This window comes from Paenibacillus sp. FSL A5-0031 (genome assembly GCF_001956295.1).
GTDB lineage: Bacteria > Bacillota > Bacilli > Paenibacillales > Paenibacillaceae > Pristimantibacillus.
In genome coordinates, this window is sequence record NZ_MRTD01000024.1 from 1 (window position 1) to 57,671 (window position 57,671).

The window sequence follows — 57,671 nt, forward strand, 5'->3', positions numbered from 1 at the left end:
CTGTTCAGTACAGGAATCATCTCTTAAGTGTGGCTTAGTGCTCTTTTTTTCAAAGTGTCCTTGACTAAGGGGTCAGTTTAGCGTGCACCCCTCTTCTTTATTTATTCAAATATACCTTAACTTGTTTTAACTCTTTAAGCTTCTTCTAATTATTAAACAGTTCACTCCCCTTACATTCTATCAATTCCAGTCCGTATATAAGGAATCGCTAATTTGATAACTTCTTCCGGCGGTGTCTTGTGACTATTTCTTCTCCATTCTACAGAAACCCCATAAATTCCCCAGCTTAATAGGACAGCTGTAAGTTTTAGAGCTTCATCCTTCTCCGCTTTATGTTGCTTTAACAACATTTTATAAAAAATAATTTCGAGCTGTTCCCTAATAATACGGGCAATGGTATCTTCGTAACCTCTATGGCAACGACTGGATAATGACTTTTGAAAATTTGTTACAGCTTCAAAGATGCTAACAAATACTTCTTCATTTAGTTCGTCATTTTGATAAAAGTCATAATTCAAATTGACTAACAATACTTCTGACAGTACTTTTTCCAATAAGTTGTGTATATCTTCAAAATGATAATAAAAAGTTGCACGATTAATCATCGCTTCTGTAGTTATATCTTTTATCGTAATATCTTTAAATTCCTTTTTCCCTGAAAGTTCAATGAAAGAATCCATAATTAACTTACGGGTACGTAGAACTCGGGGGTCCGACTTTGATTCGGTCATTTTGTTAACCTCCTACTTTTTAAACAACTTCTTAAATGTGTTGTATAAACGACACATCCGCAGAACTATTGGTGTTGATGATTTTTATTATGATTTAAAATTTAATTGCAAGCAAATAAATATGTATTTCGCCCTTGAAAAGTAAAGGGAAGATAATACATATTGTTAAAAAATTTAGCGAGGTATAAGTGTTTGCTTTTCCTCGCTTATCTTAACTTATTAACAGAGAAATGAGGAATTAAAATGGAGAACAATAATAATATGGTTTGTGATCTACAAACAGGCGTATGCGGGGTAGCTGAAGAGGAGAAAGTAGAGATTATTGATTTTAATCAGCCCACAAAAGCAGTTAATCTTTACTATGTAACCGATCCTATTTGTTCGCATTGCTGGGCGCTTGAACCTGTGCTTCGTCGTTTTGTAGAGCAATACGGGAACTTTTTTAACTTCCATACGGTTATGGGCGGTTTGCTGGAAAAATGGCATGATGGACCAATCGATCCGGCAAACGGCATTCATAAACCAGCCGATGTGGCCCCTCACTGGAGAGAAGTTGGAGAGCATTCAAGAATGCCAATTGATGGGACTTTAATGATTGATAATCCAGTTCAATCATCCTACCCGCCTTCTCGTGTATTTAAGGTGATTCAAAAAAATCATACTGATGCAAAAGCAACAGAATATTTGCGTCGTTCAAGAGAAGCACTGTTTGCATTTAATCAAAATATATCAGATAAATCGGTTATGATTGAAATCGCAAATCATATCGGTCTTGATGGAAAAGCAATTGTAAACGAAGCTGAACAACAGGTCGGTCTTCAATTGTTGCATGAAGATTTTGATCTAGTTAGAAGGTTGGGTGTCCGAGGCTTCCCTACCATTATTATGACTAATGAGGAGAATAAGGGCGTAAAAATTGTTGGCAGCCGTCCGTTGGATAACTATGTTGACGGTTTGAGTAAGGTTCTGAATCTCGAAGATTTACAACCCAAACCAGTCCCTTCCCTTTCTGACTTGCTTGAAAAAGAAAAGCTTCTTTTCTCCAAGGAAATTGAAGTCATGTATGATGTTGAACAAGCAGACGTAAAATTTCTTATTGAACAAGAGCTTCCAACAAATCATTATCAAGTGAACGAAATTTTAGGAGAATTGTATTTTACAGCTACTAAATAAACAAAAGGAAGTGACTATAATGTCGTACGTATTACAAGTGGATTTTAAAATGAATGGACCGTTCGGAGAAGAGATGGCAGAGGCGTTTTCTGATTTAGCAAAAAGTATCAATGAAGAAGATGGATTCATGTGGAAAATCTGGACAGAAAATGCCGAAAAAAATGAAGCCGGTGGAATTTATTTGTTTGAAACAAAAGAAACGGCTGAAAAATATAACGTTATGCACACTAGCAGATTAGCTGACTTTGGTATAACAGATATCAATGCAAAAATCTTTTCCGTCAATCACAAACTTACTGAAATCAATAAGGGACCTGCTTATTGCAATGAGAATTCTAGTCCGGGAAATCCTACTTCCTAGTTATCCCTAGCGTAGAATACGTTCGGGCTTTAAATGGCAGGTAAATGTGGCTCTTAAAATGCTAATTACTAACGAGCGACACAAAGCACTCCACATGTGTGGAGTGCTTAACCTAGCGATATAAACTATTTCAAAGCTATTACCATCGGCAGCTCGACTTCCATCGGAATAACCTTGTATTACTTGCTCGCTGGCGCCATAACAATCCATGAAGTAACCTTTAGCATCTTACATGCTTGCGTTTGAAACCAAGCCGCTGTTTATCAACTGCTTTTTGAATCTGTTCAGATGCGATCAAAAAACTGCTTTTTTTCTTGTCCCGATTAACTTCTACAGGACCTACTTCCAATGCGACCTCCATTGCCTTATCATGGAGCCGCATGTAGGATACCCCTACTGTGTAAATAAAATTATTCATTGCATATTTTGTTCGTTCGGGAGCATCATGAATCGTATTTTTCACAGTTTCAAGCAGATTGGCCAATTTGCTTTCGGAAAATTCATCATCCGGCCGACTCCCCAAAAGCCAGCAGTAACAGCTCCAGCCTGCAGACATTTTCAGTTCATCACCGCTTGCGATCCACTTGTCAGCCACTTCTTGCGCAATATCAGCTTCTGCCAAAGTTACCGCAACAACATAGTCGGACAGCATATAAAAATAAGCTCCATCCATCCAACGGTCATAATCCGCTTCCGTCATCGCATTGGGATCTGCAATAATTCCGGCAAAATACATGGCGTCGTAGTTCCCTGTAGCATAAAGCTGCTCAGCCAACGGTTGATTTATTTTTGTTTTTTTGAAAATGGTCTTCATTTGGCCAGTAGCAACACCAAAAAGCGGTTCCTGTGCGCCATTGGATTGGTATATTTTTTTAGTTCGTTCCTTGCCAAGAGCTTCAAGCTCCTGCATAACCATTTCTAAATTCATTGTTTTACACTCCCTTTTGAGATTCTACCATCTTCTCCTACACCAGCCATTTGTTTCTTTTGCATTAGTAATTTTTCATCCTATTTCAATGACCTTCTATGAAAAAACCACAGACCAGTAAGATTTTATTTATCCATAAAAATCATTTTTCGCGTCCGTTTCACATCAAAATCTCAACGAGGACAAGTATATGTTACCACTATTTGAGCATAGAGAATATGAAATGAAATTAAAAAATCATTCCTTGCTAGAGCTCAACCATATGAACCATACATGGGATTATATCTAGCTTCGGCACTTCATGCTTGAACCTACCCTCTTTGCCGCTACTTCATTTTTATGAAAAAGTGTTCAAACAAAAAAAATGCCCCAGAGAAAACTCTCTGAGGCATTTGTTCAATGGAGCATCTCTGCTCCTATTTCTTTTTCTTCACTTTCTTGTTCGCGGCTTTTTCAATATTCTCAGCTACTCTGTATTTTACGATCTCACCAATTAATTCGTAAGGTATAGGCTCGTCTAAAGGGAAGCGAATCGACCCTTTTGCCCCTTTATACGGGGATAATTGCTGTTTAAAGGCCTCAATTCCGCTTGGAGCCGGATATAAGCCGATATGATTTTTGTAAGCTGCAAAATGAACCAAGTTCCCGTGGAGCACGAAGGTCGGCATTTGATAGCTGATTTTCTCTGTCGCTTCTGGTGCAGCCACTTTAACCACGCCTCTTATCTTCTCCAAAATATCCTGAATCTCAGGAGAGTAATGGGCGATATACTGATCAATTGTCTCAAATGTGATTTTATTGCCTTCCATGGCTGCTCCTTTCGGGCCTTCGTTATTTGCGGCGCTTCTGGGCCATTCTCGAATAAATGATGAATGCTGCGACTAGCATGCTAATGAAACCAACATTTTCTGCCGGTCCCTGTTCCATCCCAAATACCATACAAAGATTCGTAATAAGGCTTTTTACAAGCAGTGCTATGACAATCAGCATTAACGGACGAATAAAATTATATTTCTTCATCTTTAGTACCACTCCTGACGACGCCCATAGTAGATCAGCTCCCGCTAAAACTAGCAATTGAAATCGCTTTAATAGGAGCAATCCCGGCAAGTATACCAGTTTCCAGCCTGATCGTCCAACCTTTCCGCATAGCTCTAGCTTCTACAAAGCCAGCGCCTGACCATGCCTTGCTAGATGTCTAGTTTAATTGCCCCCACCAACTAGTATAGGTGATTTGGATATCACTGAATTCTTGCAAGTTATAAGCAACTACAAGCATAATTTCAGAATCAATTGACTTCCAATTTGCAACGAGTCCTAACTCACCGCTTACAATGAGCTGATTCCACTCTTCATCTGTATAGTCGATGCCTTCTACATCATGGTAATGTTTTATAGTTTCAACTGTTGGCTCTCCATATTGTTTTGTCAGATACGCAACTAAAGCCTTATAATCCTGTACGTACTTATCCACGCCGGAAAGTTCTACTAAATAACCTGCTGATTTCAACATTTCGTCTGGAGTGAAATAAACCGCCGTTGCTTTAAAATCAGCTACTTTCGTTTGAAACGTAAGATATGGAACCTTTGTATCGCTTCTAAATTGGAATAACGATTTTTCTGTTTTCTTTACCTGATCGACAGACATCCCCCACTTTGCATTACGAAACGAAGGAAGATCCAGCAAAGCCCAATCTATCTGCTTACCAATCTGAATAGCTTTACGTCCACTGTCCAACAATACCTTTTCACCTGAGACGTTTGCGATAAATCGTAAAGGCACATAAGTAACACCGTTAACTATTTTCGGAGCAACTGGCAGCTTCGTTTCTTTTCCGTTCACAAGAGCCTTAGTACTACCTACCGTCAAGGATATGGAGATTCCCTTTTTGTCCGCTTTAATGGTTTTGGTTTTTGCCGAATAAGAAATTTTGTACGCTAGTTCCTGAAATATGACTTTGAATGGCACCAGTGTTGTATTTGACTGTGTTAACGTATCACCAGTAACAACATAGCCATTAACCAATACACGGTATGTACTTGGTGCAGCAAAAGCCGCAGATGTCCCTGTCATTAACAATAAAATGAGTCCTAGCAATATCACTTTTTTCATTTTCTCTCTCCTCATGCTTTCTCAATCTTTTAATGTGGTCTTCTATATAAATACATGTTTATTCCAAGCAGACAATCCCTTTTCATGTCCCTATTAATAAAGGAGTCTACTTACCATTCGACATAAAGAGACATCCACCTTCCCAATTTTATAAAATAATGGAACTAAATATATGAAGCAAGCAACACAAAAAGGACCACCCTTTCGGGCAGCCCTGCCTGCGTACAAATGCTGCAGCTATTTTATTCCTCTTCTTCCACAGCGCCCAGCGCACGGTTCTTCTCTTTGAAACGGTCGTTATGGGACGAGACGTAAGCCATATAAGGAGCATCCGGCTCCATGTACTTCTTCGCACTATTTAATGCTAAAATACCACTGGTAAAGGTACCCGCAATCAGCTCAACCTTGTTCGGATAGGTAACGAAATCACCCGCTGCGTAGATACCCAGAATGTTGGTAACCATTTGGTCATCTACCTGCATGTTCCATTCATTCATATTAAGCCCCCAATGACGAATCGAACCATAATCGCAACTCATCCCGTGACTGACGACCACAGCGTCTACTTCAAGCTTTTGCTGCTCGCCTGTCAGCGTATGGGCTACGGTGACAGTGTCTATAGCCGTACCATCCTGGCTATGTAGAACTTCTACCGTATAGGGGGTAAGGATCGATACGGAAGACTGTCTCATTTGGCTAACCGTCCGTTCATGCCCGCCGAATTCGCCGCGCCGATGGACAATCGTCACGCTAGACGCAATCGGTTCCAGCTCAACAGCCCAATCCACCGCGGCATCTCCGCCTCCGGAGATCAATACCCGCTTGCCGCGAAAGCCGTCCAACTGCTGCACCGTATAATGCAAATTGGTCACTTCGAAACGATCTGCTCCCTCAATTTCCAGCTTTGCCGGCTTGCGAGCGCCATAGCCGATAGCTAGTATAACCGTCCGGGTGAGATGCTTCTCACCAGCATCTGTCGTCAGCAGGAAATTCCCGTCATCCTGTCGCTCACAATGCTGGATACGCTGACCAAGCACAATTGTCGGCTCAAAGGTATGGGCTTGCTGAACCAACTGATCGATCAGCCTTTCCCCGCGAACAGGGGTGATCCCCCCAACATCCCAAATCATTTTTTCCGGATAGGTCAGTATGCGTCCACCCAATTCATCCTGGGCTTCTATGAGCTTGGTTTTTAATTCTCTCATGCCGCTGTAAAATGCCGTGTACAATCCCGTTGGGCCGCCGCCAATAATCGTTACATCGAATAATTCTAGAGAATGGCTCATTACTGTCCCCCCCAATATCACTGGAAGCTGCTTAATTAGCGCTTCTCTTGCAAGCGGATCTGTCGTAATGCCGAGCCCCCCGTTTACAAAATAAACTTTCCCCGCTTTCACAGCCGGCAAATCTCTCCAGATTGGTTCGTTGATCATTTGCTTAACCGATTCAAGCTCGGGTCCGTCAAAATAAACAATAAAGATACGGTCTCCCGCAATATTCGGAAGCAATTCAGCCGATATGTCCGAGTATCCGTAGTTCTCAGGATCATCAATTAGCTCTTGGATACCTGCCGTCGGCTTGAATCCTTTCTTATGATAGACAAACGTAGGCAAATAACTGGTCGTATAAACACTAAGTCTTTTTTGACCTAACATATATTGAAATACCGATGCGGTTTCGCCGCTCTGTATTGTGCCATTCTGCAGCAGAGAATCCCACATTTTATTAATGTCTGCCTCATGCTTCGCAAGAAATTCGTCCGCCTCTTTCTCAAAGCCGAGCCAATTGCCAATTCTCTTTACGCGTACAGGCATCGGGTCCCACTCGTTTGTCTGAATAACCGGCGCAACTTTTCTCATAACATCCAGCTGCTGCGCATCCGTCATCGAAGTAATAATCAGATCAGGCTCCAGCTCAATCAATTTCTCCGTGCTCGGCGGCCAGCCCACATCAGCAACGTCTTTCACTTCATCCCGGTACACGGCATACTCAAGCCCATCCTGAATCAATCCAATTGGTTGAACGCCAAATAGCAAAATATCCCCTACTGTATTATCTGTATAAACAATACGTTTAGGCGAACTTGGAATCTCCACCTGTTTATCGTAAGCATCCGTCACAAACTTTGTTGCGGACGTACTTACTTGTCCGTTTCCTTCGTTTGCTGCAACTGTTGCTGTATTTGTTGGTTTCGCTTCACTGCCGCCGCCATTGCTGCCACACGCACTTAATGCCATTGCGATACAAAGCACTGCTAGACCTTTCCGTATATGTTTGCTTTGAACTGCCATCATTCTCTCCGCCCATCTCTCTGTTTTATTGATAATCATTATCAACTATTGCCAGTATAGCTTGTACCCTTAACCCCGACAAGGATAGGATGGGACGATATTTTATACTATTGGGCTGCTTAATAACTAGACGGAATCGGTTGATATGTGTGCAGCTTTGCTGTATGATTTCTTTAATTGATAATAATTCTCAACTAAACTTGGAGGTTTTCACTTGGGCAAAAATGGTTTGGATGTCAATAGGCCGGTACATACCCTATATTTTGAGTTGCACGATTTACAACACGTTGTCATCTCCCCAACAAATGGAATTTCGCCGCTGCCACTGACCTCCAATACCCTATTGGTCATGGAGGAAGGTGAAGGCACGCTAAGGTGGGACGATGAGGATTACACACTAAAGGCCGGAAACTGCTGGATTCTTAATCATGGATCGATTATCGACATGAGCCTATTGCACGGGCAAGGCGGCTCGTTTTGGCTGCTCAACTTTTCCATCCTAGGCAACACAGCCAGACACGTCGCGACCTATTTGCAAGCCGGCGAATGCCGCATTTCCTCGACTAAAGCTCCGCTGCGCATCGTCAGGGAAATTAGCAAATACCAGAATGATAAATCTGCTGCACGGCAAATGGACAATCACGCGAGATTCCAAAAGCTGATGCGAATCATGATAGAGAGTACGGAAGCTCAGCCTGCTGCCGAAACAACACGCCAATCCGTGCTAGCTATTATTGAACAGCTCAATGAGCATTTTACTGAAGAGATATCTGTAGAGGAGCTTGCTGCGCAAGCCCAAATTAGTAAGCGGAGATTCACCCACTGGTTTAAGCAAATTACTGGCAAGCATGTTTTAGAGTACATTACAATTTTGCGAATGGAATCAGCAAAACAGCTCTTATTAAAAGGCGAGCGCCTGCAAGAGATCTCCGTGAAGGTCGGCTATCGCGATGAATTTTATTTCAACCGCCGCTTTAAGCAGACGGAGGGAATAACGCCAGGACAATTTGTCCGCAATTATGAGAACAAACCCGCCCATATTTGTGCACTAACCTGCCTCGGGCATTTACTCGCACTCGGTATCCGGCCCATCGCAGCCGCCAAAAATTTAACCAACAGACCCTACTTGAGAAACCTTAGTCTGGATATTCACCGGGTGAACAATATCCCTTACCAACTGGAAGAGATCGCCGAGCTGCATCCGGATTATATACTGGTATCGAATGAACAAGAATGTGAAGAGCTGTCAACCGTCGCCTCTACGATGATCTTCTCCCAAAACGACCATAAACCGATGACTTTACTGGCGATGCTCGGCGAGGCTTTTAACAAACAGAGGATAGCGCAGCAGCTTATTTTGCAATATGAACACAAAGCTGAGCGTCATAGAAACGAACTACGGGGATTCATATCCAAGGAAGAAACGGTTTCTGTTATCGAAATACGTACCTATTCCATTTATGTTTTTGGCAACTTCTGGTGCCGTGGAGCTTATAATTTATACGATGGGCTTGGCATGACGGCACCTCCCATTATCGCGCAAGAGATGCTGAACCGTGAGGCTTATCGCCTAATTACAGAGGAGCAGCTCTCGCTATACGCTGGCGACCGATTGTTTGTAAGCGTTCTTGATCCGGTTCGATTCCGATCGCTGGAGAAGACTTTCATCTGGAAGCAGTTAAAGGCTGTCCAACATAATCGTATCTATTTCATAGATCCTGAGCATTTCGCTGTCAGCGACCCCATCTCCATGCACAGCCAAATGGACGTACAGATGAAGCTGTTGCTTGCGCGCTAGTTTGAGTGCAGGCTGGCTAAAGAGTCTCTCTACTCTAAGGAATAAAACCAAAATCTTACGAGAAAAAGCCAGCTATAATAGCTGGCCAAATCTGTATATGGGTCTAATTTATACTTATCAACTCTCTATTTCACTAGCGTAATACCGAAAGCGGATCCGGCATTTCCAGCAAATACGATATATCCATTCGCAGGCAGTACGGCTTCATTTTTACCGCTAATAACCGTATTATTCACCAGTACTCCCGCTTCATCATATACCATAAAACCACCTTTAGCTGGCATCTCGACTACCATTTTCTTGCCAGCAGCTGTTTCGGGAACGCTGAACCATCTAGCATAACCGTCAGCTTGAATTGTAGTTATCGACGATTTCCCTTTATACAGCGGCTTCACTCCATCCTCGCTCATATACACGGTTGCAGCCGCATTAAGGTACTCTACGCCCTCTTTAGCATAAAAAAGAATACTCAGTGTATCTCGGCCTGCCGTTCCAGGAATCTGATGCTGGCTCTCAGCCGTATTGGCACCTGTTATTTTTAAATCATTGAAATAGCCTTCGCTTGTCTTTATTGTTGGCCTAATCATGTTCATATTGGCGATGGAACTGAATTTCTCGTTGACTGGATAGTAAGATTTGCCTTCTCTTTTTGCCCACGCATCCGCCGTTTCTTTATTCAGCACTGCACCTTCCAATTTCTCTGCTTTGTATTCAGAATATGCAAGCTGGCCTAATTCAGGTACTGAAACATACTGGCTCATCCACAAATAAGTCCGTCCGTTGCTTTCTTTTACAAAACTAACCTTCGTGCTTCCATCTTCATCGACAAAAGTTCCATCCTTGGTGTATATAAATTTTTGATCTGGAGCAACCATTCCTGACAACGACAGTTCCCCGTCTTTTATAGCTACATTCCACTGATCGCCTTGAGTACTGTAATAACCTGCGTACTTCGCAAAATCATTTGGCATGTCAGCCTTAACCGGCTTGCCAAATGATTTATCTGGCTTGATCTCTTTAATTGCGCCCTTCTCTTTCATCGCCTGAAGGAGCAATTCACTCGCTAGCAGCTGATTTATTGAGGAGCTACCGCCTGAGGTAATGACTGCTGCAGCCATGTTCTGCTCGGGAAGCACGATGAAGGAGGAATGATACATCTGTGTGTCTCCTCCTTTGACGAGGGCTTTTATACCATAATCATTAAAAGGATATAAGCGTACGCTATCCCAACCAAGTCCGTAGTCCATCGAGTTATCCGCTTCTTTGGGCCATAATCCCTTCCTATACTCTTCTTGCTCCATGGCCTGTGCTGATTTGATGGAGAGTACGTCCGCTCTCTTCCCAGTAAAGATTTGCGAGAATCGAACCAAATCCTCCGCAGTAGAGTAGACTCCGCCTGTACCAATCGCATTGGTCGTCTCCGTTGGAAGCTGGCCCTCATAGGCAGGAGAGTAAAGGCCGGCGAATTTGCTCGTCTCTACCATGTCTTGTGGCGTCATGGTATGGTTCATACCCAAAGGCACAGCAATATTGTCATGAATAAATGCGGTAAATGTCTTTTTACTGACTCTTTCTACAAGAATTTCTGCGAGCGTGAATCCATCATTACAATATACTGAAAAAGCTCCCGGTTCTGCCTTTAATTTCTGTGTAGACAAGTTCTTTAGCAGCGAATCGTGTACGTATGTATCTGGATCATTAAATAAAAATGCACTGTTTAAACTGGAACCCTGCAAACCAGATGAATGATTCAACAACATGCGCGGAGTAATCTTTTTATAACGTTCATCTTCCATCTTAAAATCCGTAATATAGTGTACGACGGGGGTATCGAGATTGATTTTACCTTCATCCACTAATTTCATGACTGCTGACGCGGTAAACATTTTGCTCGTAGAGCCAATACCATAGATGGTTTCCTTCGTTAAAGGGATTTTTCCTTCTATGTCGTTAACTCCTGATTGTCCCGATACTTTGATCACTCCATTATCGATCAAGGCATACTGCACGCTAGGTATTCCATATTGTTCAGTTAGAAGTGCCGCTTTCTCAGAAGCAATCTTCTCTAGCGTCTTAGAAGAAACCAAAGCTACGGTGCTGGAAGCCATTGCGTTTGTAGGAATAAGCGGGGTCAGAACTAAGGCCGCTGCAAGCGTCCATATAAATCTCTTTTTCATATCATCCACATCCCTTTGTCTCTCATTTTGCACGATTACAAATTTTTCATGATTCAATCCTAGCCTGTACTGTGTCTCCTTTCTTACCGTCATTCTAGCATTCCAGTCTTACACGCTATTAAACTTAACCTTAATTCCATCTACGATATTTTGAAGACAGTTAAGTTTCTGTTAAGACTCTCCATAATTGAGCAGTATTTTGAAAATAAAAAAACCGCGTTAATCGCGGTTGGGATAAAACTATGTTTTATATGTCATTTCTATTAGCAAAGCTTATTTGGATCCTTATATACTTCATCATCCGTATTTAGAGATTCAATCTTATTTTAAGATTTGTACATGAAAAAGAATGACTCCATTCACGTCTCTGCTCATGTTTTTTAATCTCTTAAATTCACTTTCACTAACCGTCATATCAAAATAAATCATATTGTCCTTATCCATATACCAGGCCGTTGATTTTCTTTTATGATAGACAGTGAGAAAAAGTTCAATATTAAAGTTGGTCTGGCGCCTCTTATCTCTTAACTTTTATAAACCAAAAAATTCCTCAGAAGTTTTTCTCGTAGCCTTAGCTACCTCTTCCACTGGTTTTCCTATACACCGTGATACAGTTTGCAAAATGTGTGGTAAGAAAGCCGGCTCATTCCGTCCATCCTGCGGCTTCCCTTTCAAATCCCGTGGCGTTAAAAATGGCCCATCCGTCTCAATCATAAGCCGGTCTAGCGGAATCATTCGTACAAGCTCTTTCAGGTGTTTGCCTCTTCGCTCATCACAAATCCAGCCTGTGATTCCAATATGGAATCCCATTTCGAGATAAGCCTTAAGTTCTGGCAAAGTCCCCGTAAAACAATGGACGACCGCTTTCTGAACCGATTGTTCCTTAAGAGTGGCTATAAAATCCGAGAAAGCTTCCCGCTCATGCAAAAACAGCGGCATATCCTGCTCAAGCGCTAAATCAATTTGCTCGGCAAACCATTTGCGTTGCACATCCCGCGGAGAGAAATCTCGGTTATAATCTAGTCCGCATTCTCCGATAGCAACCACCTGCGGCTGTGCCGCCAGTTGTTTGAGCTGCTTCATTGTCGCATCTGTGCAGCTCTTCGCATCGTGAGGATGAACACCCGCAGTAGAGTACAGCTTTCCGGGTAAACGACCTGCATAGCGAGCAGCTTCCACGCTGTTCCTCAAGCTTGTTCCCGTGATAACAAGTGGAGTAACCCCATTCGCTGCCGCCCTTTCAACCACCTGTTCACGATCTTGATTATACGATCGATGCATCAAGTTGACGCCAATATCTATAATTTTATTCTCCATCGTTTATTTGCTCCGTTCGATTTCATTTCTTGTTGCTTCTAATGTACACACATACTCTTTACGTCCAAAATCTTCTAATTGCATTATAAGCATTTCAAATCAATGGAGGGTAGGGAATGTTTGATTAAAAGCATTTTTTACAATGAAATGATATCGATTTAATGGGTACTTTCATTTTTCCCCTTAGCTATATTCCTCTGCATCCAACACATGCATTTCACTTTGAAGCCACAGAAAAAGCTAATATAAGCGTGGAATCATCTCCTACAAGAACTGTTGCTCCACTACCCAATAATCACAATAAATTAAAATATTGACGCAAAAGATAATAGTGTATATATTATATATATACGGTAGATACTCTATCAGCGAGAACGAGGTAATGAAACATGAAAATTATTATATCCAACGCATCAAGCGATCCGATTTACATCCAAATAATGAACCAGATTAGGCAGAGCATCTTGAGCAATGAAATACGTGCAGGTGAACTCCTTCCCTCCATTAGGCAGCTTGCCAAGGATTTGCAAGTTAGTGTAATTACAACTAAGCGTGTTTATGAAGAATTAGAGAAAGAGAAGTTAATCGACTCAGTTGTAGGTAAGGGCTGTTTCGTATCGGGAGCAAATAAAGAATTTATTCGGGAGCAGCGTATGAAACTATTAGAAGAGAAAATGATAGAAATCATTCGAGAAAGCAAGGAACTAAACATGAGTCAACAAGATCTAATCAATCATTTCACTCTCTTTTTCGAGGAGGATCAGACCCCATGAATGCAATAGAATTACGTAATCTTACGAAAGCATACAATCATTTTACAGTCGATAATGTATCTTTGGATGTAAAAAAGGGCTACATAACCGGACTGATTGGTCCGAATGGTGTTGGTAAAAGCACTTTGATCAAAATGATGCTCGGCATGATCCGTCCAGACTCCGGTAGTGTAAAAATATTAGGCCGCGCTATGCCTGAACATGAAGTTGATATTAAGCAGCGCATCGGCATCGTGTCGGATGACTGCTTCTATTATGAACATCTTACGATTCGTGATATGAAGGAGATGATCGCGCCTTTCTACAAAAAGTGGAGCAATACTAAGTTTAACGGCTTACTTGAACAATTCGAGTTGTCTCCTAAGAAGAAGATTGATGAGTTATCAAAGGGGATGAAAATCAAGTTTTCCCTTGCAGTTGCCTTATCGCATGAGGCAGAACTCTTAATTATGGATGAGCCAACCTCTGGACTTGATCCTGTGTTTAGAAGAGAATTGCTTGATCTACTTGGGGATATGATGCAGGACGAGAGAAATACCATTATATTTTCGACCCATATTACAACAGATTTAGATCGCATTGCTGACTACATTACTTTCATCAATCGTGGAAAGCTCGTATTTAATGAATCAAAAGATGAAGTATTTGAGAGGTATGCAATCGTCAAAGGTGACTTGCAACTGCTTGATTCGGATATACGAAGCAATTTTATCGGGATTCGTGAGACTGATGTTGGGTTTGAGGGCTTAGTAAACAATAGGCAAGATGCCTTACAGTTGTTTGGCAATTATGTTGTTTTCGATAAACCATCCTTAGAAGACATCATCTATTACACCGCTAAGGGAGGACGAATTCATGCTTAACTTGCTTCGTAAAGACTTCATCGCTTTAAAAAGCTCACTAGGGCTTATTATACTTTTTCTCGCTGTATACAGTATTGCATTTATACCAAAACATGAATCATCTATTCACCTTGTGGCTATCTATACAGCTTGTGCATCACTTAGTCTAGGTATGATGATCGATATCAAAAAAAATCACCATAATTTTCTGGTCACGCTGCCGATTAGCCGTAAACATATTGTAAAAGCGAAATACATAACAGCCATCATTTACACACTTTTTGGAGTCCTTGCTTCTTATGGGATACATTCTCTCGTTAAAATAGCATTCCCTCAGCTAAACAAGCCGGATTATTCGGTCATAGACATGCTAGTTCCATTAGGAATAGTGCTTGTTCTAACTTCCATCTATATGCCACTTTTTTACACACTTAGTAAAAAAGGAACCGGTATTATAAATTTCGTATTTATGATTATCCTAATTGCTCTGGCGCAGCCTACAGCTATGTTTATGAATTCGATAAACAACCAAGGCTTTAGTAATGACCAAACGCTATTTCTTATCCCAATTGCTGTCTTACTGTTATTCATTGCTTCCTATTACTTAACTGTACATCTGTTTACTAGAAAGGACTTATAGGAGGCCGCACAAGTATATAACAAGTGATGAAATAATAAGGAGAACTGGTCAAATGAAAGTTACACCAAGCAAAGGTCGATCTAATCTAAAAAGAAGTTGGATGTTTCCGTTGGGGCTATTTCTTGTTTTACAATTATTCTTTATCATCTGTGATCTTTTTTCATGGGCGCCAAACTTGCAAGATGGGGCATTATTTAACCGGATCTATAACTCCATATCTCATTCGAAGCTGTTTACGGAATGGTTCGTCCCTTATAAAACCACACAATTCAACATATTCACAGCCATCTTTTCTATTACATTACTTCCCGTTGCATTAATAAATGCAGTAAAAAGCAACGATTCCAGAAAATGAATGGTTTAGTACTTATATTGTCTGCCGTTCCTCTAAACACAAAACCAGCTCATGCAAATTTCGCATGAGCTAGTTCAATATCTATTGTTTAGTAAATATGGATCAGACTTTTCCGATCAATTGTTTATACGATGTAGTAAAACTACAGCTTCCACATGAACCGTCCAAGGAAACATATCCACCGGCACAACCTCAGTCGTCCTATACCCGCCGTCCTCCAGCACACGCAAATCCCTTGCCAGCGTAGAAGGGTTGCAGCTCACATACACCACTCGCTCCGGCTTCATCGCCAGAATCGTTTCAAGCAGTGCAGGGTCGCAGCCTTTGCGCGGTGGATCAACGACGATGACATCGGCCGTTATGCCTTCCTTGCGCCAGCGAGGAATAACAACCTCCGCAGGGCCCGCCTCGAACGAGGCATTCGTAATGCCGTTAAGCGCTGCATTCCGCGCCGCATCCTCGATTGCCTCGGGTACGATTTCAACGCCATAAACGCGTCCAGCCTGCCTTGCAAGGAACAGCGATATCGTACCGATGCCGCAATAAGCGTCAATCACAGTTTCCGAGCCTGTTAAGCCGGCATACTCGACCGCTTTACGATATAACTCCACCGTTTGCATCGGATTGACTTGATAGAACGATCTCGCCGATATTGCGAAGCGAATGCCGTCGAGCTCATCATAGATAACCTCGCTGCCCCAGAGGACACGAGTCTCATCACCGAATATAACGTTCGTATTTCGCTCGTTCACATTTTGAACGATGCTCTTCACGCCCGGGAGCTCCTCGCGGATGCGCCTAACCCATTCATCTGACAAAGGCAGCTTCCTACTGTTCGTGACCAAAACGACCATGATCTCGCCGGTGACAACGCCAGTCCGTGCCATTACATGGCGCAGTACGCCGCGGCCAGTCTCCTCATCATAAGGTGTGGCGCCAAGCTCACGTCCAATTCGTTTTACGACACGAATAACCTCATCATTATGCTCATGTTCAATCAGACAATCGTCCATATCGATAATCCGATGGCTGCCGCGGGCGTAGAAGCCTGCAATTAATTGACCATCTTTAGAACTGGTGCCGATCGGTACGGATGCTTTATTGCGATAACGCCAAGGCTCGTCCATTCCAACAGTAGGGTGAACAACAATCCCAGCAGACGCATTCGCTCCATCCGACAGATTGCCTTCACCATCCACATTCAGTTTGCCGATTCGCATCAAGTTATCCACAACATGCTGGCGTTTCCACTCCAGCTGCGCCGGATAATCGAAATGCTGCAGCTGGCAGCCGCCGCATTCCTTATAAATATCACAAGGCGGTTCTATTCGCGATGGGCTCTTAAGCATCAGCTCTTCAAGCTTCGCATAACCATACTGCTTCTTTACCTTCATCACCTTCGCGCGCACACGCTCACCAGGAAGTGCTCCCTGTATAAAAAGGGTAAAGCCGTCAGCGCGGCCTACCCCTTCTCCATCATGTGTCAGGCCGATAATATCGACGGTGACTTCTTCATTTTTTTGAAAAGGCGCATCTGCTGGAATCGCCGCTGCTCGAGTACCCGTACCCGCAGCACCCCGCGATCTGCCTTTGCCGCCCCTGCTTCTACCTTTGTTCATAAACTCTCTCCGCTCTATCTTCAATGCTGTTGCATGCTAGTTCCTATTTATCATTCCCAGATTTCCGAATACATAAGGGCTTAACGGTAAGTCGATTCCCCAGTCTCATCAGCAAAAATACGCAAATGCGACGGCAGCACCGAAAAAGTACACGGCAGCACGCCGCCATATTCGCCATCGAGGTTAATTTGCACATAATCCGGTGTAGTCACCTTGAGTTCATCCGTCCGAAAATGAATCACATGAGGATCGTTCAAATGCTCACCGCGCAGCGCAAGCGTCACAAGCTTAATAAATTCCGGCAAATTGCATTTGCGGATAAGCAGGACATCCAGAAGCCCATCATCAAGCTTGGAGTCCGGCGCGAGTCGCTCGAAACCGCCGACCGAATTGCTGTTGCATATGAGGAACATCATGAACTCGTCATGGAATTCCCCTACACCAGCTGCATGAAAAGTCAGCTCAGTTGGCCGAAGTCGGGTCATTTTCTCCATGCCCTTCATATAATATGCCAGCTGCCCAATCATCGTCTTAAGCTTGCTCGGCACATCATAGGTCAGTTCCGTTAAGGAGCCGCCCCCAGCAATATTGATAAAATAGCGATCATTCGCCTTACCGACATCAATCGGCCGGCTATATTGCTGAATAATAAGGTCGACTGCATACTCCCAATGCTTCGGAATACCCATCGCCCGTGCGAAATCATTGGTTGTGCCTACTGGCAATATGCCAAGCGGAGGTCGATTCGCCTTATTCGTCAAGCCGTTGATAACCTCATAAAGCGTACCGTCACCGCCTGCAGCAATGATCATATCATAGCCGCGGTCCGCAGCTTCAGCCGCTGCAAGCGTAGCATCTCCCTCGCCTATCGTGGCGTGGCAGCTCGTCTCAATACCGCCCTGTTCAAGACGCTGAAGAATATCTGGCAATCTTTTTTTCATTTCTTCTCTTCCCGATGTCGGGTTATATATAAGTCTTGCTCGTTTGATTGCCATCTCGGTTCACCCCTAACAATCATTCAACCTAACATTTATTCTGTAAACGTGACATGCTTCTCTTCGCGCAACCGTTGTAAACCATCGATCATCTGATGCTCCAGCCACTGCTCAATCGCTGCATTAGGAAGCATCGCCTTGCCGTTATAGCGATATACAAAACCATTAAGCCGATTTGGAATGACATGATTGGTAAAATATCCTTGGCTTAGAAATAGCGGCACAACAATGACCGATTCCTGTGGATTCGCAGCCTGCATCGCTGCCAGCTTTCCTGCCGCTTGATCTGGCAATAGCATGGCATACTCTGCGCGCTTATATCCTCCGAGCGCTCTAACCCGCTCGCCAAGCTTCTTCAACCCTTCCTGCCAGCGCTCATGGAATACCTTTTCCTTACTTCCGTGGCCGATAAGCAGTAACGCTTCTGACTCTGGTTTTGTGGATAAGGGTGCAATGTTTGAAGCGAGCAGCTCTGCAATTTGGGGATCATCGTCAATGGGGAGACCATAATGAATCGTAGCTTTGACTCGAAATGTACCTAAGTCACCCTCCAGATCGGAAACCCATGGAAAACCAAATGCTTGCCCAATTTCATCCACATGTGTACTACCCGAAGAAACGAACAGCGGCACTACGAACATATCCGTAACACCTTGCCGCTCTAATTCATCAATGCCATCCTGAATAAGCCGTCCCTCCACGATCTCGAGAAAGGACGACATAATTGGAACGCCTGATAAACGGGACGAAGCCGCTGCTGCTGCAATCGCCTCATCGACTAACTGTATCCATGCAGCTTCTCTGGAGCCGTGGCTAATGACAAGAATGCCTGGCTTCATCGCATGATTCCTACCTTCCAAGCCGTTCTAAAGCCATTTTATAACCGTCATTGCCATAGTTCAAGCAACGCTTCACTCTCGATATTGTTGCTGTACTTGCGCCTGTCTCGGCTTCAATCGCGTTATAAGTGCTGCCTTTTCCGAGCATCCGTGCTACTTCAAGTCTTTGCGATAACGATTGGATCTCATTCACCGTACACAGATCATCGAAGAAAACATAACATTCCTCAACTGACTTCAATGTAAGCACCGCTTCGAATAATTGATCTATTGCTTTATCGTTCAGCTTTTTAAGCTGCATGCGAATTCACTCCTATTAAAACTAATGTTACTATTGTAACTTTTTTAACCGTTTTTTTCAAACATTACCGAATTAACGCAAGGAAATGCCCCACCTATTTGACGCGAACTCACATACAAGCAGCAGGCATTTATCTAGAAAAAAATCTGCACCCGAGACATTCGTCCAATCCTTATGTTCGCCTACTCCATAAACTGTTATAAAAGAAGGGTTGTGATCCGTGTGAACTATCGCAATAACCCCGGTACCGGCAACCAGCAAAACGATTGGCACGGCGGCCAGCGTCTGGCACAAGAGCCGTTCAGCAAATCGTCTGGCGCAAAGTCGAGCGGTTTCAGCTTTGGCGGAAACCTGCCAACAATGCCGCCGGCTTCGCAGCAGGCGCAGGATATCCTGCCCGTCGTTGTACCGGATACAGCTGCTGAGCTTATAGAATCGACCACTAGCACCAAAGCAAGCGGCTTCTCACTTGCCAATCTAGGCGAAATTAAAGGTTATATCGATCGTTTGGGCGGCATCGACGGTATCTTAACGACCGTGACAAAGGTCCAGAAGGTCATGTCGAGCGTTTCTCAGATGGCTCCGCTAGTCAAAGTGCTTATGGGCTCCTTCAGCAAAAAAGACAAATCTGATGACGATGATTCTGACGAATGGAAACCAAAGCGCCGCAAACGCCGCAAGCCAAGAGCTGGTTCCGGCTCAGGCAGAAAAACTGTTCGTCGTCGCCGTACTACGCCTAAGAAACGTTAAACACGGATTCGAAGGTTTATTCTAAACATATTTAACCTACATCTATTAAAGTGAAGCACCCTGATTGCCGCGAATAGCGCAGCGATCGGGGTGTATTTTATTTCATCCATTTATGCACATGATCACCCTGAAAATAAAATAGTTATCCAGCTGTGGATAACCCATTTCCCTTGTCTGTCCACATAAAAACCGTTCGAATTCGTACATCATTGTTGTGAACTGTGTACAAGTACAACCTTCGACAGTTTTCGTCAGCTTCCATCTTGCAATCCATACACAGCTGTTCGTACAATGTGCATATGTTTTCTGCTTATGCTGAAAATATATAAATATTCAAAAGAAAAACGAATCAATTCTGCCGCATATTATGGTAGCAACGAAGCTGAAGCGGCTGTACAATCATCAAATGTGGAACTCATACACAGCTGTTATTAATTATGTGCATAGATGCAATTTTCGCGAATTTTCGATAAACGTTGTCCACAGTGGGTAAACGTTAGAAGAGAACACAAAAAATAGTGAGGAACATCTCATTCCCCATGAGCCTAGGCTCATGGCGAGTGAGGTTTTCCTCACTATCTCATTTAAAGAGTCAGATCACTATATTACCGAAGAGTAATCGTTTTTTCAAGCTTTTCTTATAGGAAGAAGAAATGAATGATCCAGTAGAAAAACATCGCCATGATGATTGTAATGGGAATCGTAATAACCCACGCAACGATGATACGACCTGCAACTCCCCATTTAACAGCGGAGAAACGTTTCGCGCTGCCGACACCAAGGATTGAAGACGTAATAACATGTGTTGTACTTACTGGAAGATGAAGCATCGTAGCCGTCAAAATAACGGCTGCTGAACCAATGTCAGCTGCAAAGCCGTTGATTGGCTCGATTTTGAAAATTTTTGTCCCCATCGTTTTGATGATTTTCCAGCCGCCGACTGAGGTACCGAGCGCCATTGCTGTCGCCGCGGAAATTTTAACCCATAGCGGAACGTCCATCGTGGTTTGAATACCGGAAGCAACTAGAGCAAATACGATAATACCCATTGCTTTTTGAGCGTCATTCGTACCGTGAGAGAACGATTGGAAAGCAGCTGTCAGGATTTGACCGAAGCGAAATCCTTTATTCACCTGATGCGGGCTTGATTTGGCAAAGATTTTCTTGAGAATCCACATAATGATAAAACCTGCGGAGAAAGCAATGAGCGGTGAAAAAATCAACGCTTGTACAATCTTGATCAATCCGCCGCTGTTAATTGCGCTCATGCCTGCTCCGCCGATTACTGCGCCTGCGAGGGAGCCAATCAAAGCATGTGAGGATGAGGAAGGAATACCGAACCACCAAGTAATCAGGTTCCATGCGATTGCTGACAATAGAGCCGCAATAACTATGGGAACGCCGTGCTCCAGCTCTGCTGGATTGGCTACACCTTTACCAATTGTGGCCGCAACGCCTGTAAACGTAATTGCACCGACAAAGTTCATTACGGCGGCCATTACGATTGCAACTCTAGGTTTTAACGCCCGAGTCGACACGGCAGTTGCAATCGCATTTGCCGTATCATGAAATCCATTTATAAAATCAAACGAAAGCGCTAGAAATACGACAATCCATAGAACCATTAAATCCATTGTAAAAGACTCCCACTCTCTAGATTAGCTATTACGCATAATGATCGATTCCAGCGTATTGGCAACGTCCTCGCAGTAGTCGGTCGTTTGCTCTAGCATCTCATAAATCTCTTTGCGCTTCATCAGCTCAATTGGATCTGTGACATTTGCGAACAAGCTCTTGATGCAAACCCGAAGCAGGTCGTCAGCTTGGTTCTCCAGCTCGTTAAGTGCAATATTTGGCTCGCGTATAGCAAGCAGCTTCCGTTCTGTAAGCAAATAAATTGCTTTCTTAATTTGATGCGACGAACGAACGAGAATATCGCCAAACAACGTTATGTACTCGTCCTTCTCAAGAATGTTGTACATTTCAAAACGAGATGCGCAAGCTTCGATGCCATCAAGCACATCATCAAGCGAAGTCGTCAGGGCCATAATATCTTCACGTTCAATCGGAGTGATGAACGTTTTGTTCAGCTCCTTCAAAATCGTGTGTACATGCTTGTCGCATCTACTTTCGTATTCCTTCATGGTCTTGGCGAAAGCTGATACATCCGATAGGTCTGACAATCCTTTGGCAAAGTACTCCACAGCCTCGACAATTGCGTCAGCCATTTCTTCGAACGTCTTAAAGAAAATATCCTTTTTCTTGAACATCGTAATCCCCTTTACACGACTTGATGTTTAGGCGCACTGCTATGAGCCCACAATATCTTAACATAGTTTACATGTGAATTGTTAAGAGAATGTAAAGGTTTTATGAAAAATTTTAGATTTTCATAAAAAATATAAAAAAGACGCAATCCTGTAACAAGATTGCGTCCTTTTGATCCTTGGAAGCTCATCCGTCAACGTCTGTTAACAGTGTCTCCAACTTGCTACGTTTGTACCCATGTTACATGCCCTTCGAATGTCGGTTTGTTTGGCACGATATGAAAGAAAGTTTTTCCAGGGACAAACGGCAGCTCTGCTCCATTCTTTACAATTCGAATCATTCCATCTGGAGCTCTTACCCATTCTGCTTCGATCGCTTTGCCTTTTTGGAACAGAATCGCCGAGCCTCCTTTTGTCAGATCGACGGCCAATCGTCCCTCTTTATCAAGCGTCTTGTGATCCGCTCCAAGAACAACCAAATTTGTACCGGAAAGCTGTTCATTATTGTTCAAATCGATATGCGGTTTGTCGCCAATTGACCGTTTGTATAAGCCTGATACTGAATCGTACTTGTATCCAACGTTATAATTTTTGAGCAAAAAATTTATTGTAATGTCGGCTGCCGGGACACCAACCTCTGTGGAACCCGCTTCCGCGAACGTGTAAGGCGGAACCTGCTTGTCCATGCTGTATTTCTTCTTCTCTGCGCCCGTACGCAGCTTCTCTAGATTTGAATACAAATTATGCGGAGCCTTACGTTCCTTGCTTCTCCAGAAGTAGCTGCCTGCATTCGAGATTTCATCCAAATAAGGTTTGCCCTGCCTTTGCAGCACTGCATAACCATCATTGCTCGCTCCCGCATGGGCAAGCACCGCGCCATAACTGTCTCCAATATCAATCAGATAAGGTCTGATGCTGCGTATAGGTCCAATCGTATCGGTTATTGCGCTCGTACTCTGAAATACGGCAATTAAACGAGTAATGCCGCCTTCCGCAAGCACTTCCCAGATTACGTCAGCGTTTGTTAAACCAGACTGTGGACGAGCTGCTGCGAAATTATTAATCATAACGACAATCGGTCTTGCGTTTGCCGCATTTTCCAGCTTCAGTCCGCTTAGCGGAGCATCATAAGGGAGCGGCGTCGGATCCGTCACTGGCTCATCCGTACTATTAGGATCAATAATATCATTTGTCTCTGTCGGTGTATCGTTGCTGCCTTTCCCTCCACTGCAAGCTGTAATAAGGAGTATAAGCGATAATAATAGCAAAACTGCCGATTTTCGAATTCTTTTATTCATGCGTTTACCTGCCTTTTCCCGCTAAAACATAGCTTGTATTCGTTTTCATATTACTTCCATTTAAACACAATTGAGGGCGTATGTCTCGACAAATAAGTTGCTTTCCAGGTTAAAAAATCCAAATTTTTCATATCATATCCCAATTTCCTGACAGAAAGCATGGTCTTAGCACCGTATGGACGTGCGACAAAAAAATAGAAGGGACAAGCTCTTGGCTAACAAGAACTTGCCCCTTCTATATTTTCATTCCGCTTTAAATACTCCAGTGATGCCATTCTTCTTGCTGTTTATCAAGTCCTTTTAGCCAATCTGAGGTTACGCGAATCGCTTCCTCCTGATGATTGCGAGCGGAGTAGGTGTGATTCGCTTGAAAAATAATTTCCTTATCGCAAAGGCCCTCATTGCGGGTCCAGAACACCTTCTGGTATAAGAAGCTGTAATCGACAGGTATAAGCTCATCGCTAGTACCGTGAACCAGCAGCACCTCGCCGCCAAATTTAGTAGCTGCTTGGAAAGGCTGGTGTTGAAGCAGCGAATCAAAAAATACAGGTTGCAGCGTATACCCTTGATAATCGGAGCTTCCTCCAGTTACAGCATCGTCATAACTGCTGCGTCCTACGATCCGTACAATGTCATTGAACGGATATGCAACAGGCGACCAAAGCACAAGACGTTTAGCGCGCTTATCTTTAACTGCTGTCATAATCGCTACCGCCCCGCCGAGGCTGTGGCCAAGCAATACGATTCTGAGTGGATCGACACATTCCATGCTTGATAAATAATCAATCGCGCTTCTAGTCTGATCAACCATTGAATCAAAGCCGAGAGCTCCGTAGTCACCGCTGCTCTCGCCGCAGCCGCCATAATCGAAACGAAGGACATAAGAGCCTTGCGCCGCAAGCGCTCTAGCCGTTTTTACAAACAAACGGTCAACACCTATGCGAGAGCCTATGAATCCATGGCATATAATGATGGCTTGTTTTTTTTCTGAATCGTTTTTATTTCCATCCGTAGGGTAATGCAGCGTTGCCGCAAGCTCAAGCTCGTTATGTCGCAGCGTCAAGTGCTTTTCCATCCGATAACCTCCTGAAAGCCTATATATAATAATTCCTACCCGTATACTATGAATTAATATTAAAACCATAATATCATCACTGCTCTGTACCTGTCAATCTCACAAAGAAAATAAAACCAGCAAACTTTATACTGCTCCTATTCGGGACATACTACCCATATGTTTAGCAGATTCACATTTTAGGAGGTGCAAAGCTATGCCTTTATGGATTGCCTTTATAAAGGATCACTGGCTGTCATTGCTGCTTATTATAGGAATCGCAGTTGCGATATCGTTTGTATATGCGAACCGCAAGCTGCTGTTCTATAAAGAATGACGATAAGAGCACCGCGAGCAGCTGAGAGAATGGATTATTCCTCATGCATGATCGGCACTCGAATCGTCACAATGGTTCCGGCTCCACGTTCGCTGTCAATGGTTAACTGACCGCCGTGGAGCTCAATGATCTCCTTGCAAATAGCTAGTCCGAGTCCAGATCCGCCATGGCCGGTACTCGCTTTATAAAACTTTTCAGTGACATGAGGCAAGTCCTCTGCTTCAATCCCACAGCCTGTATCCGCTATCGTGAGCATCGCGCTATCTTGTTCGATGGTCGTTGCTACACGAATGGTGCCGCCAGCAGGTGTAAACTTGAGCGCATTGTCAATTAGATTAATGATCACCTGCTTGAGCCGATTCGCATCCCCTCGAACAACGATGGGGCTTTTGCCGTAGTTAGCCAATATCCGTACCCGTGTATGCTCCTCGCGAACCCCTAGCTGGTTAACCGTTTCTTTAACCGGACCATTGAAATCAAGCACTTCACTATGCAGCTCCATCGTCCTAGCCGACAGCTTCGAGAAATCGAGCAAATCTTCGACCAGCCCCGATAAGCGCTCCGTTTCCTTGCTAATAATGGATAAGCCCAGCTTTACCTCTTCATCATCCTCGGTAGGCTCGCTTTCCTTTAAGGTTTCACTCCAGCCCTTAATCGATGTAAGCGGGGTGCGAAGCTCATGGGATATCGAAGAAATAAAGTCATCCTTCAGCTTCTCACGTTTGCTAAGCTCTAATACCATTGCATTAAACGTTTCTGCGAGTTGACCAATTTCATCATCATTTCGCTGAATAGCCCGATGCGTCCAATCTCCCTCGGCCATATAGCGCGCCGCTCGTGTAAGCTCTCGAATCGGCTTGACGATTCGCTGGGCGAGAAACAAGCTTAAGCCAAGAAACAAAAGGACAACTCCGATACCAACCGCTGTTGCCATCCGGATAAGCAAGCTCACCATCGCATCTACTTGATTCAAGGAAGCTGAATAACGAAGCATGGATACGACCCGTGTTTCATTCCAAAGCGGTATCGTGACCGACATGACCCGTTCTCCATAATAAGGATCAACTCCCCGCCAGCTTCCCGTTGTCCCTGCAATCGCGGACTTCACATCAGCAGTCGTATAACGAATATCTGGTGCAAAACCGTCGGAATCGATCCTAATTTGACCCGTGCTATCAAGAAGCTGCAGCCTAGTGCCGCTCTCAACCATGTATTGCAAAATATAATCTCCCTGATCCTTCACTGTAAGCGAGGAAAGCGACCGGCTGTGCAGTGTTAACGCCGACTCCGCACGTTGTTTAACGGAGCTCTGCGCGCTTCCGTAATAGTAGTTCCACATTAATGCTGCGAACACGCCACCAAGTACGCTGACGACAAGCACGATGAGCAGCAAATAGCTCCACACCATTCTCGTTTGTACGCTTTTCATTCGTCGCCGCCCCGCTTCCACCGATAACCATAACCCCAAACCGTTTCAATAAAGGCTGGATCGGATGGGTTTTTCTCGATTTTCTGGCGAATTCTTCGAATATTCACGTCCACTACCTTAAGATCTCCAACATAATATCTGCCCCATACCTCTGTCAAAATATGATCTCGGCTGACGCTCTCGCCGACTCGTTCCATCAATAGTCGTACAAGCGTCCATTCCGTAGGCGTCAAAATAATTTCCCTGCCCTGCTTCCACAGCTTCCGCTCTGCTACAGAGAGCCGGAACGGCTGTACATGCAGCTCCTGATGATGAAAGCCGCCGCTTCCATAAATCATCGTAGGCTGCTGTTCTTCTATCGAACGCTGAACATGAAATGCAGATGTCGGTGCCGCTATAGGCGCTGCTTCGCCACGGGACACTTCCTCACTTGCCGCAATCGATTCCGATGCAGCGCCAACCTCTTGCTCCTGATCATCCAGCTGAGGCTTCATTCTCCGATAGAGCGACTTAATGCGCGCAATAAGCTCGCCTGGACTGAACGGCTTCTGCACATAATCATCTGCACCTAGCTCCAGCCCATGAATTTTATCCTCTTCCTGCGACTTCGCCGTTAGCATAATAATACCCATGCGCGGATAGCGGGCACGCAGCTGCTCGCACACTTCAAATCCGCTAATTGTCGGCAGCATAACGTCAAGCAGCGCAATATCGATAGGCCCTTCTGTATCTGCAAGCGCTAACGCTGATTCGCCTGTTTCCGCCTCTATCACTTCCATATCGTTGCGCTTTAGATTAATGCGGACAAAGCCGCGGATGGACTCCTCGTCCTCCAACAATAATATACGCATAGCTTAAAGCACCCGCTTTTCTCTCTTAATCGTTACGGATAGTAAGCGAAGATGCAAACTCTGCTTCTACCCCTGCCATCTCGCTAAAAGCTTGCCGGTCTGCTTCAGGCCACTCGGCTGGAGCTTCCACTACGAATGAAACCGCAAAAACATTGCCGCTGTCCGTCATTAGCTGCCGATATCGTTTAGATTGCTGCTTCCAAGTTGATTCAACGCTATCCCACTGCTTCTGCGGTACTGCATATAAGGTCGCCAGCTTGGCTGTCTTATTCAATTTTTCATTCCAGTAATCGATGGATACAAGGGCATGCGGCTCGTTCAAGCTGTGCATCGTATAACGGCCTAACCATTGTTCAGGTATACGAAGCTGTATACCATAACTATAATCAGAAAATTCCTCTGTTATTTTCACAAAATCAGATTTACCGTCCCATTGCATCCATTCATCCAACCATTTGGAATCGGAATAAGGAACCTCTGAATAACCCGGAGCCTCTTTCGTCCATGGCAGTTCAAAGATGCCATCGCCATTGATATCCTTGCTCATCGTTGGCGTGCCGCTAATTCCTTCCTGCCCTATAGATCGATTCGGATAAACGAGCCTGAGCTTGTTTCGCTCCCACACGTACATAGTGGTATAAGTACTGTGCGCGCCGGTCGATGCTTCCAAAATAATACCTCTACGAGTAGGTGAAATCCGTCCAATGAGCAAACGATCATAACTATTCACTTCTTTATACAGGTTCTCTGTATGTATTTCCCGCATGCTCCCGTTGATCCAATTGTAAAGGGTTAAATGGAATTCAGGCAGCGCCATTTCTTGATTCGTACCGATCTCCGATATAATCGCAAGCTCCATTCGTCCATCCTCATTAATGTCGCCCGTATCTCCATAAGAATAAGGCAAAGTCTCCATAGGCTTCAATGTCAATTTGCCGACATCATTGCGAACTGGCTTCGATTTAAACGAATAAATCTCGAGCACATTCGGACTGTCAAAAGCTCCGATCCACCCGATCATGATTTCCATTTGACCATCGTTATCGAGATCCTCTATTTTCAGCCAATCAATTAATCTAGCCAGCGGCTGCTGAATGAGCACCCACGGCTTCCATACGGAATTCGTATATTTGAACACCATTAACTCAGGTGAACTGTATTCATTGTAATAAGAAACGATAGCCTCTTCCGTTCCGTCTCCGTCCACATCAATGAGGCGTATGGCTTCCATATGATCCTCTCTAAGAGGAAGTGTCAGCTTGCTGTAATCCGGTAAATTCTTTTCAATTGCCTGCACGATAGCCTGTTTCTCGGGTGAAATAGCAGGCTTCTGCAGAAGATCTGCAGGCGCGGCTGTATAACGACAGCCAGCTGCGAGCAATAGGAGTGGAATCAAGCCGCCGAGCATTAAGCTCCATCTCATGATTGGTCCACGCCTATTTCTCACATTACTATCACTTGCGTTATCCAACGTTGCAGCCTCCTCGTGCATGTTCCCAGTTAAGCCAATTGATCGGCAGTCACTAACGTATAACCCATATTTTCCAAAAGATCAATGATAGCAGGTAAAGCGTGTACCGTATTTTTAACATGTTTGCTTCCAAAAGAATGCATTAATATCATACCATTTGGTTTGGCTTCTTTCTTAATCATTTTAATCATATCGGAAGACGAGGTGCCCGCCCAGTCGCGCGTGTCGATATTCCAGCCAATTAGTTCACGATGATTTTCTTTCACTAATGCTTTAACCGTATCCGATACTGCTCCATAAGGCGCGCGAACCATTGCTGGTGTAATGCCGATCGCTTCTTTAATTGCGTTATCCGCTTCTTTAAATTGTTCAATAATTCCCTGCTCGTCTAGCTTAGATAAATCCTTATGATTGTTTGTATGATTGCCAATTGCATGCCCTTCGTCTACAATACGCTGCAGCACTTCTGGATTTTTCGTAACTTGTTGCCCGACTACAAAGAAAGTGGCCTTAACTCCTTTTTCCTTCAGGATATCCAAAATATCGGTTGTATAACGCTTGTCTGGACCATCGTCGAACGTGAGCGCGATAAGTTTTTTACCTTTGTCTGGCTTTGATGCTGCTATGACGTGATCCGGCTTGTCCAGCTTTTCCGTTACAGGAACTTCAGGTTTTCCCTTATCTGGTTCAACTGGCTTATTATCCACATCGCCATGAATGATATCACCGTCTTTGCCTCCGTTGTTGCCGATAATAACGACATCTCCGTCACCTGTGGTTCCGCTTCCCATTTCTGGCCCTTTCTCGTTGTTCCCATTATCTACAATGGGATTTTTCTCGCCTGTCAAAAGCGTTGATAAGCTTAATCCGCCTTTTGCCCCACAAGCACTGAGGCTCATGATTACTACAATTGATAGGACTCCTAAAAACAAAAAACGACGCTGTCTTACTTTTTTCATTACACTCACCTTCTATTCCTCGCTGATAGATTCATTGTAACGCTGCGGCATATTGATAGAGTTACAAATTAGTAACACCTTTCGAGTGATTTTGACACACTTGGCACAAAAATAGGCGAAAATAAAAAAAAGCCAACCAGAGATTTCTGGTTGACCAAAATAAAGGAAAGACCATATTTATATTTCGTACTAAACATCTTAGATTAGTGCTTTAGCTGCGATGTCCGTACGGTTTTGCTTGCCTTCAAAATCGATCACGCTAACCGCTTCATACGCGCGTGCACGAGCCTCTGCAATGTCGCGGCCGCGGCCAACGATACCTAGAACTCGGCCGCCGTTTGTAACGAATTGCCCATCCTTCTCAGCCGTTCCAGCATGGAACACAAGTGCTCCCTGCGCTTCTGCTTCTGCAAGACCGGTGATTACGCGACCTTTTGGATAAGAAGCTGGATAACCTTCCGATGCGACAACAACACAAACGGCTGCTTCCTCGCTCCACTGAATATCAAGTTGATCCAAATTGCCATTCAGCGATGCAAGCACGATGTCGATCAGATCCGTTTGCAAACGAGGCAGTACAACCTGCGTTTCTGGATCACCCATGCGAGCGTTAAATTCGATCGTTTTTGGACCGTCCTTCGTAATCATAAGACCAGCGAACAAAACGCCGCGGAATGGACGGCCTTCGCTGACCATCGCTTTTGCCGTTGGAATGATGATCTTCTGAATCGATTCGTCAATGATGGCTTGATCGATATGAGGCAGCGGTGTATAGGTACCCATGCCGCCTGTATTTGGGCCTTTGTCTCCATCAAAGATGGGCTTATGATCTTGTGCTGGAACCATAGCGCGAACCGTCTCACCGTCAACGAAAGCGAGAATGGACATCTCTTGTCCAACTAGACATTCCTCGATAACAATTTGGCTTCCTGCTTGGCCGAATACTTTATCAACCATCATGTCGCGCAGCGCTTGCTCCGCTTCCTCTAGCGTAGCTGCAACCGTAACGCCTTTACCAGCTGCGAGCCCGTCAGCTTTAATAACGATAGGAGCGGATTGCTCGCGAAGGTAAGCAGACGCTGATTCATAGTCGGTGAATGTTTCATATTTCGCCGTAGGAATATCGTATTTTTTCAATAGATTTTTCATGAAAATTTTGCTACCTTCGATTTCAGCCGCATTTTTGCGAGGACCGTATGCCACGATTCCTGCTGCTTCGAATGCGTCTACGATACCATCTGCAAGCGGATCATCCGGACCTACAAAAACAAGATCAATTGCAGCATCCTTTGCAAACTGAATAAGCTCATCAAATTGATTGACCGCGATCGGTACAATTTCAGCTAGCTGAGCAATACCTGCGTTTCCCGGTGCGCAAAAAATTTCTTTTACCTTCTCGCTTTTCTTAAGCGCCCATACGATTGCATGCTCTCGTCCGCCGCCGCCAACTACCAAAATACGCATAATCGTTAACCTCCCAAATGACTAAATACAAGCAAAAACGCATTAAAAATGCAGCCGCCGCCCGCGCCAGCTCTCTGTCGTTAACGTGCGGCTGCCTATTTGAATAGCTGCGCCAGGTTCTAGTGTTTAAAGTGACGAACGCTTGTGAACACCATCGCGATGTTGTTCGCATTAGCCGCAGCAATCGACTCTTCGTCTTTGATTGAGCCGCCTGGTTGAATGATCGCTGTGATGCCTGCTTTGGCAGCAAGCTCTACCGTATCGCCCATTGGGAAAAATGCGTCCGATGCAAGTGCTGCTCCTTTTGCCGCTTCGCCAGCTTGTTCAATTGCAATGCGAGCTGCGCCTACGCGGTTCATTTGACCAGCGCCAACGCCAATCGTCATATCGTCCTTTGCAAGCAAAATCGCATTCGATTTTACATGTTTAACAACTTTCCAGCCGAATAGCAGCTGTTTCAGCTCTTCCGCAGTCGGTTTGCGATCTGTCACAAACTGCAAATCTGCTTCTGTAACCGAATGAACGTCGCTCTCTTGTACGAGCATACCGCCGTCTACTGAAGTTACAAGCCATTCCGGCTTGCGCTCACCAGCTGCGGAAAGCTCTCCCAGCTTCATCAAACGGATATTTTTCTTCTTCGTCAAAATCTCAAGCGCTTCAGGCGTAAAGTCAGGCGCGATGATGATTTCGAGGAAAATACCGCCAAGCAGCTCAGCTGTGTCTGCACCGATCGTACGGTTAGCAGCTACGATACCGCCGAAAATCGACGTTGGGTCTGCTGCATAAGCTTTTTGATAAGCTTCATGGATTGTAGCGCCGATTCCTACGCCGCAAGGATTCATATGTTTGACAGCAACGACCGCTGGCTCATCGAATTCTTTTAGAATTGCGAGTGAAGCGTTGGCATCGCTAATATTGTTATAGGAAAGCTCTTTGCCGTGCAGCTGCTCAGCAGTCGTTACGTTGCCTGCTGCCGCAAGCGGCTTGCTGTAGAATGCAGCTTTCTGGTGCGGGTTCTCGCCGTAACGCAGATCCTGTACCTTCTCGTAAGTAACTGTGTACGTTTCAGGCAATGATTCGCCCACTTGCTTGGTCAAATAATCAGAGATAAGGGAATCATAAGCCGCAGTATGACGGAACACTTTGGCAGTCAGGCGTTTTCGCGTCTCAAGCGTCGTATCGCCTTGTGCTTTCAATTCCTCAATCACCGTACCGTAGTCGGCAGTATCCACTACAACCGTTACGAACGCGTGGTTTTTGGCAGCTGAACGAAGCATCGTCGGGCCGCCGATATCGATATTTTCGATCGCATCCTCATAGGAAACATCAGGTTTCGCGATCGTTTCTTTGAACGGATACAAGTTAACGACAACGAGGTCGATGTAATCCAGGCCAAGCTCCTTCATCGTGTTCTGATGCTCTTCATTGTCACGCACCGCGAGCAAGCCGCTATGTACGGCCGGGTGAAGCGTTTTGACACGACCATCCAGAACCTCCGGGAAGCCCGTTACATCGGAAATCCCGATAACCGGAATGCCTTCCTTTTGCAGCAGGCTGAATGTACCGCCCGTCGAAATAATTTGCACACCTTGGCTAGCCAGTTCTCTAGAAAACTCCACGATTCCTGACTTATCCGAAACACTAATTAACGCTCTGCGAATTGCCATGCAAATCCCTCCTCATCTATTTGACCAAACAATTTCTCTTCTCCAAATACTGCATCCACACTTGCCGATATTAGATCTTATTTCAATAAACGATTAGCCGTTTACCGTCACATGACGACCATTCAGTGTGACGCGACCCTTCGCGATATGCTGAATAACTGCGGGCAGCAGCGCCTGCTCGGCTGCGTGAATACGCTCCGCGAGCGAATCTTCCGTATCTCCGCCTTGCACTTCGACTGCTTGCTGCGCGATAATTGGTCCGCTGTCCATGCCGCCGTCCACGTAGTGAACGGTGACGCCAGTCAGCTTAACGCCATACGCAAGCGCCTGCCCGATGCCATTCACGCCGGGGAATGCCGGCAGCAGTGCCGGATGAATATTAATCATCCGACCATAAAATGGCTCAACCAGCAAAGGCGTAATAATGCGCATGTAGCCTGCAAGCACGATCAGCTCAACACCGCGCCGCGCTAGCTCAGCGATAATTTCCGTCTCATAAGCTTCGCGAGACGGGTATTCCTTCGGCGTGAACAGGAACGTGTCCACACCAGCCTTACTTGCGCGCTCTACAACGGGAGCGGCAGGCTTATCACAAACAAGAAGCTCGATGGTTACATCGAGCTTCCCTTCCTGCACCGCATCTACAATCGCTTGGAAATTCGTACCTTGTCCCGAAGCGAAAACAGCGATGCGAAGTGCTCCCATTATACTTCCGCTCCCGTAAACGTTACGATGCGGCTTCCTTCCGTAACCGTTCCGATACGGTAAGCCTGCTCACCAAGCTCAGAAGCGATGCGAAGAGCTTCATTTGCTTGATCAGCTGGAACAACAATAACTAGACCAATACCCATATTGAAAGTCGTGAACATATCACGATTCGTAATCGCACCTTTATTTTGCATCAAATCGAAGATTGGCAAAATCGGCCATGAGCCGTATTCCACATCTACGTTCACGCCGTCAGGAAGTACCCGCGGAATGTTCTCGATAAAACCGCCGCCAGTAATATGCGCCATGCCCTTCACTTCCACTTGCTCAACCAGCTTAAGCGCCGATTTCACGTAGATGCGTGTTGGCTCAATCAACACATCGCCTAGCTTCGCGCCGCCAAGCTCTTCAAGCTCTTGATCAAGCGAATAACCTGCGTCTTCAAGCAGCAAGCGGCGAACGAGCGAGAAGCCGTTGCTGTGAATACCGCTGGAAGCAAAACCGATAACCGCATCGCCAGCAGCAATAGTTGATCCGTCGATCATTTTTTTCTTATCCACAATACCTACTGTAAAACCAGCGATATCGTATTCTCCGCCTTGATACATGCCAGGCATTTCAGCTGTTTCGCCGCCGATGAGTGAACAGCCAGCTTGTACGCAGCCTTCTGCAATACCTTTAACGATCGCTTCGATTTTCTCAGGAACGACCTTGTCGCATGCCAAGTAATCAAGGAAGAACAACGGCTCTGCGCCTTGTACGATTATATCGTTCACGCACATGGCTACGGCATCAATGCCGATCGTGTCATGCTTGTCCATGGCAAAAGCAAGCTTCAGCTTCGTTCCGACGCCATCTGTCCCAGACACGAGTACAGGCTCATCGTACTTGTCCTTGTTAAGGCTGAATAGACCGCCAAAGCCGCCAAGCTCTGCCAGCACCTCTGGACGGTAAGTCCGTTTTACGTGCTTTTTCATCCGTTCAACCGCTTCGTTGCCTGCCGCGATATCGACGCCGGCTTTTTTGTACGCTTCTGACACTCTCGGTCAACTCCTTAACTAATTTAGGAGCAGCAATCGCTCCATGAGGTTAATCATTTATGTTATTAACAGCTGCAGCTTTTGTCTGATTCTTCGTTAACTGGTGTTGGGTAGTCATTATCGAAGCAAGCTAGACACATGCCGCGATTATAAGCCCCATCATTGCCGCCAACAGACTCAACAAAACCTTCGTTGCTTATAAAAGATAATGAATCAGCATTAATTTGCTTGCGGATTTCCTCTACTGTCCTTGAAGAAGCAATGAGCTCTTTGCGGTCAGGAGTATCAATTCCGTAGTAACATGGGTTTTTGAAAGGCGGCGATGTGATGCGCACATGCACCTCAGTCGCTCCCGCTTCACGAAGCAGGTTTACGATCCGCAGCGATGTTGTGCCCCGAACGATTGAATCATCAATCATAACGACACGTTTGCCTTCCACCACTTTACGAACGGCAGACAGCTTCATTTTTACACCCTTCTCGCGAAGCTCTTGAGAAGGCTGGATGAATGTCCGGCCGGTATATTTGTTTTTGATAAGGCCAAGCTCGTATGGAATACCGGTTTGCTCCGCGTATCCAATTGCTGCTGAAATACTCGAATCCGGCACACCCGTTACGATATCCGCATCAACAAAAGATTCGGAAGCAAGCTGGCGACCCATCCGTTTGCGGGCCATATGAATATTAATGCCGTTGATATCACTATCAGGACGGGCAAAATAAATATACTCCATCGCACAAGTTGCGCGGCGGTCAACCTCCGCATAACGTTCCTCGCGCATGCCGTCTGCATCAAGAATGAGCAATTCCCCAGGCTGTACATCACGCTCATACACGGCACCAATTGTCTCGAATGCACAAGACTCCGACGAGAATACATAACCTTCGCCAATACGGCCCATAACAAGCGGACGAAGAGCATGCGGATCAGCTGCAACGAGCAGCTTGTCGTTCGTCATAATCAAGAAAGCAAATCCGCCAACGATGCGCTGCAGAGCTTCCTTCGCAGCCGTCTCGAAATCCTTCGATGAACGTGCAATAAGATGCGCTATAACTTCCGTGTCGCTGGACGTTTGGAAGATCGAGCCGGACATCTCAAGCTCACGACGAATTTCCGGCGCATTCACGATATTGCCGTTTGTAGCAACCGCAAGGTCACCGTCGCGATAGCGGAAAATAAGCGGCTGTGCGTTCGCAAGCTTACTTTCTCCCGCTGTCGAATAACGTACGTGGCCGATGGAGCGGTCCCCGGCAAGCATATCGAGATTTTCCTTGTTGAATACTTCTTTTACGAGACCCATACCGCGGTGATAAGCGAACTTATTGCCATTTTTCGTATCAACCGTACAGATTCCCGCACTTTCCTCACCGCGATGCTGAAGCGCATGAAGACCATAATAGGACAGGTTGGACGCTTCGGGGAGATTAAAAACCCCGAAAACGCCACATTCCTCACGCAATTTATCAAACATATCGTCACGGCCAATACCTTCGTTATAGTGGTCGCCCGTCCATAACAAAGGTTCCTGTCTTATTTGTTCATCAGACATGGAATCGCATCCTTCCAGACCTTCTCCAGTTGTGTTACCGGCGCCTGAATGCCGGATTTTCCGTTTACGCTTATGGTCAGGCTGCTGCCTTTAACGATACCAACTTGTGCATGAACAACGCCTTGCTCTGTAAGCCATGCTTGCAATGCCGCTGCTTGATCCGGCTTAGCCGACAGCAAGATACGGGATTGCGATTCGCTGAACAATAGGTGATCAGCACGTAGATCAGATGACAATGCCACTTCTGCGCCTAGACGACCGCTAATGCATGATTCTGCAACAGCTACCGCAATACCGCCTTCGGACAAGTCATGAGCCGATGCTACAAGACCTTTTTGAATCGCGCCAAGGACAGCATCCAGAACCTTCTTCTCTGTAGCAAGATCGATTTCTGGAGGACGGCCAGCAGCAGCGCCTTGCGTAACGTACTGGAATTCGCTTCCGCCCATTTCCGCTTTTGTTTCGCCTACGAGAATAATAACGTCGCCCTCTGCTTTGAAGCCTTGCGTTGTGATGTGATCGATGTCGTGTACAAGACCGACCATACCGATTACTGGTGTCGGGTAAATAGCACCCTTCGCGTTCTCATTGTACAAGCTTACGTTACCGCCGATAACCGGTGTGTTAAGCACGACGCAAGCCTCGGACATCCCGTCTGCCGATTTCTCAAGCTGCCAGAATACTTCTGGCTTCTCAGGGTTACCGAAGTTAAGGTTGTCAGTTACAGCAAGCGGCTCAGCGCCTGAGCACACGATATTACGTGCAGCTTCTGCCACCGCAATACGTCCGCCTACTTCTGGATCTAGATATACGTAACGTCCGTTGCAATCCGTTGTCATCGCAAGCGCTTTGCGCGTGCCGCGAATCGTTACGACTGCCGCATCGGAGCCTGGCTGAACAGCTGTCGATGTACGAACCATGTAGTCATATTGATTGTAAACCCACTCTTTGCTGGCAACTGTCGGGGAGGCAAGAACCTTCTCCAACGCGCCAGTCAAATCCGTTACTTCATCATATGCCGATGTATCTACTGCGGCATTCTCGCTGTAATATGCAGGCTCTTTCGATGGTTTGTCGTATACAGGGCACTCGTCAACGAGCGCTTTAACCGGCATATCGGCAACCTCTTGGCCTTGGTGGAACAAACGAAGACGACCGTCATCCGTTACTTTACCTACTTTGGCGCAAATAATGCCCCAACGATCAAAAATTTCCTTCGCTTGCGCTTCATGCTGCGGCTCTACGACGAAGAGCATACGCTCTTGCGACTCGGAAAGCATCATTTCATAAGGCGTCATGCCTGTTTCACGCTGCGGTACCTCATCAAGGTAAAGCTCAAGGCCGTTGCCAGCTTTCGAAGCCATCTCAGCACTGGAGCAAGTAAGACCCGCTGCGCCCATGTCTTGAATACCAAGAACGATACCGGAGTTGATCAGCTCAAGCGTTGCTTCCATAACCAGCTTCTCCATGAATGGATCGCCGACTTGAACAGCTGTACGCTTTTCTTCAGATTCCTCGGAAAGCTCAACCGATGCAAAAGTAGCACCGTGAATACCGTCGCGGCCAGTAGCAGGACCAACGTAGAATACCGGGTTGCCTACCCCTTTTGCGACACCGCGCTGAATTTTATCATGATCGATTAGACCAACGCACATCGCGTTAACGAGCGGATTGCCCTCGTAGCTCTCATCGAACATAACCTCGCCCGCAACCGTCGGAATACCGATACAGTTGCCGTAGCCAGCAATTCCGCTAACGACGTGCTCAAACAAATATTTAACGCGCTCATTTTCAAGACGGCCAAAACGCAAGCTGTTCAGCAATGCGATTGGGCGTGCGCCCATGGAGAAAATGTCGCGGATAATGCCGCCTACGCCAGTTGCAGCGCCTTGATAAGGCTCAACCGCTGATGGATGGTTATGCGATTCGATTTTGAATACAACCGCTTGGTTGTCGCCGATATCGACGATACCCGCGCCTTCGCCCGGTCCCATGAGAACGCGAGGTCCTGTGATCGGGAATTTTTTCAAAATAGGCTTGGAGTTTTTGTAAGAGCAATGCTCTGACCACATAACGCTGAATACGCCGATCTCCGTGTAGTTTGGCTTACGGCCAAGAAAGCCGCAAATGAGCTCAAATTCATAATCGGATACACCAAACTGGCTGTAAATTTTTTGCTCGGCAATTTGCTCCGCTGTCGGTTCCTTAGCTGTTAACTGCTGCGCCATGTTGTTCCCTCCATGCATTCAAAATCGATGTAAACATCCGTTTGCCGTCTTCCGAGCCAAGCAATTGATCAACTGCACGCTCTGGATGCGGCATCATGCCTACTACGTTACCTGCTTTGTTGCTAATGCCCGCAATGTTCTCAACAGAACCGTTCGGATTTGTGTCGCCCGCATAGCGGAAAATAATTTGATCGTTCGCTTTAAGCTCAGCAAGCGTTGCGTCGTCGCAATAGTAGTTGCCTTCGCCGTGTGCGATTGGAATATTTATAATTTCACCTTGCGAATATTGGTTGGTAAATGCTGTGTTGTTGTTTACCACTTCAAGCGGCGCTTGATGGCAGCGGAACTTCAGTCCGTTGTTGCGAATCAAGGCGCCTGGCAGAAGGCCAGCCTCCGTCAAGATTTGGAATCCATTGCAAATGCCTAGAATATATTTGCCTGCTTCAGCTGCTTTTTGAACTTCCGCCATAACAGCAGCGAATTGCGCAATTGCGCCGCAGCGCAGGTAATCGCCGTAGGAGAAGCCTCCAGGTACTAGAATCGCATCATAAGAAGACAAGTCTGTAGCTGTGTGCCATACGTAGTCAACCGACTGGCCGATCGTGTCTTCAACTGCTTTGTAGCAATCGATGTCACAGTTGGAGCCTGGAAATACAAGTACTGCAAACTTCATCGCCCTATCCCTCCAGCTCAAAACGGAAATCTTCTACAACCGTGTTCGCAAACAGCTTCTCGCACATAGCTTTAATGCGTACTTCCGCTTCTGCGCGGTCAGTCGTATCAAGCTCAAGCTCCAAATATTTGCCGATGCGTACTTTTTCGACTTCAGAGAAACCAAGTGTGTGAAGCGCTCCTTGTACAGCGGTTCCTTGTGGATCCAAAACGTTTTGCTTGATAGTGACGTAGACGGTTGCCTTCATAATAGCCTCCTGAAAATGTGGGTTTTTTCTCGCAGCAGATTTTCGTCAAAATGTAATTGCCGCTCGGGCGTGGGAGTTATTGCTTACGCCGCTTTCGAAGCCGGGAAATTCTGATTACACGCTTTGCGGTAATTTCCCGGCTTCAAGAAGCGATCGCTGTCGCTCTCCAGCAACAACTTCCCACTCTCCGAGCTCACACATTTTGAGATAAAACCTTTGCGAGGGTGGTCGGTGAAGCGTTTGTTTGGCGGCCGCGCTATCGCTGGCCGCTTGATTCCTGTTTGACTGGCCTGTGCTTATGCTGCCTGTCAGTAATGCATTTGCAGCCCTGCGCTTTCGCGCTCAGGCTTATGGGGTGCAGCAGCGCTCTCGCTGGCTGCCTGCCTAAGCGGCATGCGCTTCAGCACCCCTATGTCAGCGTCATCGCTCTCGCTCAACGTTGTTAAAATCATTCCATCCGGCTTTCAGCGGCGGATTTTAATATAACGGGAATTTCTACCGTTAAATCAAGCCTAAAAGCTAATTTGCTGCGATTAGCGGGAATTTTGGGCGTTAATTTTACTAATTTCGACGTCCTAGCTCGATTTTGCAGCATTTAACGCCTGTTTTTCCCGTTAATCCAACTATTAAAGCTAATTTGCTGCGATTAGCGGGAATTTTGGGCGTTAATTTTACTAATTTCGATGTCCTAGCTCGATTTTTCAGCATTTAACGCCTGTTGTTCCCGTTAATCCAACTATTAAAGCTAATTTGCTGCTATTAGCGGGAACTTTGGGCGTTTTTTGCAGAAACTTCGACGTCCTAGCTCGATTTCGCAACATTTAACGCCTGTTTTTCCCGTTAATCCAACTCTTAAAGCTAATTTGCTGCGATTAGCAGGAATTTCAGGCGTTATTTGCATCAACTTCGGCGTCCTAGCTCGATTTTGCAGCATTTAACGCCTGTTGTTCCCGTTAATCCAACTCTTAATGCTAATTTGCTGCGATTAGCAGGGAAATCAGGCGTTATTTGCATCAATTTCGGCGTCCTAGCTCGATTTTGCAGCATTTAACGCCTGTTTTTCCCGTTCCGCACTCAGCTAGCAAAGCTCCTACAGCTCTACGCCAGTAAGACGGCGGTAGATGTCACGGTAGCGGGACGTGGTTTCAGCTACTACGGAATCCGGCAGCGGTGCTGGCTTACTGTCGCGATCCCAATCTGAGCCTAGCAAGTACGTGCGTACCGGCTCTTTGTCCATGCTGTCGATCTCGATATCCAGCGCATAATTACCTTCCGCCCAGAAGCGGGAGGAGTCAGGCGTGAAGATTTCGTCGATCAAGATCACTTTGCCGTCGATGAGTCCAAACTCGAATTTGCAATCGGCAAGGATGATGCCATGCTCTGCGCAATAGCCATGAGCGTATTCATACAGCTTGATACTGCGGTCACGCAGCTCCTCGGCAAGCTCAGCACCGACCATTTCAGCCATTTTCTCAAATGGGATGTCCTCGTCGTGGCCAACGTCGTTTTTCGCTGCCGGCGTAAAGATTGGAGCAGGAAAACGTTCGTTTTTGCGGAGGCCCGCTGGAAGCTCTATACCGTTAATCGCTGACGTTTGCTGATACTGTCTCCAGCCGCCGCCAGTGATATAGCCGCGAACCACACATTCGATATCGATGCGCTCCGCTTTGCGGGTAACCATAATCCGGTTTTTGAGCAGCTCCGGCTCGGTGACGAGACCGCCAAGCTTCTCCACATCGGTATGAACGACGTGATTCACTTGGATGTCAGCGGTTTGCTCGAACCAGTAAGCGGACAACCGGTTCAGCACATTGCCCTTGTCCGGCACTGCTGGGTCAAGCACGTAGTCGAATGCGGAAATGCGGTCGGTTACGACGATGAGGAAATGCTCGCCCAGATCGTACAGCTCACGAACCTTTCCTTTGTAAATCAGCGGAGCTTTAATATAATCGACAGCTGTCGATAGAGCTTGCGATGGTGCAGTCATCAGGCCAGCCTCCCCTTAAATCAGTCCAAGACGTGTGAAAATCGTATCAACATGCTTCAGATGCCAAGCTGGATCGAAGCAATCATCGATTTCTTCTGTCGTCAGCACGCTTGTAATTTCCTCTGTCTCGCCAATGAGTTCGCGGAATTGGCGTTTTGTTTCCCATGCCTGCATTGCACGCGGTTGAACCGTGTCATAAGCTTTCTCACGGCTGAAGCCTTTGTCGATCAGCTTCGTCAATACGCGGCCAGAGAATGGCACGCCGTATGTCGCTTGCATGTTGCGCTTCATGTTTTCCGGGAACACGGTCAGGTTGTTGATGATGTTGCCCAAACGGTTCAGCATGTAGTTAAGCAGCATCGTTGCATCCGGCAAAATAATACGTTCAACAGACGAGTGGCTAATATCACGTTCGTGCCAAAGGGCAATATTCTCGTAAGCTGTAACCATATGACCGCGAATAACGCGGGACAAGCCGGAAATGTTCTCGCAGCCGATTGGGTTGCGTTTGTGCGGCATTGCGGATGAACCTTTTTGACCTTTTGCGAACGCTTCTTCTACTTCACGGAACTCACTCTTCTGCAAAGCGCGAATTTCAGTTGCAAATTTATCAAGCGAAGAGGCTACGAGTGCAAGAGTCGCCATATATTCAGCGTGACGGTCACGCTGCAACGTTTGTGTTGAGATTGGAGCTGCAGTAATACCAAGCTTCTTGCATACAAATTCTTCAACAAAAGGATCGATATCTGCGAATGTACCTACCGCACCGGACATTTTACCGAACTGCACGTTGTTCGCTGCATGGTGGAAACGCTCCAGGTTACGCTTCATTTCCTCGTACCAAAGCGCCATTTTCAGACCAAAGGTTGTTGGTTGCGCGTGTACGCCATGCGTACGGCCCATCATCGGCGTATCCTTGTATTGCAATGCTTTGTTTTTAAGAATTTCGATAAAACGTTCGATATCTTTAACAAGAATCGCGTTAGCTTGAAGAAGCAAATAACCGATAGCAGTATCTACAACGTCCGTAGAAGTAAGGCCGTAATGCACCCATTTGCCTTCAGGGCCTGCTTTCTCAGATACGGCGCGTGTAAACGCGATAACGTCATGACGAGTGTCCTGCTCAATTTCATAAATCCGGTCGATATCGAAATCAGCTGATGCGCGAAGCGCGACAACGTCTTCCTTCGGAATAACGCCTAGCTCAGACCAAGCCTCGCATGCGCAAAGCTCAACTTCCAGCCATGCTCTGAATTTATTTTCCTCTGTCCAAATAGCTCTCATTTCCGGTCTGCTGTAACGATCTAACATGATTGCTTCACACCTTCCAAATAGTTGTTTCTTCGATCCAGCTAAGCGCAGCATCCGTCGTTTCTGCCAAAACATTGATATGACCCATCTTCCGCTTCACAACAGCTTCCTTTTTCCCGTACAAATGCAATTTCGGAGCGACCTTCAAGCGCTTAGCCGCTTCATCCGCGCGAGCTGTAAGCTCTAGAAGCGGTGCGATATGCTCACCCAGCACGTTCACCATAACAACAGGACTCATAAGCGTCGTATCTCCGAGCGGCAGATTACACACCGCGCGTACATGCTGCTCGAACTGTGACGTCCGGCAGGCTTCCATCGTGTAGTGACCGCTGTTATGCGGGCGTGGTGCAAGCTCATTTACGAACAGCTCACCATCCGCTGTAACGAACAGCTCTACTGCAATTAGACCAACTACGCCTAATCCCTCAGCGATACGCTCTGCAAGCCGTTCTGCTTGCTGCTGCAAATCCTCCGTAATCCTTGCTGGTACGATAGACAAATGCAATATATTATCGACGTGTATGTTTTCCGCGACAGGGAAAACCTTGATCTCACCCTGCGGACTTCTCGCCGCTATAACTGATATTTCCTTATCAAAACGAATGAACTGCTCAAGCACCAGTTGGACGCGCGCTCGTGCTAAGGTCTCATACGCTTCTTCTATTTCGCTTTCGCTGCGAATGACCCATTGGCCTTTGCCATCGTAACCGCCCATAGCTGTTTTCAATACGCAAGGTGTTCCAAAAGCGGCAACAGCCTCGCGCAGCTCGTCTGCGCTGCGAATCTCGCGGTAAGGGGCAACGCGTACGCCAGCTGCTTCAATCGCCCGCTTCTCGCGAAGCCGATGCTGCGTTGTATACAGCAGCTCACTTCCCTGCGGCACATAAGACTCTGCCATCAGCATCGCTGCTACATCTGCGTCCACATTCTCGAATTCGTATGTGATGACATCCGATCGTTTTGCAAGCTCCCTCGCTGCATCGTGATTGTCGTAAGCTGCGACGATTTGCTCTGCTACTTGTCCAGTCGGAGCATCCGGCGTTGGATCAAGAGCAATGAAGCGATAACCCATCGCGCTGCCTGCATTCGCCATCATTCGTCCAAGCTGCCCGCCGCCTAATATGCCGATCGTACTGCCCGGCAACAGCGTCTGAATCGTTTGCTTGTCCGTTTTTTGACTCATAACGTCTCACTGCTTTCCAGCACTTCCTGCTTTACACGCTCGCGACGTGCGATTACACGCGCTTGCAACTCGGGATCAAACGCTCCCAGCATTTGTGCCGCGAGCAGTCCAGCATTCGTTCCGCCTGCGTTGCCAATGGCTACCGTAGCTACTGGAATGCCGCCAGGCATTTGAACGATAGAGAGCAAGGAATCAAGTCCGCTCAAATTCGAAGACTTCACGGGAACGCCAATAACCGGCAAAATCGTCTTAGCAGCGACCATGCCGGGCAAATGTGCAGCTCCGCCGGCTCCGGCAATAATTACCTTAAGCCCTCGTTCTACTGCAGTTTCTGCATACTCGAACATTAAATCCGGTGTCCGATGCGCGGAAACGACTTTTTTCTCATAAGGAATTTGCAATTCCTCTAGTACGTCGCAGGCTAATTTCATTGTGTCCCAATCCGATTTGCTGCCCATGATGACGCCAACCTTCGCAGACATGCGTTCAAACCCACTTTCATCTATAAGATAATTAATGATCAAGCATCCTATAAAACAACACATCCAAAATAGAAAAGGCCCTTCAGCAGCCATAAGAATGGGGATGCCGCAGGACCGGAGCGGAAGCACAGACCGGTATTCATGCGAATCCATGGCCAATCAAGCTTCACTTCAATGAGGACGAGACAAATCGTGCTGCAGAGCCGAAAAGACAACAGAAGGCTGCCCCGTAAAGGAGGCAACCAGTGTCCAACTAACAAGGCACTTTGCAGACTTGCATTTGCTTTATGGCGATCCGAAACCTTACGATTCGATATCGCTTATCGTCTCATTTTGCTCGTAGTCCGAAAATTAAGGTTCTCGGGTAGAAACATTCAGGCCTGATCCCGAATATATACGAGTAAACTTTAAATGAAATAGTAGGAAGATATTTGTATTCATCCATAAATTTCAGTTCTAATTTTTCACAAAACTTTTCTGTTCACTCTAACCTTTAGAACAAACAGCAATACGTTCCAGCGGACAATTCCGCCTCAAACCTATTCTAGTTTATCTAATCCCCAAACCACTGTCAATGAAATACGAACATTAAAAGAGAATGTTTTATAAAGGTTCGTTTTTTTGAACAAAATAATCGGAAATCCCGTGTGAAATAACCATATTTAGGTGTATCGCACCTGATCATTCCCTAAACTTACCTTCTTTACTATTCTGTACAACCCCCATTCGTATTGGCTGTCGTACTTTTTCTTTGGCCTCTTCCTTATCATTCCCATTTCTCCGTCTGCCTTAAGCGAGCGGATTGTCATTTCCCATTCGAATGCGAGAGCCATTTAATGAATACATTATAAAAGAGTCTTTTCTTAGCATTCAGGCAGGCACCGCAGCCGAGACCGCAATAGCTAACCATTTTAAAAAGGAGGCTCGAATAAGGTGCATATTCATGTCGTGCAAAAAGGAGATTCCATTTATAAGCTTTCTCAACTATACGATTTGTCGATAAGCGACATCACAGATGCAAACGGCCTTAGCGATCCGAACGTACTCGTTATTGGTCAGGCGCTTATTATTCCAACTGATGCAAGCATTCATAAAGTACATTACGGTGAATCGCTCTGGCTAATCGCCCAGCGATATGGCGTTACACTGCAGGAGCTCGCGAAAATAAACAAAATCTCTAATCCCGCCCTTATTTACCCGGGGCAAACACTCGTTATTCCTCAAACCGCGCGGCCAACAATTGAAGTAAACGCCTATACACAGAAATTTGACGCTGCCGGTGTTCGTTTAATTGAGGACATTGGCCAACATCTAACCTATTTAAACCCATTCAGTTACCGTGTACAGGCTGACGGTACTTTTACGCTTTTAGATGATTCAGCTATTATAAATGCTGCCTACCAGACACAAACAACGCCTATGATGGTTCTAACTAATTTCGAAAACGGCACATTCAGTCCTGATACTGCCCATGCGGTGCTCGCAGATGCCGGGCTTCAAAAAAAGCTCATAACGAGCATTCTCGTTATGATGAAGCAGAAAGGTTATCTAGCACTCAATGTTGATTTCGAATATGTTCCGCCTGCCGATCGTGAGTTATTTCAACATTTTATTCAAAATCTCGTCGACAGCCTGCACCCGGAAAATTATCTCGTATCCGTTTGCCTCGCGCCCAAGCTGAATGCCGACCAAGCAGGCACACTATATGAAGCGCATGATTACCAGGCTCTAGGCAGCATCGCCGATTTTGTTATTCTCATGACCTATGAATGGGGCTGGTCGGGCGGGCCGCCGCGAGCCGTCGCACCACTTAACGAGGTCAACAAGGTGCTGCAATATGCCCTCAGCGTTATTCCTCCCCAAAAAATCGTAATGGGCATGCCTTTGTATGGCTACGATTGGACACTTCCCTACGTCCAAGGCGGAAAGTGGGCACCAACGATCAGTCCGCATGAAGCGGTAATTCGTGCGAATACTTACGGAGCCACCATTCAATATGATGATGAGGGACAATCACCTTACTATAACTATTACGACAAGGAAGGCCGAGAGCATGTGGTCTGGTATGAGGATGCACGCAGCGTTCAGGCCAAATTCAATCTTGTCAAAATATATAAGCTTCGCGGCATCGGTTATTGGGTGCTCGGCGTACCGTTCCCGCAAAACTGGTATGTGCTGCAAGCCAATTTTAAAGTAAAAAAGCTCATATGATTAATGACTTAATACAGATAAAAAGAAGACCGTATCGTTCGGCATAATCGAACGGTACGGCTTTTTTTTTATTTATTAAACCAACCACACCGTTTTTGCAGTGGCAGGTACACGCTGCGGCTCTGGAGCCGTCATATCCGGATAACCTAGGTAAATAAAACCTACGATTTGATCTTGTTCACGCAGGCCGAATGTTTCTCTCATAATCGGGTGGTACATTGGATCGCCTGAACGCCATATCGCCCCAAGTCCATTCGCATGTGCTGAAAGCAGCAAATTTTGCACCGCTACTTGAGCAGCAGCAAGCTCCTCTGCCAGAACAGCGCGCGGATCATCCGACGGTGAGCATACTGCCGCAATAACGACTGGAGCACGGAATGCTTTGGTACGTTCTTTAGCCAAACGATCCTCAAGCGGCTGTCCGCTCAGCTCAGGAACAGCGGCCGCGGATACGCGCGCATATCCTTCTGCAAGCCGCCCTCTGCCTTCACCCGTCATCACAATAAATGACCAAGGCTGCGTATTATGATGGCTAGGCGCCCAAACAGCTGCATCCAACAACCGTTCAATAAGTGCACGGTCAACAGGGTCCTTCTTCACTCTTCCAATCGTTCTTCTCGTGCGAATCGCTTCTTCTATGTTCATTTCAGCTTCTCCTCCACCCAAATGTCTATAATAAGATGCTTAAAAACTTATTGCTCAAACAGATGCAAATATTCGCCGTATCCTTCTTCCTCCAGCTTATCCTTGCCGATAAAACGCAGTGAGGCGGAATTGATGCAATAACGAAGCCCCGTCGGCTGCGGTCCATCATCAAATACATGACCGAGATGAGAATCGCCCTCTTTGCTGCGAACCTCGACCCGTACCATATAATGCGAGGAGTCCGTATGCTCAGAAACAGCTGCTGCTTGCAGCGGCTTCGTGAAGCTCGGCCAACCGCAGCCAGCATCGTACTTATCGCGGGAGCTGAACAGCGGTTCTCCAGAAACGATATCTACATAAATGCCATCCTCGGTGTGATCCCAATACTCCCCTGTGAATGGGCGCTCTGTTCCACTGTTTTGTGTGACCTCATACTGGATCGGCGTAAGACGCTGCTTCAATTCTGCAGGGTCTTTCTTAATCGCCCAGTTTTGTGAAATAAAAGCGTCGCGGCCAGAGCCTTTACGATACATTTTGTAACGATACGGATTCGATTTGTGATAGCCCTGGTGATAGTCCTCTGCCGGATAAAAAGCTTGCGCCGGTTCGATTTCCGTTACGATTGGCCGGTCGAAGCGACCGCTAGCTTCAAGCTCTTGTCTAGAAGCTTCCGCCAGCTCGCGCTGCTCTTCATCATAATAATAAATACCTGTTCGATAAGATTCACCGCGATCATGGAACTGACCGCCTGCATCCGTAGGGTCGATTTGCTTCCAAAAAATATCAAGCAGCTTCTCATAAGGGAAGATCGCAGGATCATACGTAATTTGTACCGCTTCCGCATGACCTGTCGTCTCCGAGCATACCTCCTGATACGTTGGGTTTACCGTATGTCCACCCGTATATCCGGATACGACCGATATAATACCCGGCATTTCCTCGAATGGCGATACCATGCACCAGAAGCAGCCTCCTGCGAACATTGCTTTTGCTTCTTTTCGGCTCGCGCCGTTATTTGTAATTGGTTGATCCATGCTGATCATCCTCCTAGTTGGTTCAAATGATAATGAATCTCTATTATACAATACTAGGTGGGCTAACAACAAAAAAAGGAGGAAACATCGCTTGACAGCGACGTTTCCTCCTTCTATTGGTTATTTATAGTCCGAGCCTGGAAAAAATACGAATAAGATCGGTAATGAGCTTGCGCCCGGTGATGAATATTGAATCGTTACTTCTGGCGCAGGCTGCATGCCAGCTGCTCCAGCGGGTTGATTCGGTTGCGTATAGATCAATGCTCCTTCGCCTACCTTCACATGACCGCCTGAAGGGACGTACACCACTTTTCCATTTACACTAACTGCGCCTTGGAAAATTCCCGCTCGAGGATTAAGAATAATCCGCGTTCCCCAAGCGACATTTTTGAGCTTGACGGTCGTCACGGCACCATATTCCCCGCCGTTAATTGTCATTCCGCCTGTCAATGCATCTACACCTGCCATAGCAGGACCACGTTGACCTAAGCGCAGCTTGCTTTCTGTAACGCCAACCTTCTCATTCACTTCAATATATTGATCGGTATCGAAGAACTTGCCGCGATTTCCGACCTTCTCCAGTTCAGTAACCATAGACACTGCACTAATCGGGTCGGTGTCTACTTTAAGCGCCATCGTGGAAAATGTCAGCTTTCCGTCCATATCGACATCAAGCAAGCCCGAGAAACCTTCGTCTGGATTCATAATAATTTTCTCAAGCTCCGGCAGCAGCACAGCGGAAGTACCAGGCTCAATAATCATCTCGCGCGGCTGTGAGCTTGCAAAATATCTAGCCACTGCAGCTGATCCAAATTGCATTGCACTGACGCTTGGTCCAGCAAGTCCGCGGTTGCCAATCGTCAGCTTTACGCTTTCGCTTTCGTTATTCGTAACCACAACCGCCAGCTTCAATCGCTCGTCAGAGCCGTTGCGATGATGAAGGAATAAACGACTTGCATCATTCAAAGTATCTTCGTACAGCAAACCTTCTCCAAAGAAACGCTCCGGCGCATTCGACATATACAATGTGCGGCCGCCTTTGGATTCAATCGTATCCACCTCTTTGAAGGTGTTCATTAGTTTCCCGTCAACTTCAAATTTATCGCCCGGGTTACCATAACGCATGTAGTATTCATAAGGCGTATACATAACCTCTTCTGTTACACGAATATCTTGAGACACGACTTCACTTCGTGCGCCATCATTGTCGTAGACACTTTGAGTAACGGTATAAACACCTGGCTCAAAATATGTACTTTTACGACCGGTCCATTCTGTCTTCACGATTTTGCCATCAGGGTCGTAACTCAAATCCTTAAATTCGATAGGCTCCCCGAGCTTCACCTCATACGGAGCTTCGAAGCGGGCTACTGGCGGCACGTTTGGCTCCGGCTGAATCGTTATGCTAATTTGCTTAAGCTGTGCATTAAACACATAAGTGGCATTCCACAGCAGCTTGACTGCTGATAGAGGCACATGCATCGTTCCATTAATTTGTGTAGCTGCATTAGGCAGTACAACATAGCTTCCGTTGCGATTCGCACCGCGCATATTATTGTTCAGTGTAACTTTGTTGAAATAAGTATCGATATGAGTGCCTTTACTATCAGCATAAACGCTTGCTCCAACGGAAGCAGCAATCGTCCGAACAGGAATCATCGTAACTCCCTTTACTACCGGCAGCGGCGCCGTCATTTGCTGCGCCTTGCCGTTTATCGTCATTTTTTTCGAACCATGCACAAACTCTACCTTTATCGGCTGACGCTCAGCTGCATTAGCTTCCTCCTTCACTCCAAATCCAGTACCTGCCAGCGAAACGAGTAAGCCTGCTATGAGAACTCGCTTAGTCATTTGCTTAAACCAATTCTGTGTTTTCATCTTGTTCTCCTTCCAATTTGCGGCATCGGCTGCCGCATCCCTTATGGTTAGACGCCGAAAGGAGGGAGAATGTTCCGGTCCGATTTGAAATTTACAGGTAATTCCCATATATCGCAAAGGACATCTACGTTTGTCTTTGTTACAATAAGATGACATCCGCAACTATTTAGGAGCAATTGAAGTCTAATCTATGTACCCTTGCTAGCAGTTCGTTCATCCGATCTTTCGTGCAAGTGACTATCAAGAGAGGTGAATGAATAGAATGAGTGATTTGATTTTGGAACAACGCACTGCCAGCCAATACGATAAGAAAACACGCAGAAAGAAAGGAAACCGTACCTTCCTTCTTTTTGTCTGCATATGGGTCATTATTATATGCTCCGGCATATTGGGCGCCAAATGGTATACCGAACGGATTCAGCAGACGTTATCCGCAAACTTGGAGCAGCAAACCGCTGGCCAAATTGCGGCTATGCAGCAAGCTTATGAGGCTCGCATGCTGAAGCTCGAAACCGACTACACCGCAGATCTTGCTGAGCTAAAGGCAAAAGTCGATGCGCTAAATGAACTGCTTACGTTCACAAAGGACAACGCCGCTTCCAAAACGGACAACAGCAACAAGCTGTATACGCAGTTGAATGAAGTGAAAAAACAGCTTAATGAGCTGCAAAAGAGCTTGGACGTGCTCAAATGAATATAACCGTCAAAGCGTTAAATCGAACTGCACTGCTTGCCTGTGCACCTTTTCTAGGCATTATGATCTGGCTGTTATTGTCCGATATCGTTATTCAATTATCTGCTGAAGCCTTTCCAAAGCCCATTACCGAGCAAACAAGGCTTCCCGAATCCGATATTAAGCATGCCGCTGCCGGCCTTGACCTCGCACAGGAGACCGCATCACAAACACGAGAGTCCATTCAAAGACAGCTGAAGCTGTACAAAGAAACAAATGCCGATATGGCAAAGATATCTTCTATGGCTGCATCGCAGGCAATGAGACCTTTGCAAATTTATGACCGCAATATTACGAGCAAGCTTGGCAAGGTCGCCGGTACAATTGAATCGGACAAGCTAAGAGCACAGCTTTTCTACATAAAAGCAGAAAACTTCTCGGCGTACGCGCTCAAGGTAAAGCTTAAGAGCAAAGATGCGATGACGATGTCGCTCGGCGGTGAAGAGCTTGGACAAGCGGAGTCTACGCTCGCTGCAGTCAACCGGCATGGAGCTGTTGCCGGCATTAATGCAGGCGGCTTTGCAGATGGACGAGGCAAAAGATATCCGCTAAGCACAACCATTGTGGACGGAGATTACGTGACAAGCTTCGAACCGCCGCGTGCGGATTTGTTTTTTGTAGGCTTAAACGAACAAAATGAGCTCATCGGAGGAAAATTCGCAAGCAAACAACAGCTGGATGCCAAAAACCCGAAATTCGGTGCATCCTTTGTTCCTGTACTGCTGCGCGGCGGATCTCCACAACCGATCCCATCCAAATGGCAGACGAGTCCAAAACGCGCGCCACGAACCGTCATTGCTAATTTCAAGGATGATCAGCTGCTATTTCTTGTAGCTGACGGCTATAACGAATCTGGCAGCTCAGGGGCTACGCTTGGTGAAATGCAGCTATTGCTGCAGCGCTATGGCGCCGTTGACGGCTACAACCTGGATGGCGGCGGCTCGTCCTCGCTCATTTTTAACGGAAGAGTCATTAATAAGCCTTCCGACGGACAGCTTCGCAAGCTGCCGACGCACTTTTTGTTATTTAAATAATTAGGCCTGCATAGCGCGATGAAGATGATTTCTGAATATACTATTATCGAACTCCTAAGTTTTGACCCCTACTACTGTTCTTCGGAAAGGAGCAGCACGAATGGGCATTGGATCGAAATGGTACCGCAAATCATTATTGACGATTACAGGCATTCCGCTCGTAGAAAAGCTTTCAACTACGTATGGAAAAAAACTCGCGAGCCGATTTATTGCGGGGGAGACGCTTGAAGAGGCTTTGCTTGAGCTCGAAAAGCTGGGCAAGCTAGGCATTATGGCAACGCTCGACCATCTTGGCGAAGGTATACAGGACTTAAGCGAGGCATCAGCATACAGAGATCAATATTTGAAGCTGATCGAAGGCATAGCTGATCGAAAAGCTAATTCTCATGTATCGCTGAAGCCTACTCAAATGGGTCTCGCTCTTGACCAGGTGGCTTGTTACGCCAACATTCGAGACGTAGTCAAGCATGCAAGGCGCCATCGAAACTTCGTTCGAATTGACATGGAGAATACGCCTTACACGCAAGCTACAATCGATATCGTTAAAAGGCTCCACAAAGAAGGCTTAACCAATGTCGGCACCGTGCTGCAGGCTTACCTATTCCGAACGGAGCAGGATGTTAACGATATGCTTCAAGCACGCATAAGCTTGCGACTCGTTAAAGGCGCCTACAAAGAATCGAGTGAGGTTGCCTATCAAGATAAAAACGAGGTCATCGACAATTTCAAAAGCATGATCAAGGCTCATTTGGACAAAGGCATCTATACCGCCATTGCCTCACATGATGATGCGATCATTAGCTGGGTAAAAGCTTATGCGCGTACGAACCGTATTGGCAAAAGCGCCTTCGAGTTCCAAATGCTCTACGGTCTCCGCATGAATGAACAGGCGAAGCTCGCAAAGGAAGGCTACCGCATCCGCTGTTATGTCCCTTATGGCGCCATGTGGTACCCCTACTTCACCCGCCGACTTGCCGAGAAACCAGCTAACCTAATGCTCGTTCTTAAAAACATGTCCGGTCTAAAGAAGGAATCCCCTAAGTAAAAACAGTCGAGCAGGATAGCTTTACCTGCTCGACTGTTTTATTCTATCGATCTTCGTACCAATACCCTTTGATCCCCTTCTCTAGGCGAAGCAAAGCTTCCAAATAATAATAATCGCCCCAAATCATAAAATCGTCCGGAGACGACCCGCCTCGAACATGGTAAGAGCCTCTTTTGATCAGGCCTTCCACATTCGGCTCATTGATGGTCGAATAATTGAGTACAAGCGACTCCATCGCAAGCCGTATTCTGCGTTCGAAATACGCGCGCTCCGGGTCACTCTCATCCATCAGATCGAGCAGCTCCAACAAACCGGCGCAAAAGATGGCAGAAGCCGAGCTGTCACGAGGCGTTCCAGCCTCGATAGGCGCATTAAAGTCCCAATAAGCAACTTCATCCTCTGGCAGATGGCTCAAGAAAAACCGCGCCAGCCTTTTTGACGTCTCTAGGTAAAGCCGATCCTCCGTATACCGGTACGACAGCGCGAATCCATATACACCCCATGCTTGTCCCCGTGTCCACGTCGACCCGTTCGTATAGCCTTGAGCTGTATCGCCGCCGATCGGTTCGCCATTTTTTTGATCAAAATGAAAGGTATGATAGGACGAGTCATCCCCGCGGACCAGATAACGTCGGCTCTTGTCAGCATGGAGCACCGCAGCCTGGCGGTACCGTTCATCGCCTGTCTGCTCGAAGGCCCAGTAAAGCAAAGGCAGATTCATCATGCAGTCGATAATAATGCGGCCGCCGTTTACAGAGTCGCCAGCAGGTCCCCACGCTTGAAAATATTGCCCCGGCTCGCGCCACCTTGCCATTAGTTTGTCGGCGGCCCTTAAAGCAAGCTGCCTCGCAGCTTCATCCTTTTCTATGATCCACTGTGCTTTAGCCGACAGCGAGTACAAAAATCCGATATCATGATGATCCAGCACCCGGTCCGCTTCATAACGCTCCCGGAAGCTTTCAACGGTTCGGGCTGCCGCTTGCCGAAATGCGTCATCGCCGCTGTGCTCGTAACAAAGCCATAACATGCCGGACCAAAAGCCGTCGGTCCAATCCTCATTAGCGTTCAACTCATACGAGCGGCCACCGTCCGTGCTGACATGTGGAAATTGATCGCCAAATTTGCCGATATTCCGTCTCGTCTTCTGTAAAGCGTCCTCAATAGCTGTTTGCCATACGCTCATCGGATTCACCCTTCCCATATATCGGCATCATTCAAAAATAAAAGACGGCTCTCAGCCTCACCGCTCTAGAGCTTCTCTTCCATCCCAACTCTGCCTATACTGTCCCGGCGTTATGCCTTCGTACTTTTTAAACACCCTTAGCAAAGATTGGCTGCTTGCAAAGCCGCATTGCTCGGCAATATCTTGAATGGCGTGGTTGGTCTCAGCAAGCAGTGATTTCACTTTTTCGACACGCCGCTTATTAACAAAATCGACGAGATTCTCTCCGGTTTGCTCTTTGAAAAATCGAGATAAGTAAGTCGGATTAATATCGAAAGCAAGCGAAATGCTCGTCAGGCTAATATTCATATCATTCAAGTTATGAAGGACATGCTCGACAACTTGGCTCTTCAAATCGGTATTATGGCTTTTCTTCTTTTGCTGCAAATAATCACAGGCTTTCTTTAGGAAGTCCAAAATTTCTTCTTCCATCTCTGCGAAGGTTTCGCATTCTGTAATCTGCTTAATTAAATCCGTTTTCTCTACCATAATTTCTTTCGTGCTAAGTTGAAGCTGCTCTACCGCTTTCAGCATCGTGCCGACGAGTTCGAACATCAGCAATTTTCCCATTTGAATGGACAGCGTTCCCTCGGAAAAATTCGTAATGAGGATACGCTGCAGGACAGCCGCCGCCTCATCGTAATTGCCTGCCGCCATCAAGTTAATTAATTGACGTTCGGTATCGAGCGGATAATACAAATCATTTTTGGGACGCTTAATCGATTCATAGGAAATGATTTGGTTGGAGCCAAGAACAAGCTTATATTCCAGAGACTCGACCGCTTCCTCGTAACATTTTGGCAGCGTCGACCAAAACGTATGGATATCACTGACACCCACGGAAAAACGAACGAAAAATTTATCTTGAATAAAACGTTTAGCGTCATTTGCCACTTTGAGCAGCTCTTTCTTTGCTTCCTTCTCTTTCCCTAGGACGTTTACAACGCAAGCAATCATGCCGTCAACTTCCGTGAAATAAGAGCGATGGCCTGCGGATAACAGCTCCTCAAAAATGTTCGTAACGATCAGGTAAACGAATTGAAGCTTCCTCTCCGCATCCATTTCTTGATTCGCCTGAAACAGCCGTTCATAGTCTTCGATCTGCAGCAGCAAGACGGCAAACCGGTCTGTCTCGAACCGAAAATCAAACGATTCAATGGCTTGCGGCAGTGCGGAGCTCATATCCACCCGGCCTTTCAGCAGACGGGCCAAAAATTGGTTGCGCAGCACTTGATGCTGCTCGAGCAGCTTTCTACTTGCTTCATCTTGGATGGCTGCGCTGTCGGTCATAAACGATTGCAGAACCGCAAATTCGTTCGGCATATTCATCATGTTTGTTTTGACCTTTGTTGAAACAAAATTCATCATATTTTGAATAGGGGCATAATTTCTTCGCGTAAGCCAAAAGGCGCTAAGTCCGCCCAGTCCGATGCAAAGCAGCATCGCAATATAAATCAAATTTTTCAGCAGCTTCACTTTAGCGGAATACACTTGCTCCGGCAAAACCGAAATATAGGTCCAATTCGTCGTATCCGACTTCACATAAGATATGGCCGCATCGTTGCCGTCCACTAGTTCCGTAAGAAAACCGCGTTGATTGCTCATTTTCGGTATCGGTAGCTCAGCCAGTCCAGTCTGAGGGCCAGTAATCATGATGGGATGGCCCTCGCCATCGAGGATATAAACCGAACTCTCGGTTGCTAGACCGACTTTCGAAATCGCTTGCTTGAGCCGATCCTGATTGAGCAGCACAACAAGAGTCGCAGGGGCAGCTTTAATCTCTTGAATAGGCAAGGATTGTACGTAAACGAGCGAGTTTTCCGTTTGTTTGGCGCCTTCATTTAATGTAACGAAAAGACCAGCATGGCTCGCCCGGAGCCACTCTGTCCATTCCGCAAAGCTTTTTCCCGATGCCTTATGGAGCACGGAATACAAATTGTCTGCCGGCATAAACGTCGTTGTCGTTATCCCATAGTCTTTGTTCTTGAGATAAATATAGGCATCAGTTATATTGCCGTTGGCAATCGTATAAGACTGAAGGCTCGAGATCATTTCCATCGTGCCGAACCTGGCTTCCGCCGTATCCAACGTTTCACGGTTTAAATACGTCATGACTTTCGGGTCAAACGATAATTGCGTGCCTAACCTGCGAATGTCAGTGATCTGATTGTCCACTAATTGCCGAACCTGATCGAGGAGCGTGTCGTTAGCTCTGCGCACTTCCTTGACCAGCATTTCTTGTGATTGCAGCAGGACGATCAAGGTAATAAGGATTGGAATAAATAAGACAAATAAATACGAGTACAGCCAAAACTTATAAACCTTGCGTTTCATATGAGCATCCACCACCAGAGAAATATACTCCGAGTATATACCAACTACTCTTTTACCGCACCGATCATAACGCCCTTCGCGAAAAACTTTTGCAGAAACGGATACACAAGCAATATAGGAAGCGTCGCAACCATAATCGTGGCATATTTGATGCTTTCCCTGATTCCTTCTTGATCCGCCATCGCGTCTCCCAGCTGCATGGAGCTCGTATCGTTAATGACCAATATTTCTCGTAAAATGATCTGCAGCGGAAATAATTCACGGTCACGGATAAACAACATCGCATTGAACCAAGAGTTCCAGTGGGCAACGCCGTAGTAAAGAATCATAACCGCGATAATCGGCATGGAAAGCGGGACGACGATTTTGAACAAAATGCCGAACTCCCCGGAGCCATCTATTTTGGCAGATTCGATCAAGCTCTCGGGAATCGCCTCGAAGGAGGTGCGCATGATGATCAGATTCCATGTGCTGATTGCAACCGGCACGATTAACGCCAGCAAGCTGTTGCCCATATGCAGCCAGTTGTTGATCAATAAATAAGTGGGAATCAGTCCGCCGCTAAAATACATCGTAAATATGATAGCGATCATAATCGGTTTGCGCAGCATGAACTTACGGGACAAGCCGTAGGCGCCAAGCGCCGTGAAAAACAAGTTAAACAGCGTTCCAGAGAAGAGGATCAGGAGCGTATTCCGGTATCCGCTGAATATATTCGGATTGTCGAGCACGCGGGAGTAAGCCTCCCAGCTAAATCCAAGCGGACCTAGGAGCATGCCTTGATGTGCAATCAATCGATTAGAGTCGCTTAAGGAAGCCATTACGACATGATAAAAAGGATAAATGGTGACGACGATAAGCAAAAGCATGAGAATGGCGTTCAATATATCAAATGTGCGGTCTGTCATCGTATTATTTTTCAAGTTCCCATTCCCCCTTACCATAATCGGTTCCCGGATACCCGGCGGGAAAACCAGTTGGCGCTGATGAGCAAAATAAAGTTGATGCCTGCTTGAAACAAGCCGACAGCAGAAGTAAAGCTGTAGTCCTGGCCTTCCGCAAGCCCTTTCCTGTACACAAAGGAGGAGATAATATCCGCAGTCTCATAGGTATTCGGATTGTAGAGCAATATAATCTTCTCAAATCCGATATCCATCAGTCCCCCGATTCTAAGAATGAGCAAAATCATTATGATTGGAATCAATCCCGGAAGCGTAATGCTCCACATTTGCCTAAACCTCCCGGCACCATCGACTCTAGCCGCTTCGTAGAGCTCGGGATTAATGCCGCTGAGCGCCGCCAAGAAGATGATGGACGACCAGCCAA

The 57,671-nt window shown here is 46.1% G+C and carries 52 protein-coding genes, 1 pseudogene and 1 riboswitch (1 of these 54 running past the window's edge); of the genes and pseudogenes, 12 read left to right on the forward strand and 41 right to left on the reverse strand.

What is annotated here, in order from left to right:
• Nucleotides 1–170: 170 nt before the first annotated feature.
• The gene (locus BK120_RS29395; protein WP_076271068.1) at nt 171–731 is read right to left on the reverse strand and encodes a TetR/AcrR family transcriptional regulator; all 561 of its coding nucleotides are present in this window, start codon (nt 729–731) and stop codon (nt 171–173) included.
• A 243-nt stretch (nt 732–974) separates the two neighbouring features.
• On the opposite strand from BK120_RS29395, the gene BK120_RS29400 reads away from it, so the two are divergent.
• Nucleotides 975–1,904 carry a DsbA family protein gene (locus BK120_RS29400; RefSeq protein ID WP_076271069.1) on the forward strand — a complete coding sequence of 310 codons (930 nt, stop codon included), beginning with the start codon at nt 975–977 and terminating at the stop codon, nt 1,902–1,904.
• 19 nt (nt 1,905–1,923) lie between these two features.
• The gene (locus tag BK120_RS29405; RefSeq protein ID WP_076271070.1) at nt 1,924–2,265 is read left to right on the forward strand and encodes a monooxygenase; all 342 of its coding nucleotides are present in this window, start codon (nt 1,924–1,926) and stop codon (nt 2,263–2,265) included.
• A gap of 220 nt (nt 2,266–2,485) precedes the next feature.
• Here BK120_RS29405 and BK120_RS29410 read toward each other — a convergent pair whose 3' ends face one another.
• The 6 genes and pseudogenes from BK120_RS29410 to BK120_RS36185 form a co-directional block, all read right to left on the reverse strand.
• Nucleotides 2,486–3,193: a DNA alkylation repair protein gene (locus BK120_RS29410; protein ID WP_076271071.1), complete on the reverse strand. Its 708-nt coding sequence runs from the start codon at nt 3,191–3,193 to the stop codon at nt 2,486–2,488.
• 416 nt (nt 3,194–3,609) lie between these two features.
• Nucleotides 3,610–4,002, reverse strand: coding sequence for an iron chaperone (locus tag BK120_RS29415; protein ID WP_076271072.1), 393 nt, complete (start codon nt 4,000–4,002; stop codon nt 3,610–3,612).
• Between the two features lie 22 nt (nt 4,003–4,024).
• Entirely contained in the window at nt 4,025–4,213 is a 189-nt protein-coding gene (locus tag BK120_RS29420; protein ID WP_076271073.1) for a hypothetical protein, read from the reverse strand.
• 178 nt (nt 4,214–4,391) lie between these two features.
• Nucleotides 4,392–5,306 (reverse strand): copper amine oxidase N-terminal domain-containing protein, encoded by a 915-nt coding sequence (locus BK120_RS29425; protein ID WP_076271074.1) that lies wholly within the window; start codon nt 5,304–5,306, stop codon nt 4,392–4,394.
• A 242-nt stretch (nt 5,307–5,548) separates the two neighbouring features.
• A complete protein-coding gene (locus BK120_RS36180; protein WP_076271146.1) occupies nt 5,549–6,592 on the reverse strand; it encodes an NAD(P)/FAD-dependent oxidoreductase in 1,044 nt (347 codons plus the stop codon).
• Nucleotides 6,593–6,691: 99 nt separating this feature from the next.
• Nucleotides 6,692–7,636: pseudogene (locus tag BK120_RS36185) on the reverse strand (ABC transporter substrate-binding protein); the annotation flags it as partial.
• A gap of 175 nt (nt 7,637–7,811) precedes the next feature.
• On the opposite strand from BK120_RS36185, the gene BK120_RS29440 reads away from it, so the two are divergent.
• The gene (locus tag BK120_RS29440) at nt 7,812–9,395 is read left to right on the forward strand and encodes an AraC family transcriptional regulator (RefSeq protein ID WP_076271075.1); all 1,584 of its coding nucleotides are present in this window, start codon (nt 7,812–7,814) and stop codon (nt 9,393–9,395) included.
• Between the two features lie 125 nt (nt 9,396–9,520).
• Here BK120_RS29440 and BK120_RS29445 read toward each other — a convergent pair whose 3' ends face one another.
• Together BK120_RS29445 and BK120_RS29450 are read right to left on the reverse strand one after the other, a co-directional pair.
• A complete protein-coding gene (locus BK120_RS29445) occupies nt 9,521–11,572 on the reverse strand; it encodes a serine hydrolase domain-containing protein (RefSeq protein ID WP_076271147.1) in 2,052 nt (683 codons plus the stop codon).
• Nucleotides 11,573–12,103: 531 nt separating this feature from the next.
• A complete protein-coding gene (locus BK120_RS29450; RefSeq protein WP_076271076.1) occupies nt 12,104–12,889 on the reverse strand; it encodes a TatD family hydrolase in 786 nt (261 codons plus the stop codon).
• Between the two features lie 389 nt (nt 12,890–13,278).
• On the opposite strand from BK120_RS29450, the gene BK120_RS29455 reads away from it, so the two are divergent.
• From BK120_RS29455 to BK120_RS29470, 4 genes are read left to right on the forward strand one after another with little or no spacing between them, the layout of a single operon-like run.
• Nucleotides 13,279–13,662: a GntR family transcriptional regulator gene (locus BK120_RS29455; protein WP_076271077.1), complete on the forward strand. Its 384-nt coding sequence runs from the start codon at nt 13,279–13,281 to the stop codon at nt 13,660–13,662.
• A complete protein-coding gene (locus BK120_RS29460) occupies nt 13,659–14,525 on the forward strand; it encodes an ABC transporter ATP-binding protein (RefSeq protein WP_076271078.1) in 867 nt (288 codons plus the stop codon). Before BK120_RS29455 ends, BK120_RS29460 begins: the two co-directional genes overlap by 4 nt.
• Nucleotides 14,518–15,144, forward strand: a complete 627-nt coding sequence (locus tag BK120_RS29465) for an ABC-2 transporter permease (RefSeq protein ID WP_076271079.1) — start codon at nt 14,518–14,520, stop codon at nt 15,142–15,144. Before BK120_RS29460 ends, BK120_RS29465 begins: the two co-directional genes overlap by 8 nt.
• Nucleotides 15,145–15,196: 52 nt before the next feature.
• Entirely contained in the window at nt 15,197–15,499 is a 303-nt protein-coding gene (locus BK120_RS29470) for a YfzA family protein (protein ID WP_076271080.1), read from the forward strand.
• A gap of 116 nt (nt 15,500–15,615) precedes the next feature.
• Here the strand turns inward: BK120_RS29470 and rlmD are convergent, their stop codons facing one another.
• The 4 genes from rlmD to BK120_RS29490 form a co-directional block, all read right to left on the reverse strand.
• Complete coding sequence (gene rlmD, locus BK120_RS29475; RefSeq protein ID WP_076271081.1) at nt 15,616–17,118, reverse strand: 23S rRNA (uracil(1939)-C(5))-methyltransferase RlmD; 1,503 nt, start codon at nt 17,116–17,118, stop codon at nt 15,616–15,618.
• Between the two features lie 80 nt (nt 17,119–17,198).
• Nucleotides 17,199–18,107, reverse strand: coding sequence for a diacylglycerol kinase (locus BK120_RS29480; protein ID WP_179089927.1), 909 nt, complete (start codon nt 18,105–18,107; stop codon nt 17,199–17,201).
• A 41-nt stretch (nt 18,108–18,148) separates the two neighbouring features.
• Nucleotides 18,149–18,952 carry a sirohydrochlorin chelatase gene (locus tag BK120_RS29485; protein WP_076271083.1) on the reverse strand — a complete coding sequence of 268 codons (804 nt, stop codon included), beginning with the start codon at nt 18,950–18,952 and terminating at the stop codon, nt 18,149–18,151.
• A gap of 10 nt (nt 18,953–18,962) precedes the next feature.
• On the reverse strand, nt 18,963–19,253 hold the full coding sequence (locus tag BK120_RS29490; RefSeq protein WP_054026535.1) for a YerC/YecD family TrpR-related protein: 291 nt from the start codon (nt 19,251–19,253) through the stop codon (nt 18,963–18,965).
• Between the two features lie 222 nt (nt 19,254–19,475).
• Here BK120_RS29490 and BK120_RS29495 point away from each other — a divergent pair, with 222 nt between their 5' ends.
• Nucleotides 19,476–20,003 carry a hypothetical protein gene (locus BK120_RS29495; protein ID WP_076271084.1) on the forward strand — a complete coding sequence of 176 codons (528 nt, stop codon included), beginning with the start codon at nt 19,476–19,478 and terminating at the stop codon, nt 20,001–20,003.
• A gap of 638 nt (nt 20,004–20,641) precedes the next feature.
• Here the strand turns inward: BK120_RS29495 and BK120_RS29500 are convergent.
• The 21 genes from BK120_RS29500 to purE form a co-directional block, all read right to left on the reverse strand.
• On the reverse strand, nt 20,642–21,637 hold the full coding sequence (locus BK120_RS29500) for an inorganic phosphate transporter (RefSeq protein WP_076271085.1): 996 nt from the start codon (nt 21,635–21,637) through the stop codon (nt 20,642–20,644).
• Nucleotides 21,638–21,661: 24 nt separating this feature from the next.
• Nucleotides 21,662–22,273: a DUF47 domain-containing protein gene (locus tag BK120_RS29505; RefSeq protein ID WP_076271086.1), complete on the reverse strand. Its 612-nt coding sequence runs from the start codon at nt 22,271–22,273 to the stop codon at nt 21,662–21,664.
• A 221-nt stretch (nt 22,274–22,494) separates the two neighbouring features.
• Nucleotides 22,495–23,568, reverse strand: coding sequence for a DUF3048 domain-containing protein (locus BK120_RS29510; protein WP_076271087.1), 1,074 nt, complete (start codon nt 23,566–23,568; stop codon nt 22,495–22,497).
• Between the two features lie 253 nt (nt 23,569–23,821).
• A complete protein-coding gene (locus BK120_RS29515) occupies nt 23,822–24,643 on the reverse strand; it encodes an alpha/beta hydrolase (protein WP_076271088.1) in 822 nt (273 codons plus the stop codon).
• A gap of 350 nt (nt 24,644–24,993) precedes the next feature.
• Nucleotides 24,994–26,388 carry a sensor histidine kinase gene (locus BK120_RS29520; RefSeq protein WP_076271089.1) on the reverse strand — a complete coding sequence of 465 codons (1,395 nt, stop codon included), beginning with the start codon at nt 26,386–26,388 and terminating at the stop codon, nt 24,994–24,996.
• Complete coding sequence (locus BK120_RS29525) at nt 26,385–27,239, reverse strand: response regulator transcription factor (protein ID WP_076271090.1); 855 nt, start codon at nt 27,237–27,239, stop codon at nt 26,385–26,387. The genes BK120_RS29520 and BK120_RS29525 overlap by 4 nt, the downstream gene beginning before the upstream one ends.
• A gap of 25 nt (nt 27,240–27,264) precedes the next feature.
• Complete coding sequence (locus BK120_RS29530) at nt 27,265–28,710, reverse strand: FG-GAP repeat domain-containing protein (protein ID WP_076271091.1); 1,446 nt, start codon at nt 28,708–28,710, stop codon at nt 27,265–27,267.
• A 29-nt stretch (nt 28,711–28,739) separates the two neighbouring features.
• The gene (locus tag BK120_RS34725; RefSeq protein ID WP_083682628.1) at nt 28,740–29,669 is read right to left on the reverse strand and encodes a polysaccharide deacetylase family protein; all 930 of its coding nucleotides are present in this window, start codon (nt 29,667–29,669) and stop codon (nt 28,740–28,742) included.
• A 198-nt stretch (nt 29,670–29,867) separates the two neighbouring features.
• Nucleotides 29,868–31,133, reverse strand: coding sequence for a phosphoribosylamine--glycine ligase (purD, locus tag BK120_RS29540; protein WP_076271092.1), 1,266 nt, complete (start codon nt 31,131–31,133; stop codon nt 29,868–29,870).
• A gap of 119 nt (nt 31,134–31,252) precedes the next feature.
• Complete coding sequence (purH, locus tag BK120_RS29545) at nt 31,253–32,800, reverse strand: bifunctional phosphoribosylaminoimidazolecarboxamide formyltransferase/IMP cyclohydrolase (RefSeq protein WP_076271093.1); 1,548 nt, start codon at nt 32,798–32,800, stop codon at nt 31,253–31,255.
• A gap of 93 nt (nt 32,801–32,893) precedes the next feature.
• On the reverse strand, nt 32,894–33,505 hold the full coding sequence (gene purN / locus BK120_RS29550; RefSeq protein ID WP_076271094.1) for a phosphoribosylglycinamide formyltransferase: 612 nt from the start codon (nt 33,503–33,505) through the stop codon (nt 32,894–32,896).
• Nucleotides 33,505–34,548 (reverse strand): phosphoribosylformylglycinamidine cyclo-ligase, encoded by a 1,044-nt coding sequence (gene purM / locus BK120_RS29555; protein ID WP_076271095.1) that lies wholly within the window; start codon nt 34,546–34,548, stop codon nt 33,505–33,507. The genes purN and purM overlap by 1 nt, the downstream gene beginning before the upstream one ends.
• Nucleotides 34,549–34,613: 65 nt before the next feature.
• Complete coding sequence (gene purF, locus BK120_RS29560; protein WP_076271096.1) at nt 34,614–36,098, reverse strand: amidophosphoribosyltransferase; 1,485 nt, start codon at nt 36,096–36,098, stop codon at nt 34,614–34,616.
• Nucleotides 36,080–38,326 carry a phosphoribosylformylglycinamidine synthase subunit PurL gene (gene purL, locus BK120_RS29565; protein WP_076271097.1) on the reverse strand — a complete coding sequence of 749 codons (2,247 nt, stop codon included), beginning with the start codon at nt 38,324–38,326 and terminating at the stop codon, nt 36,080–36,082. Before purL ends, purF begins: the two co-directional genes overlap by 19 nt.
• Nucleotides 38,304–38,999, reverse strand: a complete 696-nt coding sequence (purQ, locus tag BK120_RS29570; protein WP_076271098.1) for a phosphoribosylformylglycinamidine synthase subunit PurQ — start codon at nt 38,997–38,999, stop codon at nt 38,304–38,306. Before purQ ends, purL begins: the two co-directional genes overlap by 23 nt.
• 4 nt (nt 39,000–39,003) lie before the next feature.
• Nucleotides 39,004–39,249 (reverse strand): phosphoribosylformylglycinamidine synthase subunit PurS, encoded by a 246-nt coding sequence (gene purS, locus BK120_RS29575; RefSeq protein ID WP_175598164.1) that lies wholly within the window; start codon nt 39,247–39,249, stop codon nt 39,004–39,006.
• A 305-nt stretch (nt 39,250–39,554) separates the two neighbouring features.
• Nucleotides 39,555–39,698, reverse strand: coding sequence for a hypothetical protein (locus BK120_RS35590; RefSeq protein ID WP_179089926.1), 144 nt, complete (start codon nt 39,696–39,698; stop codon nt 39,555–39,557).
• 638 nt (nt 39,699–40,336) lie between these two features.
• Nucleotides 40,337–41,233 (reverse strand): phosphoribosylaminoimidazolesuccinocarboxamide synthase, encoded by an 897-nt coding sequence (locus BK120_RS29580; RefSeq protein WP_076271099.1) that lies wholly within the window; start codon nt 41,231–41,233, stop codon nt 40,337–40,339.
• A 15-nt stretch (nt 41,234–41,248) separates the two neighbouring features.
• Nucleotides 41,249–42,544, reverse strand: a complete 1,296-nt coding sequence (gene purB / locus BK120_RS29585) for an adenylosuccinate lyase (RefSeq protein WP_076271100.1) — start codon at nt 42,542–42,544, stop codon at nt 41,249–41,251.
• Nucleotides 42,545–42,551: 7 nt separating this feature from the next.
• Nucleotides 42,552–43,727: a 5-(carboxyamino)imidazole ribonucleotide synthase gene (gene purK, locus BK120_RS29590; RefSeq protein WP_076271101.1), complete on the reverse strand. Its 1,176-nt coding sequence runs from the start codon at nt 43,725–43,727 to the stop codon at nt 42,552–42,554.
• Entirely contained in the window at nt 43,724–44,209 is a 486-nt protein-coding gene (purE, locus tag BK120_RS29595; protein WP_076271102.1) for a 5-(carboxyamino)imidazole ribonucleotide mutase, read from the reverse strand. Before purE ends, purK begins: the two co-directional genes overlap by 4 nt.
• 320 nt (nt 44,210–44,529) lie before the next feature.
• A riboswitch (purine riboswitch) is annotated at nt 44,530–44,629 on the reverse strand.
• Between the two features lie 513 nt (nt 44,630–45,142).
• On the opposite strand from purE, the gene BK120_RS29600 reads away from it, so the two are divergent.
• Nucleotides 45,143–46,420: a LysM peptidoglycan-binding domain-containing protein gene (locus BK120_RS29600; RefSeq protein ID WP_076271103.1), complete on the forward strand. Its 1,278-nt coding sequence runs from the start codon at nt 45,143–45,145 to the stop codon at nt 46,418–46,420.
• A 75-nt stretch (nt 46,421–46,495) separates the two neighbouring features.
• Here BK120_RS29600 and BK120_RS29605 read toward each other — a convergent pair whose 3' ends face one another.
• The 3 genes from BK120_RS29605 to BK120_RS29615 all read right to left on the reverse strand — a co-directional run bounded on the left by BK120_RS29605 (nt 46,496) and on the right by BK120_RS29615 (nt 49,977).
• Nucleotides 46,496–47,065, reverse strand: coding sequence for a nitroreductase family protein (locus tag BK120_RS29605; RefSeq protein WP_076271104.1), 570 nt, complete (start codon nt 47,063–47,065; stop codon nt 46,496–46,498).
• Between the two features lie 47 nt (nt 47,066–47,112).
• On the reverse strand, nt 47,113–48,099 hold the full coding sequence (gene msrA / locus BK120_RS29610) for a peptide-methionine (S)-S-oxide reductase MsrA (protein WP_083682630.1): 987 nt from the start codon (nt 48,097–48,099) through the stop codon (nt 47,113–47,115).
• Nucleotides 48,100–48,219: 120 nt separating this feature from the next.
• On the reverse strand, nt 48,220–49,977 hold the full coding sequence (locus BK120_RS29615) for a stalk domain-containing protein (RefSeq protein ID WP_076271106.1): 1,758 nt from the start codon (nt 49,975–49,977) through the stop codon (nt 48,220–48,222).
• A gap of 262 nt (nt 49,978–50,239) precedes the next feature.
• On the opposite strand from BK120_RS29615, the gene BK120_RS29620 reads away from it, so the two are divergent.
• The 3 genes from BK120_RS29620 (at nt 50,240) to BK120_RS29630 (ending at nt 52,789) form a co-directional block, all read left to right on the forward strand.
• On the forward strand, nt 50,240–50,671 hold the full coding sequence (locus BK120_RS29620) for a hypothetical protein (protein ID WP_076271107.1): 432 nt from the start codon (nt 50,240–50,242) through the stop codon (nt 50,669–50,671).
• Entirely contained in the window at nt 50,668–51,744 is a 1,077-nt protein-coding gene (locus BK120_RS29625) for a phosphodiester glycosidase family protein (protein WP_076271108.1), read from the forward strand. Before BK120_RS29620 ends, BK120_RS29625 begins: the two co-directional genes overlap by 4 nt.
• A gap of 100 nt (nt 51,745–51,844) precedes the next feature.
• Nucleotides 51,845–52,789: a proline dehydrogenase family protein gene (locus BK120_RS29630; protein ID WP_076271109.1), complete on the forward strand. Its 945-nt coding sequence runs from the start codon at nt 51,845–51,847 to the stop codon at nt 52,787–52,789.
• A gap of 43 nt (nt 52,790–52,832) precedes the next feature.
• Here the strand turns inward: BK120_RS29630 and BK120_RS29635 are convergent, their stop codons facing one another.
• The 4 genes in view from BK120_RS29635 to BK120_RS29650 are tightly spaced (at most 57 nt apart) and all read right to left on the reverse strand, a layout consistent with a single transcriptional unit that may run on beyond the window.
• Entirely contained in the window at nt 52,833–53,972 is a 1,140-nt protein-coding gene (locus tag BK120_RS29635; RefSeq protein ID WP_076271110.1) for a glycoside hydrolase family 88 protein, read from the reverse strand.
• 57 nt (nt 53,973–54,029) lie between these two features.
• Nucleotides 54,030–56,345 carry a helix-turn-helix domain-containing protein gene (locus BK120_RS29640; protein ID WP_076271111.1) on the reverse strand — a complete coding sequence of 772 codons (2,316 nt, stop codon included), beginning with the start codon at nt 56,343–56,345 and terminating at the stop codon, nt 54,030–54,032.
• A gap of 44 nt (nt 56,346–56,389) precedes the next feature.
• Nucleotides 56,390–57,253: a carbohydrate ABC transporter permease gene (locus BK120_RS29645; RefSeq protein WP_256711070.1), complete on the reverse strand. Its 864-nt coding sequence runs from the start codon at nt 57,251–57,253 to the stop codon at nt 56,390–56,392.
• A gap of 29 nt (nt 57,254–57,282) precedes the next feature.
• A protein-coding gene (locus tag BK120_RS29650; RefSeq protein ID WP_076271149.1) for an ABC transporter permease crosses the window boundary here: on the reverse strand, nt 57,283–57,671 show its 3' portion. It continues 517 nt past the right edge of the window; the window shows 389 of its 906 coding nt (coding positions 518–906); the start codon falls outside the window, past its right edge; it ends in the stop codon at nt 57,283–57,285.

Coding starts and splice junctions, on each gene's coding strand:
- BK120_RS29395 (WP_076271068.1), bottom strand. CDS start 731: ATGACCGAATCAAAGTCGGACCCCCGAGTTCTACGTACCCGTAAGTTA.
- BK120_RS29400 (WP_076271069.1), top strand. CDS start 975: ATGGAGAACAATAATAATATGGTTTGTGATCTACAAACAGGCGTATGC.
- BK120_RS29405 (WP_076271070.1), top strand. CDS start 1,924: ATGTCGTACGTATTACAAGTGGATTTTAAAATGAATGGACCGTTCGGA.
- BK120_RS29410 (WP_076271071.1), bottom strand. CDS start 3,193: ATGAATTTAGAAATGGTTATGCAGGAGCTTGAAGCTCTTGGCAAGGAA.
- BK120_RS29415 (WP_076271072.1), bottom strand. CDS start 4,002: ATGGAAGGCAATAAAATCACATTTGAGACAATTGATCAGTATATCGCC.
- BK120_RS29420 (WP_076271073.1), bottom strand. CDS start 4,213: ATGAAGAAATATAATTTTATTCGTCCGTTAATGCTGATTGTCATAGCA.
- BK120_RS29425 (WP_076271074.1), bottom strand. CDS start 5,306: ATGAAAAAAGTGATATTGCTAGGACTCATTTTATTGTTAATGACAGGG.
- BK120_RS36180 (WP_076271146.1), bottom strand. CDS start 6,592: ATGAGCCATTCTCTAGAATTATTCGATGTAACGATTATTGGCGGCGGC.
- BK120_RS29445 (WP_076271147.1), bottom strand. CDS start 11,572: ATGAAAAAGAGATTTATATGGACGCTTGCAGCGGCCTTAGTTCTGACC.
- BK120_RS29450 (WP_076271076.1), bottom strand. CDS start 12,889: ATGGAGAATAAAATTATAGATATTGGCGTCAACTTGATGCATCGATCG.
- BK120_RS29455 (WP_076271077.1), top strand. CDS start 13,279: ATGAAAATTATTATATCCAACGCATCAAGCGATCCGATTTACATCCAA.
- BK120_RS29460 (WP_076271078.1), top strand. CDS start 13,659: ATGAATGCAATAGAATTACGTAATCTTACGAAAGCATACAATCATTTT.
- BK120_RS29465 (WP_076271079.1), top strand. CDS start 14,518: ATGCTTAACTTGCTTCGTAAAGACTTCATCGCTTTAAAAAGCTCACTA.
- BK120_RS29470 (WP_076271080.1), top strand. CDS start 15,197: ATGAAAGTTACACCAAGCAAAGGTCGATCTAATCTAAAAAGAAGTTGG.
- rlmD (WP_076271081.1), bottom strand. CDS start 17,118: ATGAACAAAGGTAGAAGCAGGGGCGGCAAAGGCAGATCGCGGGGTGCT.
- BK120_RS29485 (WP_076271083.1), bottom strand. CDS start 18,952: ATGAAGCCAGGCATTCTTGTCATTAGCCACGGCTCCAGAGAAGCTGCA.
- BK120_RS29490 (WP_054026535.1), bottom strand. CDS start 19,253: ATGCAGCTTAAAAAGCTGAACGATAAAGCAATAGATCAATTATTCGAA.
- BK120_RS29500 (WP_076271085.1), bottom strand. CDS start 21,637: ATGGATTTAATGGTTCTATGGATTGTCGTATTTCTAGCGCTTTCGTTT.
- BK120_RS29505 (WP_076271086.1), bottom strand. CDS start 22,273: ATGTTCAAGAAAAAGGATATTTTCTTTAAGACGTTCGAAGAAATGGCT.
- BK120_RS29510 (WP_076271087.1), bottom strand. CDS start 23,568: ATGAATAAAAGAATTCGAAAATCGGCAGTTTTGCTATTATTATCGCTT.
- BK120_RS29515 (WP_076271088.1), bottom strand. CDS start 24,643: ATGGAAAAGCACTTGACGCTGCGACATAACGAGCTTGAGCTTGCGGCA.
- BK120_RS29520 (WP_076271089.1), bottom strand. CDS start 26,388: ATGAAAAGCGTACAAACGAGAATGGTGTGGAGCTATTTGCTGCTCATC.
- BK120_RS29525 (WP_076271090.1), bottom strand. CDS start 27,239: ATGCGTATATTATTGTTGGAGGACGAGGAGTCCATCCGCGGCTTTGTC.
- BK120_RS34725 (WP_083682628.1), bottom strand. CDS start 29,669: ATGAAAAAAGTAAGACAGCGTCGTTTTTTGTTTTTAGGAGTCCTATCA.
- purD (WP_076271092.1), bottom strand. CDS start 31,133: ATGCGTATTTTGGTAGTTGGCGGCGGCGGACGAGAGCATGCAATCGTA.
- purH (WP_076271093.1), bottom strand. CDS start 32,800: ATGGCAATTCGCAGAGCGTTAATTAGTGTTTCGGATAAGTCAGGAATC.
- purN (WP_076271094.1), bottom strand. CDS start 33,505: ATGGGAGCACTTCGCATCGCTGTTTTCGCTTCGGGACAAGGTACGAAT.
- purF (WP_076271096.1), bottom strand. CDS start 36,098: ATGTCTGATGAACAAATAAGACAGGAACCTTTGTTATGGACGGGCGAC.
- purL (WP_076271097.1), bottom strand. CDS start 38,326: ATGGCGCAGCAGTTAACAGCTAAGGAACCGACAGCGGAGCAAATTGCC.
- purQ (WP_076271098.1), bottom strand. CDS start 38,999: ATGAAGTTTGCAGTACTTGTATTTCCAGGCTCCAACTGTGACATCGAT.
- BK120_RS35590 (WP_179089926.1), bottom strand. CDS start 39,698: ATGATTTTAACAACGTTGAGCGAGAGCGATGACGCTGACATAGGGGTG.
- BK120_RS29580 (WP_076271099.1), bottom strand. CDS start 41,233: ATGACTGCACCATCGCAAGCTCTATCGACAGCTGTCGATTATATTAAA.
- purB (WP_076271100.1), bottom strand. CDS start 42,544: ATGTTAGATCGTTACAGCAGACCGGAAATGAGAGCTATTTGGACAGAG.
- purK (WP_076271101.1), bottom strand. CDS start 43,727: ATGAGTCAAAAAACGGACAAGCAAACGATTCAGACGCTGTTGCCGGGC.
- purE (WP_076271102.1), bottom strand. CDS start 44,209: ATGTCTGCGAAGGTTGGCGTCATCATGGGCAGCAAATCGGATTGGGAC.
- BK120_RS29605 (WP_076271104.1), bottom strand. CDS start 47,065: ATGAACATAGAAGAAGCGATTCGCACGAGAAGAACGATTGGAAGAGTG.
- msrA (WP_083682630.1), bottom strand. CDS start 48,099: ATGGATCAACCAATTACAAATAACGGCGCGAGCCGAAAAGAAGCAAAA.
- BK120_RS29615 (WP_076271106.1), bottom strand. CDS start 49,977: ATGAAAACACAGAATTGGTTTAAGCAAATGACTAAGCGAGTTCTCATA.
- BK120_RS29620 (WP_076271107.1), top strand. CDS start 50,240: ATGAGTGATTTGATTTTGGAACAACGCACTGCCAGCCAATACGATAAG.
- BK120_RS29625 (WP_076271108.1), top strand. CDS start 50,668: ATGAATATAACCGTCAAAGCGTTAAATCGAACTGCACTGCTTGCCTGT.
- BK120_RS29630 (WP_076271109.1), top strand. CDS start 51,845: ATGGGCATTGGATCGAAATGGTACCGCAAATCATTATTGACGATTACA.
- BK120_RS29635 (WP_076271110.1), bottom strand. CDS start 53,972: ATGAGCGTATGGCAAACAGCTATTGAGGACGCTTTACAGAAGACGAGA.
- BK120_RS29640 (WP_076271111.1), bottom strand. CDS start 56,345: ATGAAACGCAAGGTTTATAAGTTTTGGCTGTACTCGTATTTATTTGTC.
- BK120_RS29645 (WP_256711070.1), bottom strand. CDS start 57,253: ATGACAGACCGCACATTTGATATATTGAACGCCATTCTCATGCTTTTG.